The organism is Deminuibacter soli (genome assembly GCF_003412455.1).
GTDB classification, from domain to species: domain Bacteria; phylum Bacteroidota; class Bacteroidia; order Chitinophagales; family Chitinophagaceae; genus Deminuibacter; species Deminuibacter soli.
Genome location: NZ_QTJU01000008.1, coordinates 173,014 through 230,684, shown reverse-complemented (window position 1 = coordinate 230,684; position 57,671 = coordinate 173,014). Strand labels below are relative to the sequence as shown.

The 57,671-nt window shown below is 47.1% G+C and carries 49 protein-coding genes (2 of these 49 only partly in view); 28 read left to right on the top strand and 21 right to left on the bottom strand.

Annotated elements, in window-relative coordinates; all coding sequences use genetic code 11:
* Together DXN05_RS19365 and DXN05_RS19360 are read left to right on the top strand one after the other, a co-directional pair.
* On the top strand, nt 1-445 hold the 3' portion of the coding sequence (locus DXN05_RS19365) for an ATP-binding cassette domain-containing protein (RefSeq protein WP_116848935.1). 206 nt of this gene lie to the left of the window's left edge; only the last 445 of its 651 coding nucleotides appear in the window; its start codon lies beyond the left edge, outside the window; its stop codon occupies nt 443-445.
* A gap of 23 nt (nt 446-468) precedes the next feature.
* Entirely contained in the window at nt 469-1,644 is a 1,176-nt protein-coding gene (locus DXN05_RS19360) for an FtsX-like permease family protein (RefSeq protein WP_116848934.1), read from the top strand.
* A 134-nt stretch (nt 1,645-1,778) separates the two neighbouring features.
* On the opposite strand, the gene DXN05_RS19355 is transcribed toward DXN05_RS19360, so the two are convergent.
* From DXN05_RS19355 to DXN05_RS19345, 3 genes are all read right to left on the bottom strand, one after another.
* Nucleotides 1,779-2,519, bottom strand: coding sequence for a porin family protein (locus tag DXN05_RS19355; protein WP_158559347.1), 741 nt, complete (start codon nt 2,517-2,519; stop codon nt 1,779-1,781).
* A 276-nt stretch (nt 2,520-2,795) separates the two neighbouring features.
* Nucleotides 2,796-4,331 carry a PSP1 domain-containing protein gene (locus DXN05_RS19350; protein ID WP_116848932.1) on the bottom strand — a complete coding sequence of 512 codons (1,536 nt, stop codon included), beginning with the start codon at nt 4,329-4,331 and terminating at the stop codon, nt 2,796-2,798.
* A gap of 218 nt (nt 4,332-4,549) precedes the next feature.
* Nucleotides 4,550-5,764: a DNA polymerase III subunit gene (locus DXN05_RS19345; protein WP_116848931.1), complete on the bottom strand. Its 1,215-nt coding sequence runs from the start codon at nt 5,762-5,764 to the stop codon at nt 4,550-4,552.
* Nucleotides 5,765-5,824: 60 nt separating this feature from the next.
* On the opposite strand from DXN05_RS19345, the gene DXN05_RS19340 reads away from it, so the two are divergent.
* Both DXN05_RS19340 and purH read left to right on the top strand, forming a co-directional pair.
* The gene (locus DXN05_RS19340; RefSeq protein ID WP_116848930.1) at nt 5,825-7,900 is read left to right on the top strand and encodes a ComEC/Rec2 family competence protein; all 2,076 of its coding nucleotides are present in this window, start codon (nt 5,825-5,827) and stop codon (nt 7,898-7,900) included.
* Nucleotides 7,901-7,959: 59 nt separating this feature from the next.
* Nucleotides 7,960-9,489, top strand: coding sequence for a bifunctional phosphoribosylaminoimidazolecarboxamide formyltransferase/IMP cyclohydrolase (gene purH, locus DXN05_RS19335; RefSeq protein ID WP_116848929.1), 1,530 nt, complete (start codon nt 7,960-7,962; stop codon nt 9,487-9,489).
* Nucleotides 9,490-9,571: 82 nt separating this feature from the next.
* Here the strand turns inward: purH and DXN05_RS19330 are convergent, their stop codons facing one another.
* From DXN05_RS19330 to DXN05_RS19305, 6 genes are all read right to left on the bottom strand, one after another.
* A complete protein-coding gene (locus DXN05_RS19330; RefSeq protein ID WP_116848928.1) occupies nt 9,572-10,006 on the bottom strand; it encodes a hypothetical protein in 435 nt (144 codons plus the stop codon).
* Nucleotides 10,007-10,066: 60 nt separating this feature from the next.
* Nucleotides 10,067-10,498, bottom strand: coding sequence for a hypothetical protein (locus DXN05_RS19325; RefSeq protein WP_116848927.1), 432 nt, complete (start codon nt 10,496-10,498; stop codon nt 10,067-10,069).
* A gap of 60 nt (nt 10,499-10,558) precedes the next feature.
* Nucleotides 10,559-11,032, bottom strand: coding sequence for a ribonuclease H-like YkuK family protein (locus DXN05_RS19320; protein WP_116848926.1), 474 nt, complete (start codon nt 11,030-11,032; stop codon nt 10,559-10,561).
* Between the two features lie 99 nt (nt 11,033-11,131).
* On the bottom strand, nt 11,132-11,500 hold the full coding sequence (locus DXN05_RS19315) for a CoA-binding protein (RefSeq protein ID WP_116848925.1): 369 nt from the start codon (nt 11,498-11,500) through the stop codon (nt 11,132-11,134).
* A 149-nt stretch (nt 11,501-11,649) separates the two neighbouring features.
* A complete protein-coding gene (locus DXN05_RS19310) occupies nt 11,650-12,156 on the bottom strand; it encodes a GbsR/MarR family transcriptional regulator (protein WP_116848924.1) in 507 nt (168 codons plus the stop codon).
* A 57-nt stretch (nt 12,157-12,213) separates the two neighbouring features.
* The gene (locus DXN05_RS19305) at nt 12,214-13,722 is read right to left on the bottom strand and encodes a DUF5723 family protein (RefSeq protein WP_116848923.1); all 1,509 of its coding nucleotides are present in this window, start codon (nt 13,720-13,722) and stop codon (nt 12,214-12,216) included.
* Nucleotides 13,723-14,143: 421 nt separating this feature from the next.
* Between DXN05_RS19305 and DXN05_RS19300 the strand changes: the two genes are divergently transcribed.
* The 3 genes from DXN05_RS19300 (at nt 14,144) to DXN05_RS19290 (ending at nt 15,675) form a co-directional block, all read left to right on the top strand.
* A complete protein-coding gene (locus tag DXN05_RS19300) occupies nt 14,144-14,761 on the top strand; it encodes a hypothetical protein (protein WP_170148882.1) in 618 nt (205 codons plus the stop codon).
* A gap of 195 nt (nt 14,762-14,956) precedes the next feature.
* Entirely contained in the window at nt 14,957-15,136 is a 180-nt protein-coding gene (locus DXN05_RS19295; RefSeq protein WP_116848922.1) for a hypothetical protein, read from the top strand.
* Between the two features lie 8 nt (nt 15,137-15,144).
* Nucleotides 15,145-15,675, top strand: coding sequence for a DUF6169 family protein (locus DXN05_RS19290; RefSeq protein WP_116848921.1), 531 nt, complete (start codon nt 15,145-15,147; stop codon nt 15,673-15,675).
* 242 nt (nt 15,676-15,917) lie between these two features.
* Here DXN05_RS19290 and DXN05_RS19285 read toward each other — a convergent pair whose 3' ends face one another.
* The 3 genes from DXN05_RS19285 to lpxA all read right to left on the bottom strand — a co-directional run bounded on the left by DXN05_RS19285 (nt 15,918) and on the right by lpxA (nt 19,191).
* A complete protein-coding gene (locus tag DXN05_RS19285; RefSeq protein ID WP_116848920.1) occupies nt 15,918-17,579 on the bottom strand; it encodes a pyruvate dehydrogenase complex dihydrolipoamide acetyltransferase in 1,662 nt (553 codons plus the stop codon).
* 113 nt (nt 17,580-17,692) lie between these two features.
* The gene (locus tag DXN05_RS19280) at nt 17,693-18,313 is read right to left on the bottom strand and encodes an ABC transporter ATP-binding protein (RefSeq protein WP_116848919.1); all 621 of its coding nucleotides are present in this window, start codon (nt 18,311-18,313) and stop codon (nt 17,693-17,695) included.
* A gap of 74 nt (nt 18,314-18,387) precedes the next feature.
* Nucleotides 18,388-19,191, bottom strand: a complete 804-nt coding sequence (gene lpxA, locus DXN05_RS19275; protein ID WP_116848918.1) for an acyl-ACP--UDP-N-acetylglucosamine O-acyltransferase — start codon at nt 19,189-19,191, stop codon at nt 18,388-18,390.
* A gap of 522 nt (nt 19,192-19,713) precedes the next feature.
* On the opposite strand from lpxA, the gene dnaB reads away from it, so the two are divergent.
* From dnaB to DXN05_RS19250, 5 genes are all read left to right on the top strand, one after another.
* Nucleotides 19,714-21,342: a replicative DNA helicase gene (gene dnaB / locus DXN05_RS19270; RefSeq protein WP_116848917.1), complete on the top strand. Its 1,629-nt coding sequence runs from the start codon at nt 19,714-19,716 to the stop codon at nt 21,340-21,342.
* Between the two features lie 53 nt (nt 21,343-21,395).
* Entirely contained in the window at nt 21,396-22,100 is a 705-nt protein-coding gene (locus tag DXN05_RS19265) for an RsmE family RNA methyltransferase (RefSeq protein WP_116848916.1), read from the top strand.
* Between the two features lie 86 nt (nt 22,101-22,186).
* Nucleotides 22,187-23,797, top strand: coding sequence for a L,D-transpeptidase family protein (locus DXN05_RS19260; protein ID WP_116848915.1), 1,611 nt, complete (start codon nt 22,187-22,189; stop codon nt 23,795-23,797).
* 70 nt (nt 23,798-23,867) lie between these two features.
* Nucleotides 23,868-25,043 carry a hypothetical protein gene (locus tag DXN05_RS19255; RefSeq protein ID WP_116848914.1) on the top strand — a complete coding sequence of 392 codons (1,176 nt, stop codon included), beginning with the start codon at nt 23,868-23,870 and terminating at the stop codon, nt 25,041-25,043.
* Nucleotides 25,044-25,311: 268 nt separating this feature from the next.
* Nucleotides 25,312-27,156, top strand: coding sequence for a DNA polymerase III subunit gamma/tau (locus tag DXN05_RS19250; protein WP_116848913.1), 1,845 nt, complete (start codon nt 25,312-25,314; stop codon nt 27,154-27,156).
* Nucleotides 27,157-27,205: 49 nt separating this feature from the next.
* On the opposite strand, the gene DXN05_RS25280 is transcribed toward DXN05_RS19250, so the two are convergent.
* From DXN05_RS25280 to tsaE, 4 genes are all read right to left on the bottom strand, one after another.
* Entirely contained in the window at nt 27,206-27,409 is a 204-nt protein-coding gene (locus DXN05_RS25280; RefSeq protein ID WP_116848912.1) for a PIN domain-containing protein, read from the bottom strand.
* A gap of 192 nt (nt 27,410-27,601) precedes the next feature.
* On the bottom strand, nt 27,602-27,835 hold the full coding sequence (locus DXN05_RS19240; RefSeq protein ID WP_116848911.1) for a hypothetical protein: 234 nt from the start codon (nt 27,833-27,835) through the stop codon (nt 27,602-27,604).
* A gap of 56 nt (nt 27,836-27,891) precedes the next feature.
* Nucleotides 27,892-29,106, bottom strand: coding sequence for an alanine dehydrogenase (locus DXN05_RS19235; RefSeq protein WP_116848910.1), 1,215 nt, complete (start codon nt 29,104-29,106; stop codon nt 27,892-27,894).
* A gap of 72 nt (nt 29,107-29,178) precedes the next feature.
* Complete coding sequence (tsaE, locus tag DXN05_RS19230) at nt 29,179-29,589, bottom strand: tRNA (adenosine(37)-N6)-threonylcarbamoyltransferase complex ATPase subunit type 1 TsaE (RefSeq protein ID WP_116848909.1); 411 nt, start codon at nt 29,587-29,589, stop codon at nt 29,179-29,181.
* 106 nt (nt 29,590-29,695) lie between these two features.
* Here tsaE and DXN05_RS19225 point away from each other — a divergent pair, with 106 nt between their 5' ends.
* The 3 genes from DXN05_RS19225 (at nt 29,696) to DXN05_RS19215 (ending at nt 34,373) form a co-directional block, all read left to right on the top strand.
* Complete coding sequence (locus DXN05_RS19225) at nt 29,696-31,822, top strand: heavy metal translocating P-type ATPase (RefSeq protein ID WP_116848908.1); 2,127 nt, start codon at nt 29,696-29,698, stop codon at nt 31,820-31,822.
* A gap of 191 nt (nt 31,823-32,013) precedes the next feature.
* Nucleotides 32,014-32,373 carry a four helix bundle protein gene (locus DXN05_RS19220; RefSeq protein WP_116848907.1) on the top strand — a complete coding sequence of 120 codons (360 nt, stop codon included), beginning with the start codon at nt 32,014-32,016 and terminating at the stop codon, nt 32,371-32,373.
* 92 nt (nt 32,374-32,465) lie between these two features.
* Entirely contained in the window at nt 32,466-34,373 is a 1,908-nt protein-coding gene (locus DXN05_RS19215; protein WP_116848906.1) for a RecQ family ATP-dependent DNA helicase, read from the top strand.
* Nucleotides 34,374-34,375: 2 nt separating this feature from the next.
* Here the strand turns inward: DXN05_RS19215 and DXN05_RS19210 are convergent, their stop codons facing one another.
* Nucleotides 34,376-35,905 carry a helicase HerA-like domain-containing protein gene (locus DXN05_RS19210; protein ID WP_116848905.1) on the bottom strand — a complete coding sequence of 510 codons (1,530 nt, stop codon included), beginning with the start codon at nt 35,903-35,905 and terminating at the stop codon, nt 34,376-34,378.
* A 268-nt stretch (nt 35,906-36,173) separates the two neighbouring features.
* On the opposite strand from DXN05_RS19210, the gene DXN05_RS19205 reads away from it, so the two are divergent.
* From DXN05_RS19205 to DXN05_RS19155, 10 genes are all read left to right on the top strand, one after another.
* Entirely contained in the window at nt 36,174-38,423 is a 2,250-nt protein-coding gene (locus DXN05_RS19205; protein ID WP_116848904.1) for a peptidase domain-containing ABC transporter, read from the top strand.
* Between the two features lie 12 nt (nt 38,424-38,435).
* On the top strand, nt 38,436-39,731 hold the full coding sequence (locus tag DXN05_RS19200; protein WP_116848903.1) for an HlyD family efflux transporter periplasmic adaptor subunit: 1,296 nt from the start codon (nt 38,436-38,438) through the stop codon (nt 39,729-39,731).
* A gap of 406 nt (nt 39,732-40,137) precedes the next feature.
* Nucleotides 40,138-40,341, top strand: coding sequence for a hypothetical protein (locus DXN05_RS19195; protein ID WP_116848902.1), 204 nt, complete (start codon nt 40,138-40,140; stop codon nt 40,339-40,341).
* 39 nt (nt 40,342-40,380) lie between these two features.
* Nucleotides 40,381-41,505: a grasp-with-spasm system ATP-grasp peptide maturase gene (gwsG, locus tag DXN05_RS19190; RefSeq protein ID WP_158559345.1), complete on the top strand. Its 1,125-nt coding sequence runs from the start codon at nt 40,381-40,383 to the stop codon at nt 41,503-41,505.
* A gap of 217 nt (nt 41,506-41,722) precedes the next feature.
* The gene (gene gwsS, locus DXN05_RS19180) at nt 41,723-42,769 is read left to right on the top strand and encodes a grasp-with-spasm system SPASM domain peptide maturase (protein ID WP_116848899.1); all 1,047 of its coding nucleotides are present in this window, start codon (nt 41,723-41,725) and stop codon (nt 42,767-42,769) included.
* A 71-nt stretch (nt 42,770-42,840) separates the two neighbouring features.
* Nucleotides 42,841-43,836 (top strand): DUF6624 domain-containing protein, encoded by a 996-nt coding sequence (locus DXN05_RS19175; RefSeq protein WP_147313995.1) that lies wholly within the window; start codon nt 42,841-42,843, stop codon nt 43,834-43,836.
* Between the two features lie 30 nt (nt 43,837-43,866).
* On the top strand, nt 43,867-45,621 hold the full coding sequence (locus DXN05_RS19170) for a galactosyltransferase-related protein (RefSeq protein WP_116848897.1): 1,755 nt from the start codon (nt 43,867-43,869) through the stop codon (nt 45,619-45,621).
* 8 nt (nt 45,622-45,629) lie between these two features.
* Entirely contained in the window at nt 45,630-46,682 is a 1,053-nt protein-coding gene (locus tag DXN05_RS19165; protein WP_116848896.1) for a glycoside hydrolase family protein, read from the top strand.
* A gap of 256 nt (nt 46,683-46,938) precedes the next feature.
* The gene (locus tag DXN05_RS19160; protein WP_116848895.1) at nt 46,939-48,255 is read left to right on the top strand and encodes a M16 family metallopeptidase; all 1,317 of its coding nucleotides are present in this window, start codon (nt 46,939-46,941) and stop codon (nt 48,253-48,255) included.
* Between the two features lie 33 nt (nt 48,256-48,288).
* Nucleotides 48,289-50,376: a M16 family metallopeptidase gene (locus DXN05_RS19155; RefSeq protein ID WP_116848894.1), complete on the top strand. Its 2,088-nt coding sequence runs from the start codon at nt 48,289-48,291 to the stop codon at nt 50,374-50,376.
* A 33-nt stretch (nt 50,377-50,409) separates the two neighbouring features.
* Here the strand turns inward: DXN05_RS19155 and DXN05_RS19150 are convergent, their stop codons facing one another.
* The 4 genes from DXN05_RS19150 to DXN05_RS19135 form a co-directional block, all read right to left on the bottom strand.
* The gene (locus DXN05_RS19150; protein ID WP_116848893.1) at nt 50,410-51,414 is read right to left on the bottom strand and encodes a glycosyltransferase family 2 protein; all 1,005 of its coding nucleotides are present in this window, start codon (nt 51,412-51,414) and stop codon (nt 50,410-50,412) included.
* A gap of 25 nt (nt 51,415-51,439) precedes the next feature.
* Complete coding sequence (locus DXN05_RS19145) at nt 51,440-52,453, bottom strand: hypothetical protein (protein WP_116848892.1); 1,014 nt, start codon at nt 52,451-52,453, stop codon at nt 51,440-51,442.
* On the bottom strand, nt 52,453-53,559 hold the full coding sequence (gene glf / locus DXN05_RS19140) for a UDP-galactopyranose mutase (RefSeq protein ID WP_116848891.1): 1,107 nt from the start codon (nt 53,557-53,559) through the stop codon (nt 52,453-52,455). Before glf ends, DXN05_RS19145 begins: the two co-directional genes overlap by 1 nt.
* A gap of 138 nt (nt 53,560-53,697) precedes the next feature.
* Entirely contained in the window at nt 53,698-54,069 is a 372-nt protein-coding gene (locus DXN05_RS19135) for a co-chaperone GroES (RefSeq protein ID WP_116848950.1), read from the bottom strand.
* Nucleotides 54,070-54,231: 162 nt separating this feature from the next.
* Between DXN05_RS19135 and DXN05_RS19130 the strand changes: the two genes are divergently transcribed.
* From DXN05_RS19130 to DXN05_RS19120, 3 genes are all read left to right on the top strand, one after another.
* Nucleotides 54,232-55,299 carry a glycosyltransferase family 4 protein gene (locus tag DXN05_RS19130; RefSeq protein ID WP_158559343.1) on the top strand — a complete coding sequence of 356 codons (1,068 nt, stop codon included), beginning with the start codon at nt 54,232-54,234 and terminating at the stop codon, nt 55,297-55,299.
* A gap of 63 nt (nt 55,300-55,362) precedes the next feature.
* Nucleotides 55,363-56,481: a glycosyltransferase gene (locus DXN05_RS19125; RefSeq protein ID WP_116848889.1), complete on the top strand. Its 1,119-nt coding sequence runs from the start codon at nt 55,363-55,365 to the stop codon at nt 56,479-56,481.
* A protein-coding gene (locus DXN05_RS19120) for a hypothetical protein (protein ID WP_147313994.1) crosses the window boundary here: on the top strand, nt 56,478-57,671 show its 5' portion. The gene runs 81 nt beyond the window's last position; only the first 1,194 of its 1,275 coding nucleotides appear in the window; its start codon is at nt 56,478-56,480; its stop codon lies beyond the right edge, outside the window. The genes DXN05_RS19125 and DXN05_RS19120 overlap by 4 nt, the downstream gene beginning before the upstream one ends.

The following is a 57,671-nucleotide window of genomic DNA, read 5'->3' as shown; positions in this document are numbered from 1 at the left end:
CAAATCGTTACGCAATTACCGGCCTGCCGAAACAGCCGCACTGCGCCAGCAAACCGTGAGCATCATATTCCAGGACATGCGCTTGTTTCCTAACCTTACAGCTCGTGAAAATATTGAACTGAAACGCGTGCTCACTGCACCGCCTTATTACGAAGCAACGGTGATTGATGCAATGGCCGAAAAGCTGCAGGTAGCGCATGTGCTTAACCAGCGTGCCGGGCTTTGCAGTTATGGCGAGCAGCAACGTATTGCCATTATACGCGCCCTGGTGCAGCCGTTTGAATGGCTGGTGATGGATGAACCTTTTAGTCATCTCGACCACAACAATGCAGGCAAGGCGGCTGAGCTTATTGCCACAGAATGCACCAAACGCAAGGCTGGCTTTATATTAACCGACCTGGATGAAGACACGCATTTTGCCTACACCCGCAATTTATTGTTGTAAGCATTAAACCCGGAAGAATACCTATGTTCCCGCTTCTTAAAAAATTAATCCGCACAGGCGCAGGCCGCACCCGCTTTTTAATGGCTGTGCTGGGACTGTCTGTTGCGTTATTGCTGATACTTTCTGCCGTGCAGCTGCAGGCTGATTACCACAGCCTGCTGTACAGCAAAAACAGCCAGGATAGTATTGCCAATTTCCTGGTGGTAAACAAACAGCTCACCGCACAAAACATCGGCGCTGCAGAACTTAGCCCTGCTGATATTAATGGTTTAAAGCAGCAGCCTTTTACAGACGCCATTGGCCAGCTTACACCCAGCCGCTTTCGCATTTATGCGCATGGGGAACAAATACCCTTTAGCACCGACCTGTTTTTTGAAAGCGTGCCCGATGAGTTTATTGATGTAACCAGTGCAGACTGGGCATGGACGGATCAGTCGCAGTTTATTCCCATGATTGTACCCAATATGTTCCTGGATGCCTACAATTTTGGCTTTGCGCCCTCTCAAAACCTGCCCCAGCTTACACAGGATGTGGTGAAAAGCCTGCCCATACAAATCAGCATCAGTACCGCAACAGGTAATGTAAACTATTACGCCAAAGTAGTTGGTTTCAGCGATCGCATTTCTTCGTTGCTGGTGCCGCAGCAATTTATGGATTGGGCCAATAAACGTTTTGGAACAGGTGAGGTGGTAAAACCTTCACGCCTGATCATCAAAACAAAAGATCCCGGTAATCCTGAACTGGTAAAGTATTTACAGGAGCATGGTTTAAAAACAGATGCCGACAAAACCCGCTTTAGCAAATACCGCCAGCAGGTAAACATGATTGTAAATATCTCCTGGGTTACAGGTGTAATGATGCTGCTGTTTGCCATCCTGATATTTACCCTGTTTATACAGTTAACCATCGCTTCGTGTAAAGAAGAAATTACCCTGCTGGTTACCCTGGGTACTGCACCGCGGCAATTGCAGCGTTTTTTGATGCGGCAGTTTTTTCCGCCCAATATCATTATCACGGTAATTGTGCTGGTTGCGGTTGCCATATTGCAATGGCTGATGGCCGGCTTTTTACAGGGCAAAAGTATTTACCTGCCGGCAGCTACCAGTTACACCACGTTTGCAGCTGCCTTACTGATATTGCTGGTGTTGTGGCTGGTAAACTATTTAACGGTAAAGAAATACATCGCACAGGCACGATAAAAAGAAAACCCGTTGCTGATGCAAGTCAACAACGGGTTATAGTTTGTACAAGGGATACGGAAATTCAATGTGTTTTCATAGTACGTCTCTGTCAATTATTTTCAAAGACTGTGAAGTTAGCTACGGCCTGCTGCTTAGTTCAAACGGATACCGAGGTTCACGCTGAAGGTGCGGTATTTGTTTTTGTCGTTAGCACCGTTGTCTGTTTGTGTAGAGTTGATTTTGGTTAAACCCCAGTCGTAACCAACACCTACAGCAATACGGTTAAATTCAACACCTGCCAGTGCATTAATACCTACGCCAAATCTTTTCAGCCTGTCATAACGTGCACCTTCCTGGTCACCGGTGGTAGGGTCGTCATCATTAAACTTAATGGTTGAGCTGCTGGTAGTAACCACGCCGCCTACATTGGTTTCAACTTTTGATTTACCGCCAATGCCCATTTCTACGTAAGGACCTGCACCAAGAAACACACGTGCCTGGTTACTCAACGGAACTTTAATTACAAAGTCGGCAGGTATCTGCAGGTACAGCGGGCGAAAACGGGTTTTTACATAGTTGTTGTCCTTGTTGTTAGGGTCTGCGAAATAATCGGTCTTTGAACCACGGCCCTGTAAAAACAAACCTGTTTGCACAGAGAACATATCGTTCAGCGGAATGTCACCCAGCACACCAACATTAAAAGACGACAAAGTGTGTTTGTCACTTATGGTTCCGTCGCCATTGGTTGAAATGTTTGCCAGGTTCCAGCCACCTTTCAAATAAATACCACCCGGGTTGGTGTTGGTAGTTGCCGATGTGGTGCTTTGTGCAGTTGCCTTAAGGCTTGCGAGACTGATAATACCAGCCATAATTGCAATCGATGTCTTTTTCATAGTGTATAGTTTTTGAACTCCACCTACCATGATTCTAAGACCGTGCCAATCAGGTGGGATACGCTGTGGAACTTTGTTCTCAATATGCTTTAACGTATTGCCTTATAAATGATTACAATAATTGATAGGAGGGTATGTACGGATGTTTGGGGTTGCCTGGGAAATGTACCGGGCAAAGCAAAAAGTGCACACAGCGAATGATGTGTGCGTTAAATGTGTTGTGCGTAACAGCAACAAAAAAGCCGCTTCTGTATGTAAGAAACGGCTTTTAGCTTATTATTCAGTAGGCTTTTGCGGCGGCTTTTGTTGTGGTGGCTGCTGCGGCGGCCTGGGTTGCTGTGGTTTTTGTTGTGGCGGTCTTTGCTGTTGTTGTGGCTTTTGTTGCTGTTGCTGGGGTTGCTGTGGCTTTTGCTGTTGCGGCGGCCTTTGCTGGTGCTGCTGTTTGGGCTGTTGCGGCCTTTGCTGGGCACCATTATTATTATTGTTACCACCACCTTGCTGTTGCTGGGGCTTTGGTTGTTGTGGCCTTTGCGGCTGCTGTTGTTGTTTCTGCTGCGGCTGCTGTTGTTTAGGTGCACCCTGCTGCTGGTTGCCACTACCACGTTGCGGCTGCTGGTTGTTACCGCCACTGCCACGCTGGTCTTTGGCTTCGCGTTGTTCATTACCACCTTTGCGCTGGTCGTTACCGCGTTGCTCTCTTTCCTTGTCCTTGCGTTTTTTGCTGTTGCGTTCCAGGCTGCGCAGGCTTATCTGGCCTACTACATCCACAAACTGCGGTTCAATTTCTTTCACCTTGCTGCTCACTACTTCTACAGCCTGCAGTTCGGTAGCCTTTTCACCACGCTGGTTCATGCGTTTTATTTCGCGCACGCGCTGAATGGTAAGCGGGTATTGTTTGTTGCTTTCAGGCAAAACATACCACATCAGGTTTTTGAAGATATCTTTTTTAATCAGCGAAGCATGGCCTTTCACCGTATCGAGCGTTTCGGCATTATCGGGGAATTGCTGCAATGCATCAAGGTAAGTATCGAGCTCGTAGTTAAGACAGCATTTTAAACGGCCGCACTGACCGCTTAATTTGGTTTGGTTAATACTAAGGTTCTGGTAGCGGGCAGCGGTAGTGGTAACGCTTTTGAAATCGGTTAACCAGGTACTGCAGCACAGCTCGCGGCCGCAACTGCCAATACCGCCCACTTTGGCGGCTTCCTGGCGAATACCTATCTGGCGCATTTCAACCTTCACCTTAAACTCAGAGGCGAGAATCTTAATCAGCTCCCTGAAATCCACACGGTCATCAGCGGTATAGAAGAAAGTCGCTTTTTTGCCATCTGCCTGTATCTCCACCTCGCTCAGTTTCATCTGTAAATTCAGCTGGCGGGCAATGGCGCGGCTGCGGGCCTGTACGTCTTTTTCACGCCCCTTGTGCAGCTGAAACAACTCCAGGTCTTTTTCGGTACTGCGGCGTAATACCTTCTTGATATCGCTGTTTAACTCATCTACCCCCTTCTTCTTCATCTGCAGGCGAACCATTTCGCCGGTGAGGGAAACTTCACCCACATCAAAGCCGCTAACGCCTTCGAGGGTAACATATTCGCCTTTTTCAAAATGCTGAAGAGAAGTATTGCGGTAAAATTCTTTGCGGCTGCCCTGGTTAAAACTTACTTCCACAATTTTGCATGCATCGTCCACATCGCTCAGGGGTAAATTAACCAGCCAGTCGTGTACATTCATCCTGTTGCAGGAACCGGTGCTGCATCCGCCGTTGCTCTTGCATCCGCCGGGTTTACCCGTTCCACATGATCCACATCCCATATTGATGTATTTACATAGTTCAATTGGTTAAATAAAAAGGCGGAAGACGGTAAAAGGCAGGTGCAGGCGGCAGTTCTACAGCATTGCAGACGGCCGCACTTAGACTTTTTGGGTAGTGTATGTCAACGTATTATATGATAAACACTTAACAAAGCGGTTCACCAGGCACTTTCACAAAATCTCTCCGTCGGGGTGTAAACCGATTGAACGGAATACACCTACTCAATCAAAAATAGCGCTTTATCCTGAATAATATGGTAAAGTTTGATGGTAAGGGCGTGGAACAGCATTTTGGCATTGGCGTTTCTTTCAATATAATAAGCCGCCTTATCCAGCTCTTCAATAAGCACCTGCTGCTGGCTTACCGAGGCAATTTTGTTGAGGCGCTGTGCAAAATCTTTTTCCTGTTCAGGTAAAAACGCCTTGTCAATCCCCATTACGCGTATGCGGATGCTCTGTTCCAGCAGGTGGTTAAAATAACGCAGAAACTGTTTTTGCTTTTCACGGCCCATCTTGCTTACTTCTTCAATCCATTTCACCTGGGCTGCCGGTCCGCCCTTCAAAGTGGCATTCAGCCATTCGCGCAGCAGGGTTTGCCAGTCTGCATCAGCATGCTGTATTAATTGCAGGGCTTCGCGGTAATTGCCTTCCGCAATACCGGCTACCTGGCGTGCTGCATCGGGCGCAGCGCCGGTGTTTTGTATGAGACCTTGTTCTATGTCTGCATTCTCCAGCAGCGGAATTTTTACCAGCTGGCAACGGCTTAAAATGGTAGCGAGTATCTGCTCTTCATTTTCGGCCACCAACACAAACAGGGTATTCGGTGGCGGTTCTTCTATCAGTTTCAGCAGCTTGTTGCCTTCCTTGCCCAGGTATTCGGGCATCCACAATACCAGTATTTTGTATTCGCTTTCAAAACTCTTGAGGCTCAGTTTGCGGATAATATCATTACACTCCTCGGCCGTAATATTCCCCTGCTTGTTTTCTGCACCGATCAGCTGCAGCCAGTCAAACGAATTGCCATAAGGCTGCTGCTTTACAAATTCGCGCCAGTTGGTAATATAATCGGTACTGGTGGGCTTATCGCCGCTCTTTTTGGGAATAACCGGGTAGGCAAAATGAATATCGGGGTGGATGAGCTGCTGCGCTTTTACACAGGCCGCACAAACACCACAGGCATCCGTGGGCGCCTGTGCAGGGGCCGCAGGTGCAGGTTCTTCGCCAAAAAGCGAGGGGCCGGCAGGGGCTGCAGGGCGGTTAATGGCCTGCACTTTTTCACACACCACGTACTGGGCAAAGGCCAGTGCCAGCGGGAGGGAGCCGCTGCCTTCCTTGCCCAGGAACAGCAGGGCATGACTTAACCTGTTGTGCTGCACCATTTCGGAGAGGTGCTGTTTAACTTCCTGTTGCCCGATAACCTTTTCAAACTGCATGGAGCGAAGATAGCATACAAACCGACTTGACAAATCTGCCGGTGTTGGTTACATTTATCTATGCTAACCGGAATTACCGCCACCATTCAAACACAGCCATTTGTTAAAATAGCGCCTGCGTTTATTGCAGGTATTGTACTGCAATGGTACATGCCCCTGCCAGCCTGGCTCTTGCTGGGTGCTTCCTTATTGTTGCTGTTACTGCTGTTGCTGTTTGTTCGCCTGCCCATGGTAATGCGTTACCGGTATACATGGCTGCAGGGCACAGGTATATTACTGTTGCTGCTGCTGGCAGGCTGTGCCGTGGTGTATTGCAAAGATGTACGCAATAAAAACAACTGGTTTGGACACCTGTACCAACCCGGCAACACACTATATGTTGAAATAATTGAACCGCCTGTATTAAAACAAACCAGTTATACCGCCACTGCCCGTGTGCTGGGTATTAAAACCAAACGGGGGTGGGAAGCAACCACCGGCAAACTATGCCTGTACCTGCAAAAAGACAGCGCAACCACCCCGCTGCAGACTGGCAGCCGGCTGCTGTTTACACGATCGCTGCAACGTGTGCAGAACAGCGGTAACCCAGGCGGGTTTGACTACAGTCGTTATTGTGCTTTTCAAAACATGTACCACCAGGTATGGCTGCAAAGAAAAGATTATGTAGTGCTGCCACCCGGCCATACCAGCCTGGTACAACAGTATTTGTACCGCATGCAGGGCAGTGTGGTGCGTTTGCTGCAGAACCGCATTCCCGGCAAAGCCGAAAGCGCGCTGGCAGAAGCATTGCTGATCGGCTATCGCAACGATTTGGATAAAACCCTGCTGCAAAGCTACAGCGATACAGGGCTGGTGCATATTATTGCCATCAGCGGTTTGCACCTGGGCATGCTGTACGGTGTACTCATGGGTGCCTTATTTTTCCTGCGGCGCAAACCCTGGCAGCGCCTGCTGCGCGGCGTGCTTGTGCTGGTGGTGCTGTGGCTGTTTACATTGCTGGCAGGTGCCGGCGCATCAGTGGTGCGTGCTGCGCTCATGTTTTCGTTTATTACCGTGGCAGGCATGCTGGGGCGCGTCAACAGCCCGTACAATAATCTTGCAGCTTCGGCCTGTTGCCTGTTGCTGTACGATCCCTTTTGTTTATGGGATGTGGGTTTCCAGCTATCGTACGCTGCAGTGCTGGGCATTGCACTGTTTTACAAACCCATCAGTCATTGGGTGCTGCCGCAAAACCGGCTGGTGAAAAATATCTGGCAGCTGATGGCGCTGAGCATTGCCGCGCAGGTGCTTACGCTGCCGCTGGTATTGTTTTATTTTCACCAGTTTCCTTTGTTGTTTTTATTCAGCAACCTGCTGGTAGTGCCCTTGTCGGGTATTGTATTATATGGAGAACTGCTGCTGTTACTGGTGCAGTGCATTACCCCGCTGGCGGTGTGGTGCGGTAAGGCCATTGGCTGGCTGGTAATGCTGATGAATGCACTGGTGGCGCGCTTGGGGCAGTTGCCTTTTGCACGCATCAGCCAGGTGCATGTATACCATGCAGAATTGCTGCTGTGGTTTGCAGTGGTGTTGCTGGCAGCCGCAGCGCTGCTGTTTGCCAGGAGAAATTTGTTGCTGCCGGCCGTGGCAGGTTTGGTGCTACTCGCATTGGTACAAACCGGTTTCCGCTGGCATAGTTTGCGGCAGCAATACATGGTGGTGTACAATATTCCCGGAACAGCTGCTGCAGAATTGGTCACCGGCCGTACCAGCTGGCTGAAGTGTGATGCGGCAGTAACCATCAACCACCAGTTGCAGCAATCGGTACTGCTGCCTGCACATACCCAGCTGGGTATTGATGAAACCCATGTGCTGAGGCATTTTTTATACCGGTACCACGGCAAAATCATCGGGTTTTTACCGGCAGACTTTAAAGTTGATTCGTTTACAGGCAATTATAGTGTGGATATTCTCATCCTTTCTAACAGCCCGCATTGCACTGTAGCCCAGCTGCAGCAATGGTTTCACTGCAAACAACTGGTTTTCGACAGCAGTAACCCGCTGTGGAAAATACAAAAATGGAAAAAAGATTGCGACAGCCTACATTTGCGCTTTCATTCTGTTCCTGAACAAGGCGCTTTTGTAGCATCCCTGTGAACAGTAACCCCTGCTAACAGCCGCGCATTCAATTGGTTAAACAACTATAATATACAGTCATGCAAAAAAAAATCCAGTCTGCCCTCATTTCTGTTTTCTATAAAGACGGCCTGGCGCCTATTGTGCAAACGTTAAACCGCCTGGGTATCACCATTTACTCTACCGGCGGAACACAGAAATTTATTGAAGACCTGGGTTTGCCCTGCGTGCCGGTTGAAAGTTTAACCACGTATCCTTCCATTCTTGGCGGCCGCGTTAAAACCCTGCACCCCGCTGTATTTGGCGGTATCCTGGGCAGGCGTTATGAGCCGCAGGACCTGCAGGAAATGAAACAATACAACATTCCTGAAATAGACCTGGTGATTGTTGACCTGTATCCTTTTGAAGAAACACTGGCCAGCACTACCGAAGAAAAAGCCATCATCGAGAAAATTGATATCGGCGGACCTTCCATGATACGCGCTGCTGCCAAAAACTTCAAAGACCTGGTAGTGGTGGCCGCCAAAGACGATTACGCTCAGCTGGAGCAATTGCTGAACAGCCAGGAAGGCACTACCACTATCGAACAGCGTAAAGCCTTTGCTGCAAAAGCCTTTGAAATTGTGATGCAGTACGATATTGCCATCAGCAATTATTTCAACGCAGATAAAGCCATTCAAACCGTACAGCAAAAAACACAGCAGTCGCTGCGTTACGGTGAAAACCCGCACCAGCAGGCTGTTTTCTATGGCGATTTAACACAGCTGTTTACCCAGCTGAATGGTAAAGAACTCTCTTACAATAACCTGGTAGATGTGGATGCTGCCGTTCAGCTGATCACTGAATTTGAAGCGCCCGCAGCCGGTAAAGACACTGTGTTTGCCATTATCAAACACACCAATGTATGTGGCGTGGCAGCAAGAAATGCCGTGAAAACCGCCTGGGATGCAGCCCTGTCAGGCGACCCTGAAAGTGCATTCGGCGGTGTGCTGGTAACCAATGGCACGGTTGACAAGGCTACAGCTGAAGCCATCAACGAAATATTCTTTGAAGTGCTCATTGCACCTGCATTTGATGAAGATGCACTGCAGGTACTGAAAAGCAAAAAGAACCGCATTCTGCTGCAGCTGAAAGAACTGAAAGCCACTGCCGGCAGCCAGTACAAATCACTGCTCAACGGTACACTGGTGCAGGATACCGATAAGGGCAATTTCCAGGAATGGAAAGAAGAAGGCGGCAGAACAGCTACCGAAGATGAAAAAGCCAACCTGGTGTTTGCAAACATCATCTGCAAGCATTTAAAAAGCAACGCCATTGCACTGGTGAAAGACAAACAGCTGGTGGGTAAAGGCTGTGGCCAAACCAGCCGTATCGATGCCCTGCGCCAGGCGCTGGACAAAGCCAAACAGTTCAACTTCGACCTGAAAGGTGCAGTAATGGCTTCTGATGCATTTTTCCCCTTTAACGACTGTGTGCAAATGGCGCATGCGGCTGGTGTGGAAGTAATTATTCAGCCGGGCGGTTCTGTGCGTGATAAAGACAGCATTGCCTATTGCGTGGAAAATAACATGGTGCTGGTGATGACAGGCATGCGTCATTTCAAACACTAATATAAAAAGCGTTTATCCATACAGATACAACAAAGCCGGCTGCAAGCCGGCTTTTGTTTTTATAGTATAGCTGCAACAAGCGTTATTGCGGGCAGGGTTGTGCCTGGTGACTGGAATGTACATAATAGGCTGTTTGCGCATCCGTGTAATCGTAACCGGTTAAGGTTAGTGTATCGTGGCGCATGGAAATAACGGACCGTTGCGGATAATCCGTCGCGGAAGTTTTGGTAATCAGCAGCGCCACTTGCAGTGTATCCTTTACCTCCCAGGTGCCGCATAACTGCGAAGTATCCGTACTGAAGGTATAGCCGTTGCCTGCATTGAATTGCAGGTAAAAGGGCTTGCCTGCGTAAGCGGTAAACGGGAATCCTCCGATGCCGCCTGAAGAACCAATTATGCGCCAGGAGCCGCTTTGCAGCGCCGGGTCGTGGATGATATCATCGGCTTCATCTTTATGGCAGGCAACGGCAAGCAATGCCGGCAGTGCAAGGGGTAACAGTGTTTTAAGGAGTTGCATACAATCGTTTTATTACAGTGCTGATGTAAAATAAACAGTAAGCGTTGCATGGGCCGGTAATTATTGTGGGCAGGGCGTTGCCGTGTGGTCAGCGTGCAGGTAGTAACTGATCTCGGCATTAATTCCGTAAAGGGGGGCAAGTGTCAGCGTATCGTGCTGGTACCCTATATAACTGCTCCATTCCGGTTTGCCGGCAAGTTGCACCAGCAATATTTGGCGTGATGTAGAATCTTTGAGTTGCCAGGTGCCGCATTCTTTTGAGGTATCTGTACTGAATATGCAACGCCCGTTGGGCATCAGCTGTATGTAAAAAGGCTCGTTAAGCGGGGTAAAAACATACCTGCCTGCTTCGCTGGCATAGCCTATCCTGCGCCAGGAGCCGGTTTGCGTGTTGAAGTCGTTGATAGATTTATCAGACAGGTGATCCTTATTGCAGGCAACGGCAAGCAATACCGGCGCTGCAATGAATAGTAGTGTTTTGAGGAGTTGCATACAATCGTTTTATTACAAGCATTGATGATTGCCTGTAATAAAACGTTGCACCGGGTAAATTTAGTTTACCACTTTATCTGCGCAGCAGCTGCTGGCAAATGCTTCGGGTTTGGCTTTAAAGGCAAAGCCCATACCCAGGATGTAGCCCATCGCTTCGCGCAGGGCATCATTACTTTTGAACTGCGGATTGGTATTAATGTCAGCATGTACCTCCATGTCTACATCATAGGCAATAAACAGGTTGCATAGCTCGTAAGCAATTTCAATGCTTTTGGCTACTTCTACCAGCATTCTTTCCTTGATGTTGTACTTGTGAGTTGTTTTTTCGTTGTGGATGTACATAAAGCCACCATTGTGCTCGCGCAGAAACACAATTACTGTTGCAAATTCCGTTTCACTACCTTTTACCTGGCTGTCGGTACCAATACAAACCTTCAGGCGTGTACCTTTTTCTGCTTCTTTTTTTATGGCCTCTTCTACTGCATCTTTGATAGGAAGCTGGATGGATTCTCCATTGAATTTTCTCCAACGCATATTTATGAGGTTTTCTGAAGTTACGTAATTAACTGCTGGAAATCCGCATTAAATAATTGTGTTCTTATGCACAAGCGTGGAAAACCGGGCATTTCAGCCCTAATACTGCCCTGTGCCAAGCAGCACAAGGGTACAGGCATACATGGCTTCAATGCCGTTTTCTTCGGCTAGTTTGGCCAGTTCTTCGTTTTCGGCACCAGGGTTAAAGATGATGCGTTTGGGATGCAGGGACAAAATGTATTCATAATAGGCACGCTGGTTGGCAGGGCCCAGGTACATAGTCACAGTGTCGGTACCGGTGAGGGCAGGATGATCGGTAATAACGCTTACATCGCCTATCTGCCCTTCTTTTTTACCGATCGCGGTAACCGGGTATCCCAATGCCTTGAGGCGGCTTACAGCCAGGTAGCTGTATCGCTGGGGATTGGGCGAAGCACCCAGCACCACGGTATTTTTAGCGCTATTCATACAAACAAGGTATCAAATTACGTGCAAATAACCAACAGGGACGGGAATCGTGAGTGTGAGTTGTCAGTCGTAAATAGCGAAACGAAAATCGGGACATGAAAATTGGGAGTGATGGCCGGAAACCATCAAGCCATCCGGCCATTAAACCATTATTTAAAGAATTTGATAAAGCTGTTGAGAAACCAGTTCTCTTCTGCTTTGATAATGGTATCGATGGTTTTTTCGGCATGACCGGCAAATTTGCGGATGTTGCCGATGGTTTCTGTAAACGATTTGATAGCCGGGTCTTTTTTGTCGCCCTCTACTTCCTGCAGCTGGTTCAGTACCTTCAGCATGGGATCGAGTTCGCGTTTTTTGCGCTGCGCCATAATGCGGGTAGCAACCTGCCAGATGTCTTTGTCGGCAACAAAATACTCCTTCCTGTCACCGGGAACAATCATCTTTTCTACCAGGCCCCAATCCATCAGTTCGCGGATATTGAGGTTGGCATTACCACGGCTGATGTTGAGTTGCTCCATTACATCATCTGTACTTAAAGGCGCCTCGGAAATCAGCAGCAATGCGTGCACCTGCGCCATCGTACGGTTAATACCCCATTGGTTTCCTAAAACACCCCAGCTCTGAATAAATTGTTGTTTTGCTTCCTGCAACTTCATGGCTCAAAACTAAACTGTGTTTCTGAAATTTCAAAATTTATTGAAAAATTAGAAGTATTATCTGGGATATCTCGGGCAAGGATAACTGTTGTCATCTTCATGATTGCCCCATGGATGTATCTGCAGGGCAAGGTAACCGCCGCCATTGGGCAATGCGGATTTGCTGAACAGCCATGCAAGGTTATGCAGGCCAACAATCAGCGGGCCGGCCTTTACCGCCATGCCTATCCAGGTATTGCCTTCCGTAGTGTATTGTACCGGCAGGTAAACACCCCATGTTTTGGTTTCCCAGCGTGGAGTGAGCACAATTGCGGTAAGCTCCCGTGTATTGATGCGCGAGTAACTGCGTGTAGAAGCGAACTGCAGCTGCACTTCGGCATTGAAGTAAAAATTGTTGGGCAGACTTTTATCAATACTCACCAGCAAACGGGCAGGGTTATTAATGGTAAAGCCGCCTTTTAATGAATCAAAACCACTCACAATGGTACGCAGGCTATCGTTTAACCGGCGCAGGTTGTGGTATTTCGAGAAAGTGGAATCAAGCCTGCTTACCTGCACATTGTCCTGGAAGCCGCTGAAGCCCATGCTGTATTTGCCGTAGTTGTAGCTGTTGCGGCCAAGATCGAGCAGTGATATAGCCACTTTCCAGTCGTATTCTGCGGGCATTTTGCCGGGGTTGTAATTGCTGCTGTATTCATCTGCATAACGCACATATTCCACGCCCAGGTCAATGCCTGCACCCCATTTGGTACCGCGTAAAAAGTTGCGGTAGTTGGTCCGGAATGATTGATTACTGTCGAGCGCGTCATAGTTGGCAGAGTAGCCATAATAGCCGTTGCCCTGCGAAAGGATATAATCGTTCGCGCTGTTTTTATCGGGTGTAACCACAATATTATTAACGCGTGAATTGGCGCCCGATACCGCATTCATAATGCGCAGCTGCACACCTGCCTGCCAGCGGCCTACTTCATTTTCGTGCAGGATGCGGGCGTAGCCGAAATTGTATTCGAGCCAGCTGCTGGTTTGTGCATTGCCGCCATAGTAGGGTGTTTTGCTGTTCTGGTTTACAAAATCAACCGAGTTTTTGAAGTAGCCATTGAAGTAAAACGGGGTGGATGAACCATGAACATAGTTGCGCAGGTTAACGCCGAAACTCACGGCCTGCTTATGATCTATACGGTATTGCGCATGCAGCAGGTTAAGGGAATAGCTGCCGTGCAGGTAGCGCCTGAAATAGCCGGGCTTAGCCTTTGTATCGGCACTGTCAATATTGCTAAACAGGTTGTAATTGGTAACCCGGAAACCATTGGTGATGGTTTTGCCCTGCACCCCAAACAGGGTAATATCCCAGCGGTACGGGGCATCCAGAATGGTGGCAGGGTTATAATCGGTAGAAAGGCTTCCTGCAAAGGGAGAACCATGCAAAGCCTGCAGTTGCTGTGCAGCCAGTTTGCTGCTGCCGGATACAGTAAGCAGCGCCATGCAAAAAAACGGCAGCAGCCATTGCTGCTGTCGGGAACAGATGCGGGTAAATGTGGTAACAATAATTTGCCTCAATTGTATCATACAATGTACTGTGTAAGGTGTTGTTTAGGTTTTACACGAGCGTAGGGTTGAAAGCCAAAAGGGTTAAATACGAAATCAAATGAATCGCTGAAACCCTTACCGGTAAAGGGGCATAGCAATTCATGCATTAAGCATGGAAGGGTTCAGGGGGCGTTGGTTGATATGGCAAATCAATGTTGTGGCACGGAAATAGCTTCGATAACGAAGTATGGATAATGATATAGTGCAATAGTCAAATATCGGTCCAATATTGGTGCATTTACAAAACGATAAAAGTGATAGAATGTTGCGCGATGCGCTATAAACCAGTGCTGATGCAGTGAATAGAATAAACGGTGGAAAAAAATATTACTATTTATATTCTTGAATATGCGAATCTGTTTTTAACTTTCCTACTAATATTTACTAAATAACTCATCCCATGGCAAAAGCAAATAAGAAAGCTGCGAAAAAAGCTGCCCCCAAAAAGGCAGCTGTGAAAAAAGCAGCCGTTAAAAAGGCAGCGCCTAAAGCCGCTAAAAAAGCTGCCAAAAAAGTAGCCCCTAAAAAGGCTGTTAAGGCCGCAAAAAAAGCCGCTAAGAAAGCTGCTCCCAAGGCTGCAAAAAAAGCCGCTCCTAAAAAAGCAATCAAAAAAGTGGTGAAGAAAGCCGCTGTTAAAAAAGCTGCTGTTAAAAAGGCCGCACCTAAGAAAGCCGCAAAAAAAGCTGCCCCTAAAGCCGCAAAGGCAGCTAAAAAAGCCGCTCCCAAAGCTGCACCAAAAGCCGCTAAAAAAGCAGTGAAGGCCGCCAAAAAAGCTGCTCCTAAAAAAGCAGTAAAGAAAGCCGCTCCCAAAAAAGCCGCTAAAAAAACAGCGCCTAAAGCACACGACGAAAAACCTGTTAGCCAGGACATCGATACCGTTGACCTGGACGATGAAGAGGATACTGACACAGTCGATCCCACCACCGCCGTTAGCCATCCTTCTGTTGAAGATGACGAAGATGATGACTTCGATGACGACGATGAAGATGATGATGACGACGAAGATGACGACAATTAATTTTGACGCCCTCGATAATAAAAGGCTTCTCTTACGGGAAGCTTTTTTTATGGCATACCTGCATTGCAAAGGCCCTGTAGCAACAACAGCAAAAACTGCAGTAAGACGTTTATAGTCAGCTTTTTATAGCTATCCACTAAAATGAACGCTACTAAACGCGCTTTTTTTGCGTAATTTGTAAACAGTCTATCAGTAATGTCCATCAAGATTACCATAAAGAAAAATTCGAAAGCGCATGAGGCTATCAAAAGAATGATGGCCGAGAAAGATGCTTTCCGAAAAGCCATAAAAAGCGGAGATGATGCTGCCTTTTTTGAAAAATACAAGGATAAAATCAGCACTCCGGTTAAACTGAACCACCAACCTTCCTGCTAATTTTTTTGATGTACCCGCTATCGTTGCAACCTAATGGGAGCTACGTCTTCCACACTAATCAGGGCTTACTTTATAAATGCTTTTTCAGCAATAGAAATGCAGCCTTGCGTCAACAGGCGCCACTATTGGGTATTTACGATTTTGACATCTATGAATTTGAGTTTGACTTTATAGATGTCCGCCACAATGAGCGTGCAGCCGGAATATATCCTGCCATTTCCCTTGATAATGAGATCTCGGCGACCATCGCCTTTTTGGTTAATGAATTCCTCGACAGCCAGGAGCGTGCGCTCATTTTTGTATGCGATTCGTCAGACGGCAGGGGAAAAGAACGCCAGCGGTTATTCAGGCGCTGGCATGTATCTCATTTACAGCATCATTATTTTGATCCTGTCTCAATTGAAATTGCTGATGAAAACGGGCATTTATACACTACGATATACGGTGGCGCATTTTCCAGGGCAGATATGTTGGATCGGGATGTCTTTTTACGGCAACTGAAAAGCAAAGCCCAGGAAATTATATTATCCAAATACTGATTTACCAATTAGTATAAATCTGCCTCCTGCGAATTTTGCATAGCCATACAACGCTTTTGTGCGCTTTATGGGTAAAAATACCCTGCCCGGGAAAAAGACGGCTAAAATGGCTGCTGAGTGCAGTTCAGGGCTATACGAAAGAGAGCCGGGTCACGGAATCTTCGGGAGCGGCAGTTGGGGGGGCAAAAAAAGCCCCTCCGGTTTAGCGGAAGGGCTTGTATGGTTGGATGACAACTTCAAACTTAGATCAGCATACGCAGGGGCTCTTCGAGCAGGCCTTTCAGCGTTTGCAGGAAAGCAGCACCGGTAGCACCGTCAACCACGCGGTGGTCGCAGGTAAGGGTGAGCTTCATGATATTGCCGATTTTGATTTCACCGTTTTTAACGATCGGCTCCTGGCTGATACCGCCAACAGCGAGTATGCAGGAATCAGGCGGGTTAATGATGGCAGTGAACTGGTCAATACCAAACATACCCAGGTTAGAAATGGTGAACGTGCTGCCTTCCCAATCGGCCGGCTGCAGTTTTTTATCTTTTGCTTTCTGTGCGTAGTCTTTTACCTCAGCAGAAATCTGGCTCAGCGATTTACCATCTGCAAAACGAACTACAGGTACCAGCAGGCCTTCTTCTACTGCTACGGCAACACCAATGTTTACATGGTGGTTAACACGTATTTTATCGCCCAGCCAGCTGCTGTTGATTTTTGGATGCTGTTTCAGTGCAATAGCTGTTGCTTTCAGCACAAAGTCGTTGAAGCTGATTTTTACCTTGCTGCCTTCGTTAATGCGCGTGCGGGCTGCTACCAGTTCGTCCATGTTAATGCTCATGGTGAGGTAGAATTCAGGTGCGCTGAATTTGCTTTCTGCAAGGCGTTTGGCAATCACCTTACGCATCTGTGAAACCGGCACGTCTTCAAAGCTAACCTGTCCGGCAGGAGCTGAAGGTGCAGTATAGGCAGGTGTGGCGGCAGATGTGGTTGCTGCAGGTGCGGCAGATGGCGTAAAGCTGTCTACATCGCGTTTAACGATACGGCCTGCATCGCCGCTGCCCTGTACATATTTAAGATCGATGCCTTTTTCTTCGGCCAGTTTTTTGGCGAGGGGAGAAGCAATAATGCGGCCTTCGTTTACAACCTGCTGCGCTGCTGCAGGAGCGGCCTGTTGTGCCGGGGCCTGCTGTGGCTGGGCTGCGGGTGCTGTCTGCTGTGCGGGCTGTGCTGCCGGGGCTGGTGCGCCGCCTTTGAGGGCTGCTACTACCTGGTCAACATTTATTTTACCCTGTTCGCCAATAATTGCGAGCAGGTCGTTTACGGCAATTTTTTCGCCGGCCTGGGCACCAGCGTAAAGCAGGGTGCCTGTTTTATAGCTTTCCAGCTCCATCGTGGCTTTGTCTGTTTCAATTTCAGCCAGGATATCGCCTTTTTTAACTGCGTCACCCACTTTTTTATGCCATGCAGCAATTACCCCTTCTGTCATGGTATCGCTGAGGCGTGGCATCAGCACCACTTCTTCCATATTGTGAACATCAATGCCGGGAGCAGCAGCTGGTGCGCTTGCCTGGGCAGGAGCATTCTGTGCAGGCGCACTGGCCTGGGCTTCAGGCTGCGGCTGCGCTGCGGGAGCACCACCATTCGAATGCCGGGCTACCAGGGCCGATACATCTTCACCCTGTTTGCCGATAATAGCCAGCAGGTCGTTCACCTGTAACTTGTCACCGTTTTTCGCTCCTACATGCAATAACGTCCCTTCCTGGTAGCTCTCCAGTTCCATTGTGGCTTTATCTGTTTCAATTTCTGCTAACAAATCGCCTTTCTTTACGGTATCACCCACTTTCTTGTGCCAAGCAGCAATCACACCTTCTGTCATGGTATCGCTTAGGCGGGGCATTAAGATCACTTCGGCCATAATTCGGTTGCTCGTTTAAAATGAGCCGTGAAATTACACCAAAATGCGATAAGCTGAGTTAAGCAATCTTTTTTTTTGCGGCACATGCCGCAGGCAGTGATGGCGGGAACAATTTATTTGTAGTCGGCGATACGCAGCTGGTGACGGCAAAAGTCGTATTCGTTTACATCGTTGCTGCTTACGATCACCAGTTTGCTGCCTGCATACTTTTCAATCAGCCTGTGGTACAGGGCATAACCTGCCTGGTCAAGGTTGGTGCAGGGCTCATCAAGCAGCAGCAGGGGGCAATCGGCAAAAATGGCCTGGGCCAGTTTAATGCGTTGTTTCATACCGCTGCTGTAAAAGCGTATCTGTTTACCGGCAGCAGCTTCCATGCCCAGTTCGGCAATAATGTGCTGCGGTGTAATGCCCAGCATAAAGGGCTTGAAGCCTGCGTGAAAGGTGAGAAATTCGAGTGCGGTAAGTTCTTCAATCAGTTCAAGGTAAGGCGCGGCAATAGCCAGCTGGCGGAAAATTGCGTCTGGCTGTATCTGCGGGCCGCTTGCGGCGGTGTAAGCCACCTTCCCTTCACTGGCATCCATACTGCCGGCCAGCACCTGTAAAAGGGTTGATTTGCCCGAGCCGTTGGAGCCGGTTACAGCATAACTTTCCCCTGCTGTAAAGCGATAGGTGATATGCCGGAATATCCAATCCCGGTTAAATCTTTTGCCGGCATCAGACAGTTCAATAATCATTGCTGTGAAAGGGAAATTTTGATACTATTGGGTATATACCAACTGCTGCGGCTGCCGCAGCGGTTGGTATTGTTTTAATCTTCTTCTTCGGCAACGCCGTTCGCAGAATAGCGTTTGATGATGCCGCGGCCGCTTTCACGGATAAACGTAACAATATCGTCACGTTCATCGCTTGCAGGCATTTCCTCTTCAATAAATTCGAGGGCCTGAGAAATGTTCATGCCTTTGTTATAAATAATGCGGTAGATATCGAGGATATGATTGATCTGCTGCAGGCTGAATCCCCTTCTTTTTAAACCCACGCTGTTTACGCCGCTGTAGCTAAGCGGGTTGCGCATGGCTTTAATGTAGGGAGGCACATCTTTGCCTACCAGGCTGCCGCCGCCGATAAATGCATGGCTGCCCACGCGTACAAACTGGTGTACGGCACTTACGCCGCCTATAATGGCCCAGTCGCCCAGCACCACGTGCCCGGCCAGCTGGGTGTTATTGCTCATAATGCAATGGTTGCCTACAGAGCAGTCGTGCGCCACATGGCAATACGCCTGTATCAGGCAGTTGTCGCCCACGGTGGTTTTACCGCGAACCTTGGTGCCCCTGTTTACGGTTACAAATTCGCGGATGGTGGTGTTGTCTCCGATTTCCACATAGGTTTTTTCCCCGTCAAACTTCAGGTCCTGCGGAATGCCGGCAATAACGGCACCCGGAAAAATGCGGCAGTTTTTGCCAATGCGCGCGCCTTCCATGATAGTAACATTGCTGCCTACCCAGGTACCTTCCCCTATTTCAACATCCTCGTGGATGACTGTAAAAGGGTCGATTTTTACATTCTGCGCCAGTTTGGCGTTAGGATGAATATATGTATGTGGATGAATCATGCCGTCAGTTTATAGCCTGCCTGTTGACAAAAAAAAGACCAGATGATTGGTATCTGGCAGCGCAAAAATAGGTTTATTCTCTATAATTCGGCCAAAAGCCTGCGAAGCTGTTGTTAAAACGTTTGGTATAAATACTACATAAAAATCGTTGATTTATACCTCCTGGTCATGAAAATCTTTCTGCACAAGGGCATGTGCAATACTTAAAAAAAGATGGGAAAACTTTTATAAATTGTGTGGAAATGGCCCTATTACGGTGGAAAACTCCTGTAATGCAGTGAATAAACCGGCCTGTGGTGTGCGTAGTTTGTGCGTTGAAATAGATGTATTTTCGGCCATTAATTTTTTCCGCAGCAAATTTTCTCCCACTATATTCGCCGTCCTTTTCTTGCGGGATGCGATTCTACTTTATTATGAAAGACACTGGTTGTTTAGTCTGGTCAATAACGTAACTGAGCTGTTAGCCCCCGGGAAAGCCGAGTGAACATAAGTTTACTAACCCGTTGAAAATTTATCGTGTAAATGGAACTAGGAAACGTTAACAAAGACCGGAAAGGACGCCGCAAAGCGCCCTCGGTAGACCTGAGTACAATGGTGTATGGCAAAGTGCCACCGCAGGCCAGGGAACTGGAAGAGGCCGTACTCGGTGCCATTATGCTCGAGAAAAGTGCGTTTGATAACGTGATCGAGATTATTAAGGCAGAGTGTTTCTATGTAGATGCCCACCAGCGCATATTCAAATCGTTCCAGACCCTGGCGCAGAAAAGCATGCCCATCGATATCCTCACCGTGGTGGAAGAGCTGAAAAGCAAGGAAGAACTGGATATTGTTGGCGGCCCCTATTTCATTACCAAATTAACCAACGCGGTTGTATCTACTGCGAATATTGAAGCACACGCCCGTATTGTGCTGCAGAAGTTCATCCAGCGCGAACTGATCCGTATCAGCGGTGAAATTATCGGTGATGCGTATGAAGACAGCACCGACGTATTTGACCTGCTCGATGATGCAGAGCAAAAGATGTTCAACATTACCAACAACTACCTCAAAAAGAACTACGACGATATTGGCAGCGCATTGGCCAAAACCATTAACCGTATTGACGAACTGCGCAACAAAACCGAAGATATTTCGGGTGTGCCCAGCGGTTTCCCTTCGCTAGACAGGGTTACATACGGCTGGCAGCCATCTGACCTGGTGATTCTGGCGGCAAGGCCGGCGGTAGGTAAAACGGCATTTGCCCTTAACCTTATCCGCAACGCTGCCATGAACCCCACCAAACCCACACCGGTAGCGTTCTTCTCACTGGAAATGAGTGCTGCACAGCTGGTGCAGCGTATTTTAAGTGCCGAGAGCGAGATTATGCTTGAAAAAATCAGCCGCGGTAAACTGGAAGATTACGAATACCAGCAGCTGCATTCAAAAGGCATTAAACGCCTGGAGCAGGCGCCTATCTTTATCGATGATACAGCCGCACTGAACATTTTCGAGTTCAGGGCCAAGGCCAGGAGGCTGGTAAACAAGCACAAGGTGGGCTTCATTATCATCGACTACCTGCAGCTGATGAGCGGCAGTAACGATGGTAAGCAAACCAACCGCGAACAGGAGATCAGTACCATTTCGCGAAACCTGAAAACATTGGCAAAAGAGTTACATATCCCGATTATTGCACTGAGCCAGTTAAGCCGTGCGGTGGAAACCCGTAAAGAGAGCAAGATGCCGCAGCTGAGTGACCTGCGTGAATCGGGTGCCATTGAACAGGATGCGGATATGGTAATGTTTATTTACCGTCCTGAATACTACGAAGTGATGAATAACGAAAACGGTGAAAGCACCCGTGGTGAAACCCACGTGCGTATTGCCAAACACCGTAACGGTTCGCTCGAAACCATCAAACTGCGCGCCTTGCTGCACATCCAGAAATTTGAAGAATGGGATGGCGACGACAATTTTGCCGGGTTCAACGGCGGAGGCGGTGCCCCGCAGGGCGGCGGGGCTGCACCGGCAGGTGGCAATACCTGGAAACCATTGGGTACCAGCGGTGCACCGGGCGGAGGCGATGATGGGGGCGGCAAATTCTTTATCCAGAAAGGCAGCCGCATGAACAGCGGCGAGTTCGACGATGGAATTGAAGGAGATGCACCGTTTTAATGAATACGGCCACCCCGGCCTGCGGTTTAATGTTATTATAATATCCCGATTGAATGTCTTTAGCTTATTTTTATGAACCCGATATAACGCCCACAAGCACATTACACGTGCTGAGTGAAGAGAGCAGTAAGCATGCCATACAGGTATTGCGCATGCGTGCAGGCACAGCCCTGCAGCTAACCGATGGGAAGGGACATTTGTACACAGCCGGCATACAGGAAGTGAGCAAAAAAAGCTGTACCGTAAAAATTACCGGGCTGCAACAGCAACCACGGGCGGTAAACAGGAAAGTGCGCATGGCTGTATCGCTGCTGAAAAATGCAGGCAGGTACGAATGGTTCCTGGAGAAAGCTACTGAAATGGGCGTACAGCAGATAATTCCGCTATTGAGTGAGCGTACGGAGCGTCAGCATTTCCGGTTCGACCGTATGCAGAGCATACTGGTATCGGCCATGCTGCAGAGCCAGCAGGCCTGGCTGCCCGAAATGCCCGAACCATTATCCTTTGAAAAAGTGCTTGCAATACAGGCAACGCAGAAGCTGGTGGCGCATTGCGAAATGGATGGGCACAAACAGCCTTTGAATAAAATAACATTGCACGATGATGTTCTTTTGCTCATTGGCCCTGAAGGCGATTTTTCAACAAATGAAATAACACAGGCATTACAGCAAAGCTTTGCACCGGTATCGCTGGGCAATACGCGTTTGCGTACCGAAACTGCTGCCGTTGTTGCGGCCGCTTTATTGGTGAATGCTTAACCATATTGTTTTGCGGAGTGTTGCACACTTCCTGAACGGTATTGATATGAATAATTTAGTTGCTGACTACCATTAAAAAACAACTTATGCGAAAGAGCGTTTATTTATTAACGGGCATACTGTTACTGGCCGTATCATGGGGCTGCAGGAGCAGGCATTCCAAAAATAAAAACGTTACCAGGGACACCTCTATCACTGAAGAAACATCTTACAACGACATCTTTCTCGACAGTGCACAGCTGCACCATTTTGTAAGTACTGATACCGCTTTTAAACAGTTCGAAGAACAGTATATCGCGTTTTACAAACAACGCAATTACGAATATGCCTGGTTCGACAGCAGCGGGCTGGGCGAGCAGGCCAATAACTTTGCCAACCTGCTGGGTAATGCCGCTGCTGAACTGCAGGACAGCAGCATTATCAATCCCCGCTTTACACAACTGTACGAGCATTGTAAAAACGACCTTTCCCACAAAACCAGCAAGGCCGATAAGCTGAAGGCTGAATTGTATTTTACCGGCCAGTTTTTTATGTATGCCGCCAAGGTGTACAAAGGCAGCGATATTGATGCCACCGAACTGGGCTGGTTTATACCGCGTAAAAAACTCGACCTTTCTGCCTTGCTCGATTCGGTGATACGCACCAAGAAAGATGCATCGCAATACGTAACGCTGAACGACCAGTACAAAAAACTGGAAGAAAGCCTGATGCAATATTCGGCGCTGGAAAAAGCACATGACTGGAGCGATACGGTTGCCAAAGCCGCCAAGCCCTATAAAAAAGGGATGGACTTACCCGTAATTGCAACCATTAAGCAACGCTTGTACTGGCTGGGCGATATGACGGAAGAAGACACCACCAACCTGTTTGATTCCACGCTGTTTACGGCAGCCAGAAGCTTTCAGCGCAGGATGGGGCTGGAGCCCGATGGTGTGATAGGTTCAAAAATGATTGATGAGCTGAACGTTGCGCCCGCCCGCCGGATACAACAAATTTTAATTAACCTGGAACGTGTACGCTGGATGCCGCCGATAGAAGATTCGGAATATATACTGGTTAATATCCCGGAGTACAGGCTGCACGCGTACGATTCAGGCGCGCATGCGTTTGACATGAATGTGATTGTAGGCAACCAGGCCAATAGCACGGTTATTTTTAACGGCAAACTCAAGTACGTGGTGTTTGCACCTTACTGGAATGTACCGGTGAGCATCGTGAAAAAAGAAGTGTTACCCGGTATTGAAAACGATAAGAATTACCTGGCCTCGCACAACATGGAAATTACCAGCGGGAAAAATGCAGCCATACCGGAAGTAAGGCAAAAGCCTGGTCCGTGGAACTCGCTGGGACTGGTGAAATTCCTGTTTCCCAACAACTACGATATTTACCTGCACGATACACCCAACCACGATCTCTTCGACCAGTCGAACCGCAGTCTAAGCCACGGTTGTATCCGCTTGTCCGAGCCCAAAAAAATGGCGGAATTCTTACTGCGCGGTCAGCCGGAATGGACGAGTGAAAAGATAGATTCCTTTATGCATGGCGACAAAGAGTACTGGGTTACCCTGAACAAGCAGGTGCCGGTATACATTGGTTATTTCACCGCGTGGGTAGACAGGGACGGGCTGCTGAACTTCAGGAAGGATATTTACGGTCATGATGCGAAAATGGCCGATAAACTGTTTGTAAAACAATAGCAGTAACCGTTGGGGCGATGCCTTGCTGGCATAGTTTTCTTACATTCGTGTTACTGAAAAACGACGCTACATGCAATTGATTGAAGTGAACAATGCTGCTGAAGCCAGGGAATTTATTGAAGTGAATGTGCTGATGAACCGCCATAACCCCAAATACATCCGCCCGCTTGATAGCGAGGTGAACGATGTATTTAACCCCGCGGTAAACAAATTATACAAATACGGCGAAACCAAACGCTGGATACTGAAAGATGATACCGGCAAACTCATTGGCCGTATTGCCGCTTTCACCAATTCAAAATATGTAAATAAAGGAACGGAGTTCGCCACAGGCGGCGCCGGTTTTTTTGACTGTATCAATAACCAGGAAGCTGCCAACATGCTGTTTAATGCAGCCGCAGAGTGGCTTAAAAGCAAGGGTATGGAGGCAATGGATGGCCCCATTAACTTCGGCGACCGTGATAAATGGTGGGGGCTCATGGTTGATGGGTTTGATGTAGAACCCGTATACGGTATGGGTTTCAATCCGCCCTACTACCAGCAGTTGTTTGAAGGTTTTGGCTTTCAGAACTACTACAACCAGTACTACTACGCCATGGGCGTAAACGACCCGCTGCCTGCACGTTTCCCTGAGCGGCATGCAAAGTTTAAAGCCAAGGCCGGTTATGAGGCCAGGCATATCAGCATCAAAAACCTGGACAAACATGCGGAAGAATTTGCCACTGTTTACAATGCCGCATGGGCACAACATGGCGAAGCCAAGGAAATAACCAAAGAGCAGGTAGTGAAGCTGTTCAACAAAATGAAGCTGATAATGGATGAGCGCCTGATTTGGTTTGCTTATTACAAAGATGAGCCCATTGCCATGTGGATCAATATTCCAGACCTGAACCAATACTTCAAACATTTCAACGGAAAACTGGGCCTGCTGCAGAAGCTGCGCCTGCTGCTGATGAAACGCAATAATGCCTGCCGGGTATTTACCGGTGTTGCGTTTGGCATTGTGCCCAAATACCAGGCCCTGGGCGTAGATTCCTTTATGATTTACGAAGGCGCACTGCTGATACAAAACAAGGGCTGGTACGACCGCTACGAAATGGGCTGGGGCGGCGACTGGAACCCGAAAATGCTCAACATTTATAAAAACCTCGGCGCCACGCAAAGCCGCCATCTGATCACCTACCGGTACATGCTGAACAAGGATATACCGTTTGAGCGCCACCCGGTGATGGAGTATAAGGCGTAAACGCCATCGAAAGTCGAGGTGAGCTGTATGAAGCACTCCTTTGGAGAATGCGTGATGTTATCATATTGCGAATGCCGGTGTCCTCACCGGCATTTTCTTTTAAGCACACCGATGCGTCGGTGTCCCGATGATACAGCCACGCGAAAGGGGCCCAACCCCATACCCAGGCAATGCACGTTGCCGGGGCAGGTTTGTGGATAAGTCCACCGGCTTTGGGGCGGGTTGGCCTTCGGCAAACGGGTAACTTCTTCTTATCTTGCACCCTGATATGGATAAGTTCATTGTTTCTGCGCGCAAGTACAGGCCCCAGACATTTGATACGGTTGTGGGGCAGGCTCATATTACCACCACTTTAAAAAATGCCATCAAAAACAGCCAGCTGGCGCATGCCTTCCTGTTTTGTGGTCCCAGGGGTGTAGGTAAAACAACCTGTGCCCGTATTCTTGCCAAAACAATCAACTGTGAAAACCTGCAGCCGGATGGCGAAGCCTGTAACGAGTGCAACTCCTGCCGCACATTTAACGAGGGCACTTCGCTGAATATCCACGAGCTGGATGCTGCGAGCAACAACTCGGTAGATGATATCCGCTCACTGGTTGAGCAGGTGCGTTTTGCCCCGCAGGCCGGTAAATACAAGGTATACATTGTGGATGAGGTGCACATGCTTAGTGCCAGTGCCTTCAACGCCTTCCTTAAAACACTGGAAGAACCGCCATCCTATGCCATCTTTATCCTGGCTACCACGGAAAAGCACAAGATTTTACCTACCATTCTTTCCCGATGCCAGATATTCGATTTTAAACGTATCACCTCGAATGATACGGTAGAACATCTTGAAGACATTGTTCGCAAAGAAGACATACAGGCCGAAAAATCTGCCCTGCAGGTAATTGCGCAGAAAAGTGAAGGCTGTATGCGGGATGCGCTGAGTATCCTCGATAAAATTGTGAGCTTTACCAACAGCACGGTTACCTACCGCAACACGCTCGAACACCTCAATATACTCGATCACGATTATTATTTCCGTTTGCTGGAATACCTGCAGCAGCAGGATCTGGCAGGCGCCATGTTGCTGTATGATGAAATAAACCGCAAAGGTTTTGAAGGCGACCTGGTGCTGAACGGTTTTGCCGAATTTATCCGCAACCTGCTGGTATGTAAAGATGCCCGGGCAGTAGCACTGCTCGATGTAATGGACGGCATGCAGCAGAAATATACTTCTGTGGCAGCAAACAGTCCGGCAGCTTATCTCGTAAGCGCGCTCAACATTTTAAATGAGGCTGAGATCAACTTCAAGATGGCGCGTAACAAACGCCTGCATGTGGAGCTGGCGCTTATCAAACTCAACTTTTTACAGCAGGCACTGGAACTGAGCGTTGAAAACGGCTCGGTAGTTAAAAAAAAACGGCTTGATAATCCGGTAGCGCTCAAATACAGGGCAATACCATCGTTTCAGCAAAAAGCGGCTGTTGCAGCTGCGGGTAAAACTGCTGAGCCGAAATTGTACATAGAACCCGCAGCCGTGTTGCCACAGCCACAGGCCAAAACGCAGCAGCCGCAGCAACAGCCCGCCGTGCAGCAACAGGCACCGCAACCGGTGCGTCAGCAGCCACAGGCACCTGCCAACGTAACTTCTCCTGCGGCAGCAGCTGTAAAATCGAAGAAAAGCTTACTGGAAGCGTTGCGCGAAAAATATGGTGACCAGTACCGCATTGAAGAGGTAAAAGAAGCCGAACCGCTGCGTATGGATAAGCTGCAGCAGATATGGCTGGATTATGCGGATAAAATGGAGAGCCAGCAAAAACACTCGGCGTCCAATACTTTCCGTATAGCCAGGCTGGAAATACAGTCAGACGTTCGTTTCTCGGTGCACGTAAACGCCCTGGTACAGCAGCGTTTTATTGAGGCGGAGAAAATGATGGTGACAGATAATATCCAGCAGGCATTCAATAACCGCGGTATTACCCTGCAGATTGTGATTGAAGAAGGCATCAAGGAAGACGTGCCTGCCCACATTTCCATGAACAGCCGCCAGCGTTTTGAGAAAATCGCAGACCAGTATCCCTGGATCAAGGAGTTGAAAGACAGGCTGAAGATGGAGCTGGATTACTAGCGGAGCAATTGCCTGATAGCTTGATAGTTCAATGGCTCAGGGAGTATTGTTATTGGAAAGGATTAACGATGCGGAGTTGATTTTCAAACAGCTGGCCATGTTGCATATCTTCTGAATATAATATGTCGCAATTGTTTTCTAATGCAGTTGCTACAATAACAGCATCAAAAAGCTGTAGATCATGCTTTGTAACCAAGGCAAGTGCATGATTATAGGTGCCATGATCAATTTTGCCTATGATACAAAACTGCAACCAATGAGATAAAGCCTATAAAGCCATCGTTTTTGAGAAATGAAATTTCTTCTTGCAGACGTTTAAATATTCACTGATTACCTGGGGAGGAATGACCGGTTCGCCGGCGATTAATTCAGATACTATACTGTATTATTTAAAGCATCTGTGTCGTGAAGGTATATTAGTACATTCGTGTCCAGCGCAGCTCTGTTACTCATAATCGTTCGCTTCGTCTCTGTTGAATGTAAAATCCTTGAGGCTTAGGCGATAATTACTCATTCCGTTTTGTATTGCCTTTATACGCTCGTCCTTTGATAAAGATATTGCAGCAACAGGGGCCTGATCAACTTCAAATGCAAGCACCTCTACGGTTTTACCTACCAAGTCGTCCGGTAACCGCAGCGTGTAAAATTTATCTGTTGTTTGCACAATTTGCCTTAACATATTACCCGGTTTCTCCAAATTTACGTTTTTATCAGCAGAAAAGCCATAGGGGAGAATTACCTTCTGCTGGCAATCAGCAGGTTCAAGTCTGTATATTTTAAATCAAAGCGCTGGCTGATGTAAAAATTGGTGAGTGCACCTTTGTACAGGTATATGCCATGGCGCAGGTTAAAGTTGTGCCATACCATTTCATCAAAACCGCCTTCTTCGCTGGCATCGAGCAGCAGCGGCATCAGCACGTTGCTGATGGCATGACTGGCGGTGCGCGCAAAGCCGCTGGGGATATTGGGAACACAATAGTGAATTACATTGTGTTTCATAAAAGTTGGTTTCTCGTGCGTGGTCATTTCACTGGTTTCAAAACAACCGCCGCGGTCAATGCTCACATCAATAATCACACTGCCGGGGCGCATGTTCATCACCATCTCTTCGGTAACAACAATGGGGCTGCGGCCGTTTTCATTGCTTAACGCACCAACTGCCACTTCACAGGTTTTAAGTTGCTTGGCCAGGATGCGCGGTTCAATAACGCTGGTCCATACCCGTACGCCAAGGTTGTTCTGCAGGCGTTTTAAGCGGTATACATTGTTGTCGAACACCTTTACCGATGCACCCAGTGCAAGAGCTGTACGGGTGGCAAATTCGCCCACCACGCCTGCGCCGATGATAATTACCTTGGTAGGCGGAATGCCGCTGATACCGCCGAGCAGTACGCCTTTGCCATCATCCTGGCTGCCGAGGTACTGACCTGCGATGAGCATAACGGCGCTGCCGGCAATTTCGCTCATGCTGCGCACGATAGGATAGGTGCCGCTATCATCTTTCAGGTTCTCGAAACCCAATGCAGTAATGCGTTTCTCCATCAGTTTTTCCATCAGGTCTTTTTTCAGTAACGACAGATGAATAGGAGAAATAACCGTTTGATTAAGCTGTAAATGCTGGAGATCGTTTTCGAGAATAGGGGCGCTTTTAATAAGGATGGGCGCCTTGTATACATCGGCTTTGTTGTAGGCTATGCGTGCACCTGCCTCGCTGTAGTCTTTGTCAGTATACTTGCTGCCTTCGCCGGCCTTGTGTTCAAAAATTACTTCATGACCGTTGTTTACAAGCACCGCCACTGCTTCGGGAATCAATGCCACCCTGTTTTCCTGGAAAGCCGTTTCTTTTGGTAAACCGATGGTAAGTTTTGCGCCTTGCGGTTTAATATCCAGTTTTTCTTCCAGGGTTTCGTAACTGAAAGAAGTGCTCACAATAGGCTTTCCTGCTGGCATAGATGTTCGTGCTATTTTCTTTTTTTGTATGGATCGCGGTGGTTAAAACTACTGCTTTTTGCGGAGATTCAGTTAAGATATTATCAGGCGCCGGGTTTGTGCATCAACTACCTGCAATTGTACATGCACGGTTTCATCGGGTAAAATACCGGGTGCTTTATTGGGCCATTCTATCAGGCAAAGACTGTTGCTGTACAGGTAATCTTCAATACCGGCCTGTATGGCTTCGTCTTCATCTTTCAGGCGGTACCAGTCCATATGGTAAATAGTGCCCGCAAGTTTGCTGCGGTATTCATTTACAATGGCAAAGGTGGGACTGCTGATGGCATCTGTAACACCAAGCCCCTCGCACAAAGCATGTACAAACGTGGTTTTGCCGGCGCCCATTCCGGCATCCAGCAGCCATATTTTGCGGTGCCCGAACTGTTCCCAGGCCTGTGCGGCAACAGCAGGCAGTTCAGGAAGCTGAAAAGTGATATCCATGCTGCAAACCTAAATAAAAAGCCCAACACCGGGTTTTGCAACAAGGTAAAAAAGATATTCCGGTTGTCGCAAAATGCAGCTCGCCGCGGTTTGGTAAATTTGCCTTATGGAAAAAGTTAAATGGAAGGTCAACGGCATGAGCTGTACCAACTGCGCGTTAACCGTTCACAAATACCTGGAACAGGAAGGCTTATCCAATGTAAAAGTAAACTTCATGGGTGGAGACGTGAGTTTTGAGCTCGGTAACGGCACCACCAAACCTGCTATACAGAAGGGCATTGAAAAGCTCGGCTATCATGTAGATACCGGCGAAGCCAACCAGGCCCCGCCGCGTAAAAAACTGTTCCGCAATCACCTGCAGCGCTTTGCCTTTTGCCTGGTGTTTACCCTGCCATTGCTGCTGCATATGTTGCCCGGTGTACATATACACATACTCATGAATCCCTGGGTACAACTGGCATTAACCCTGCCGGTATACATCGTGGGGATGGATTTCTTTGGCCGCAGCGCGTTTAACAGCGTACGCCGCGGTATACCCAACATGAATGTGCTGGTAACCATTGGTGCCAGCGCGGCTTTTGTATACAGTTTGGTAGGCAGTCTTGGCCCCAACCCGGAACAATACCTGTTTTATGAAACCACGGCAACCATTATCACACTCGTATTTCTTGGTAACTGGCTTGAAGACCGTACGGTAGCCACCACACAGGCTGCTTTGCAACAGCTCACGGTTTCACAGAAAATCATGGCCAACATGATTGCGTTTGATGACCAGTTCCAGGAGCATGTGTTTCCCGTAGAAAGCATTCACCTGAAAGTGGGCGACCTGGTGCTGATTAAAACAGGCGAGTATGTACCGGCTGATTGTAAAATATTATCCGGCGAAGCCAGCATCAACGAATCCATTATAACCGGTGAAAGCATACCGGTTGATAAAAAAATGAATGATCTCATTATCGGTGGCAGTATGGTTGAACAAGGCAGCATCAAAGCATATGTTACTGCTGTAGGGGAAGATACCGTGATGAGCCATATTGTGCAGCTGGTGAAAGAAGCGCAGGCTGAGAAGCCACCTGTTCAGCAGCTGGCAGATAAAATCAGCGCCATTTTTGTACCGCTGGTTTTAAGCATAGCAGTACTCACTTTGGCCATCAACTACTTTTTTACACCGGTAGGCTTTACGGCAAGCTTACTGCGCAGCATTGCAGTGCTGGTGATTGCATGCCCATGTGCCATGGGACTTGCAACGCCTGCAGCAGTAGCTGTAGGATTAGGCCGTGCAGCGCGCAATGGTATCCTGTTCAAGAATGCGAAAAGCCTGGAGTTGTTTAAAGATATTCGCCAGATTGTATTTGATAAAACCGGCACGCTCACTACCGGTGCTTTTCACATCACTTCTTTTGCGTTGGTACCCGGCGCAGGTATTGATGAAGCTACCTTTAAACAGATTGCTTTTTCCATCGAAAAATATTCCAATCACCCCATTGCCAAATGCATAGCCGCCGAGTGGAAAACCAGGCCTGAACTGCGTTGGGCCAAAACACTTGAAATAAAAGGCATGGGCATGCAGATGACCGATAAAGAAGGCAACACTTATATCGCCGGTTCGTACAAAGCGGCTGTTGCTTTAACAGACGATGCCTTGCACAGCGTATACCTGCTGAAAAACAACCAGCTGCTGGGCTGGATTGACGTAGCCGACACCATTCGCCCGGAGGCCAAAACAGTGCTAAGCTGGTTTAAGCAACGCAACATCAAAACCATACTGCTCAGCGGTGACAGCATGCACAAATGCCGCGAAGTAGCTGCTGCGCTGGATATAGATGAAGTGCTGGCAGAGCAAACACCGGAACAAAAAATGGAACGGGTTGCGCTGTACAATCAACAGGCGCCTACTGCCATGATCGGTGATGGCATTAATGATGCACCTGCCCTTGCAAAAGCTACCATTGGTATTTCCATGAGCGATGCATCGCAGGTAGCCATGCAAAGCGCGCAGGTGGTATTGATGAATCATGGTTTGCGGTACCTGCCGCTATCACTGGGTTTGGGCAAGCATACATTCATCACCATCAAACAAAACCTGGCCTGGGCGTTCGTATACAACATCATCGCCATACCTGTTGCAGCTTTTGGTTTACTGAGCCCATCTTTCGGCGCCCTGGTAATGGGCCTGAGCGATGTGGTGCTGGCGATTAACTCAGTGCGGTTGAGGTGGAAAAGGGTGGCGTGAGAGATCGTGAGACGTCAGTCGTGATCGAGAATCGAGAATCGACAGTCGAGATGATCTGAGCGAGTCCGTTGATCGCAGCGGATATTGGGGGCCTGATGTGAACCGGCACATGCGCATTGCTGTGAACTGGCCAGGTCTGTATAAAATGAATAGGTGTGTTCGCCGGTAAATTTTTATGTTGGAATAAAAACATGATTTTATCCTTACCGCATAAGCAGCTTGATGTTTATAAAATGGGGCGGTTGCTGGTGGTGGCTTGTTACAAACTGGCTGCCGCTTTCCCTCCGGAAGAGAAATTTGCGATGTCGCAACAGCTGCGAAGGGCGGCTTTATCTGTACAGTTAAATATTGCTGAAGGCAGTTCGCGTAAATCTTTACAGGAACGCAAACGTTTTTATGAAATAGCACGCGGGTCGATTATTGAAATTGATGCGGCAATAGAAATAGCGGTAGCTTTGCAGTTTACAACAACTGAACAATTGCAGGAAACCGGAGCACTGCTACTCAGGTGTTACCAGATGCTTACCAAAATGATTTATAATAACCTGTAAAATATTAACGAGACAACGATTGTCCGATTTCCGGTCTCGACTGTCGATTCTCGATTCTCGGCAAGGTTGAACAACCCTGCTACCCCCGACATATGCCCTCCCCCCTCGACATATTACGCGAATACTGGAACCACGATTCCTTCCGTCCCATGCAGCTGGAGATCATTCAGTCATTGCTGGATGGAAAGGATACACTGGCCTTGTTGCCTACGGGTGGGGGCAAGTCTATTTGCTTCCAGGTGCCGGCGATGCTGATGGATGGATTGTGTATAGTGGTGAGCCCGCTGATAGCGCTGATGAAAGACCAGGTGGCCAACCTTGAAGCCAAAGGAATTACAGCTGCTGCCTTACACAGTGGGTTAACCTATTATGAAGTGCAGCAGGTACTGCAGCAGGCAACAGGCGGGGCATACAAGTTTTTGTATGTATCGCCTGAGCGGTTGGAGACGAACTTGTTTAAAGAATACCTGCCTGCCATAGAAGTGTGTATGATTGCGGTGGATGAAGCGCATTGCATATCGCAATGGGGATACGATTTCAGACCGCCTTACCTGCGCATTGCCAACCTGCGGTATGAGTTGCGGCGGGTGCCTGTGCTGGCCCTCACAGCTTCTGCAACGCCACTGGTGCAGGAGGATATTGCAGACAAGCTGAAGATGAAAGAGCCGGCTATTTTCAGGCAGTCGTTTGAAAGGGCTAATCTTTCGTACAGTGTGTTTAAGCCTGAAAATAAAATTGCCAAAATACTGGAGATACTGCAGGCGGTGCCCGGCAGCGGACTGGTGTATTGCGGCAGCAGGCGGCAAACCAAAAATGTAGCACATTTACTGTCACTTGAAGACATCAGCGCGGATTACTACCATGCCGGTTTAGCACAGGAAGAGCGCGATGCCAAACAGCAAGCCTGGCTAACAGGCAAAACGCGGGTAATGGTTTGTACCAATGCCTTTGGTATGGGTATCGATAAACCGGATGTGCGTACCGTAGTGCATTATGATGCGCCGGATTGCCTGGAAAACTATTACCAGGAAGCAGGCCGTGCAGGGCGTGACGGCAAAAAAGCCTATGCCGTATTGTTGTACCAGCAACCGGATATTACAACATTACGCGAGCTGCCTGATGTGCGCTACCCATCCGTAGAAGATATCAGGAAAGTATACCAGGCGCTGGCAGATTTTCTGAACATCCCCGTAGGTGCCGGACAAGGTGTGTATTACGATTTTAACCTGAACGATTTTGTCACCAACTTCAGTATTGATGTGCACCTGGCTATGAACGTGATTAAAACACTGGAGCAGGAAGGGCATATTGATTACAACGAACAGGTGTTTTTACCCTCGCAGGTTATGTTTACAGCCAGCCGTGCACAGTTGCGTTTGTTTGAAGAAGCTTACCCGCAGGCAGATGACATTATCAAATGCCTGCTGCGCACTTATGAAGGCATTTTTGATAACCGCGTATCGGTATTTGAAAAACAGATAGCACGCCTCTGCCGCATATCGCCCGAGGCGGCAACGCAGCAGCTGCAGCAGTTGTATGCATTTGGCATTATCAGCTACTGGCCGCAGAAAGATACGCCGCAGCTGCGTTACCTGCTGAACAGGGCGCCTGCTGCGCATGTGAATATCAATATCGACCAGTATTTCAAACGCAAGGAATTATACAAACAACGCGTGGCAACCATGCTGCAATACCTGCAGGATGTGCAGCAGTGCCGCAGCCGTTTTATTGCGGCTTATTTTGGCGATACCGGGCTGAAAAATTGCGGCAACTGTGATTATTGCCTGCAGCAAAAATCCGGCAAGCTAACCACGACCGATTTTAAACAAATTGAGCAGCAGGTATACCGGCTGCTCAATAGTGAAGGCATTCAGATAAAAATATTGATGGATACCCTGCAGCAGTCATTTCACAAAGACAAAAGCCGGGAGGTTGTGCAATTTTTGCTGGCCGAGCAAAAGATCAGGATGAGTGATATGGGCCTGGTGCAAAAAGCATGATATTACCAGATACGCTTCTTGCTTTTGCCGCCTAACCCCAGCGCACCCAGCAGGCTGCGGGTAATGATAGATGCTGCAGTGCGGCCTGCCTGTTTCACAACAGGGTTATCAAAAAAGCCAGGTTCCTGTTTGGCAGTTTTCCTTGTTGTTTTTTCTGTTTCCTCTTCTGCTGTTTTTTTAGCTGCTTCTTCCAGTTTGGCCGTTAATATTTCGTAGGCGCTTTGTTCGTCAACTGTCTGGTTGTATTTGGGCGCCAGCTTGCTTTTGCGCACAACGGCATCTATTTCTGTATCAGTGAGCACATCCATACGGCTGCGTGGTGAGCAAAGCATGGTATGCACCAATGGTGTGGGCACGCCTTTTTCGTTAAGCAGGGTTACCAGGGCTTCGCCAATACCCATTTGCGTGAGCAGTTCATCGGTTTTGTAAAACGCTGTAATAGGGAAGTTCTCAGCTGCCTGTTTAATAGTTTTGCGGTCTGCCGCAGTAAAAGCACGCAGTGCATGCTGAATTTTTAAACCCAGCTGGCTGAGTATGGCGGCCGGCACATCCTGCGGGTTTTGTGTGCAAAAGAATATACCGATGCCTTTGGAGCGGATGAGTTTGATCACTGTTTCCAGCTGTTCGAGCAGGGCGTCTGAAGCTTCCTGGAACAACAGGTGGGCTTCATCAATAAACAATACCAGTTTGGGTTTGTCGAGGTCGCCTTCTTCAGGGCAGGTGGCATACAGTTCGGCCAGCAGCTGCAGCATAAAGGTGGAGAACAGCTTGGGCCTGTTCTGCATATCGGTTACCCGCAGTATATGAATCATGCCGCGGCCATCATCGCTGATGCGCAGCAGGTCATCTACGGCAAAACTGGGTTCGCCGAAAAAGATATCTGCGTCCTGCTGCTGCAGCTCAATCACCTTGCGGAGGATGGTGCCGGTAGAAGTGGTGGAAATTTTACCGTAGGCTTTCTCAATTTCTGCCTTGCCCTCGTCGGAAATATATTGTAAAACCTTTATGAAGTCTTTTAAATCAAGTAAGGGCAGCTTCTGATCGTCACAATATTTAAAAATCAGGGAAACAAGGCCGCCCTGTGTATCATTTAATCCTAGTATTTTACTGAACAGGATGGGGCCAAATTCGCTTACCGTAGCGCGCAGGCGAACACCTTTTTCATTGCTGAGTGTGAGCAGTTCAACCGGGTAACCGGCAGGCTGGTAGGGGAGGCCCAGTTTTTCGTAGCGTTCCTTTATTTTATCGTTAGGCGTACCGGGCATGGCAATTCCGCTGAGATCGCCCTTAATGTCCATCAGCACAACCGGTACACTGGCATCACTGAGGTATTCACTGATCAACTGCAGGGTTTTGGTTTTGCCGGTACCCGTGGCACCGGCAATTAGACCATGGCGGTTCAGCGTTTTAAGCGGCATATTAATCTTTGTTCCGGGTACAATTTCGCCGTTTATAATGCCGCAACCGAGCTGTACGGCTTCTCCCTTAAAACTGTATCCGCTACTGATGGTACTTTCAAACTGGTCGTTCATGAAATATCTTTCAACTAAACTAAGAAAGATTTCAGTTAATACTATCAACATATATCCGTCATTACTATCATTTTATACATCACTATGTAGCTTACATGCTGCCAAAAGCAATGCTGTAGCTGTTTGCAGCGTGTAAAAGGGGTATTGCACAGGTGCCGGATATCTCAAATGAATATGCATATTGGCCTACCTAAAAATGCCTTATATATGAATTAATTTTTGTTATTTTCGTTAGCATCCAATACTAACACCAACTCCAATTTCCCTGATGAGAAAAGACTTTCATGTTTACAGGCAGTTAGACCAGATGGACTGCGGGCCTACCTGTTTGAGAATGATTGCCAGGTATTATGGAAAACACTATTCATTGCAAACACTGCGCGAATATTCGAATATTACACGTGAAGGCGTTTCATTGAAAGGTATTAGTGAAGCTGCTGATAAAATAGGCTTGCGAAGCATTGCGGCAAAACTCACCTTTGAACAATTAGATGAAGAAGTGCAGCTGCCCTGTATTCTTCATTGGAACCAACGCCATTTTGTGGTGCTGCCGCCACAGAATTACAACAGGAAAAAGAAGAATAGTAAAATACTGATTGCCGACCCTGGTCATGGTTTGGTAAAGGTATCCATGGCTACATTTCTTAAAGCATGGGTAAGTACCGAAGACGGGCAGGGGATTGTACTGGCACTGGAACCGGCTCCTTTTTTTTATGAGCAGGAAGCAGAGAAACGGAACACCCGCGGACTGCTGTTTTTACTGCGCTATCTGCAGCCTTATCAAAAATATGTGCTGCAATTGCTGCTCGGGATGTTTGTTGCGAGTATACTTTCATTAATAGCTCCCTTTCTTACACAGAGCCTTGTTGACTACGGTATTAACCAGGCCAATCTCCATTTTATATACCTGATGCTTATTGCGCAGCTGTGCTTGTTTTTTGGCAATACTGCCATAGAAATGATCAGGGGGTGGTTGCTGCTGCACATTAGTTCGAGGGTGAACATTGCGATCATCTCTGACTTTTTAAGAAAGCTGATGCGTTTGCCCATCCGTTTTTTTGATACCAAAATGGTGGGAGATATTACACAACGTGTATCTGACCATAACCGCATTGAGCAGTTTTTAACCGGTACTTCATTAAGTACGGTTTTCTCACTTGTTAATCTGCTGGTATTTGCGCTGGTACTGGGTATTTACAGTATCCCTATCCTGTGCTTGTTTTTGGCCGGCTCAGCTTTGTCCGTTGGCTGGATGTTGTTTTTTCTAAAGCGGCGGCGCGAGCTGGACTATGCCCGTTTTCAACGCATGAGTGACAACCAGAACAACCTGTTCGAGATTATTACCGGTATGCAGGAAATAAAAATGAATGACAGCGAAACATTGCACCGCTGGGAATGGGAGCGTGTGCAGGCAAGGTTGTTTAAGATAAGCGTGCAGTCCTTAACATTGGCGCAATACCAAAATTCGGGTGCTGTTTTTTTTACGCAACTTAAAAACATACTGGTTTCTTTTATTGCAGCGAAAGAAGTGCTGAACGGGCAAATGACATTGGGAATGATGCTGAGCGTTTCGTATATCATCGGGCAAATGAATGCGCCGGTAGACCAGCTGCTGACTTTCTTCCAGGCAGCACAGGATGCTAAATTGAGTGTTGAACGGTTAAGTGAAATTCACAACCGGGAAGACGAGGAAACCGGTGGCGAGTTAACGCCGGATTATGAACTGGAATTACAGGAGGGTAATGAGCTGCTCAATGGATTGAATGGTGCAAATCACCGGAAGGGATTGCGGATAGAAAACGTGTCATTTCGGTATGGTGGGCCTGATTCGCCACTGGTGCTGGATCGGGTTAGCTTGCATATTCCTTACGGCAAGGTAACAGCAATTGTGGGGGCAAGTGGCAGCGGTAAAACCACGCTGATGAAGCTGCTGTTGAAATTTTATGAACCTGTTGAGGGTGACATTTATATGGGATCGACCCCGCTGAAGCGTATATCTGCCAAATGGTGGCGAAAACAATGTGGGGTAGTAATGGCCGACGGTCATATTTTCTCCAACACCATTGAACGCAATATATCGGTGCAGGAAGATACTGACCGCAAGCGGCTGCTGGAAGCAGTGAAAATGGCGAATGTTGAAGCATTTATCAGCGAGCTGCCTGCTGGTTTTGCCACGCAGATAGGTAACACAGGGAATGGCATCAGCTCTGGTCAGAAACAGCGGATACTGATTGCAAGGGCCATTTACAAGAATCCTCATTTTTTATTAATGGATGAGGCTACCAGTACATTGGATGCTACGAATGAACGTGTAATCATTGACAACCTGGAACGCTTCTTCCGGGGGCGAACGGTGGTAGTAATCGCGCATCGCCTGAGTACAGTAAAACATGCAGACCAGATTGTAGTGATGCAACACGGAAGAATTGTGGAACTGGGTAATCACAAAACGCTTACAGCGCAGCGCGGAACATATTATGAGCTGGTAAAAAACCAGCTTGAGCTGGAAACACAATAGCGAAATAATAACATGCCTGAACACATTAATTTAAGCGAGGTCCATAGCGAAGAAGTCCAGGATATTATCGGACGCATCCCTTCGTGGGTTACACGCAATGGCACCATTGTTATTGCCTGCCTGGTGATAGCAATGCTGGTTGGTGCATGGTTTATCAAATACCCTGACGTGGCAACTGCAAGAGTGCTGATTTCATCTGCCACGCCGCCTGTTAAACTGGTTGCGCAGGCTGGTGGCCGTATAACCCAGCTTGCCGTAACAGATGGGCAACAGGTTGCAGTCAACGATCTTATTGCAGTGATCGATAATACAGCCAATACAGGCGACATGCTGTACATAAAAAAAATAGCCACGCTGCTGGATACTGCGATAGACATAAGGAAAGCTGTTGCCTCAGTGCAGCTTCCGGGAAATATGCAGCTGGGCGAAATGCAGGCAGACTATGTGTCGTTGTTCCAGGCTGTAAATAATTGCAGCTTCTTTTACAGCAATGCATATTATGCCGCCAAATTAAACGCCGTACGTAATCAGCAAAACCAGAACGAACGCATCAGGGAAGGTATTGAACAACGTAGCCGCCTGCAACACGAACAATTGATGATAGAGCAGTGGAAAGATAGCATCAACAGGATATTGGTAAGCGAAAGGGTGATTGCTCCTTCAGAATACAACGAAATCAGGAAAAATTATCTTTCACAAAAAATAGGTGTTACAGACAACAGCAATGCTGTATCACAAAACATGCTGCAACACGATGAATATGGGAAAACCATATCTGATCTTCAGCAGCAGTTACGCACAGAAGAGAAAGATGTATTGTTTGCGGTGCGAAATGCCGCAAAAAAAATAAGAGGACAGATTGCCGCATGGGAGCGGTTGTATGTGCTGCGTTCACCGGTAGAAGGCCGGCTTGTTTTTTTCAGGGTATGGAAGTCTAATCAATATGTAGGCAATGGTGAAACTGTGTTTATGGTAGTGCCCGGTATGCAGCAATATGTTGTAAGAGCGATGCTGCCAACCTATAGGGCAGGCAAAATACAACAAGGGCAAAAGGTACTCATTAAACTGCAGGAATATCCTTCCGAAGAATTTGGCTTGCTGGAGGCAAGGGTAGATAAGCTTGCCAATGTTTCAATGGACAGTGCGTATACCCTGCAGCTTCGCTTAACACATGGGTTTCAAACTACCCGCAACCGGTTAGTTGAAGCACGCCCGGAGATAACCGGAACTGCTGAAATTATCACCAATGATAAGAGTGTGTTACAGCGCATATTCGAAAGCATATATGGCAAACTGCACGATCATTAGCGTGCTGAATGGTGACGTGATTGTATATTTTATTGCTGCAAATATTTGTATTGATGATTGTTGTTTATCATGTTGCATATAGCAAAAAAAAGCATATTTTTTCTTGGTTCTTATAATGATGTTTTATACTTTCAATAGCGGTAAGATAGTTAACTGCTTTTCCTTTTTCTGATAACAACGATTGTTACAATCGATCTCTTAAAGCGTATTCACTAACAATATACGAGCGGCAAAGATGTAACCAGGCATATCATTTATGCTGCAGGGAATTGTATTGCCTGTACCTGTTTCTTTTATTCTCTCAAACTTTAAATAAATGCTTGTTTGCGCTGCAATAAAGAATATAGGCGTATCCCGAAAAGCCTGATAAAAAAAGAGTAGGGAATCAAATTTTATCTTTTAAACTATGAAAAAGTTAAAACTGGGCAAGGCTAACATCAAGCCTATGGAAACAAAAGAGCTTAACAAGGTTTTAGGTGGCTACACTGCTCCTACTACTGCACCAATCGGTGATTCACTCTCTGCTTCTGCCTCTGCTTCTGCCTCTTTCTCCTGGGGCTATACTGAAACTGATATTGAAATTGAAGTTGAAGGTGAAGTAGAAGTTTAGTAACCGTTATGCCAGCGGTGCGCGTTTATGTACCGGCTTTTGTTCTGGCATAAAACAATTTTGAAATTGCCTCAAATGATTATTCATGAGGCAATTTCAGTTCCGTACCTGTGCGTCAGTTCAACAAAGAATATATTTTTCAACCCGGAGCAGCAGCAATGCCCGGAGAATGCCCAATCTATGATTTTACTATTAAGCAGGCAAGACGATGGTTCAACAGCCCTTGTGATTGAGTGGCTCATAGCCCTGCGTAAAAAATATATCCGCGTTAATTCCGATACCAATCGCATGAAATTTGTTTCATTCGATATAGATAAAGAGGAATTGATTATTGAACAAAACGGTGTTCGCGTTAACCTGGCTGAAGTAAATTCCACATGGTACAGGAGGCGCGGTTTTTCCATGGAAAATATTTCCATTGAGGATACCACGCTATCGAAGGCTGTATTCCGGAATAACAGCCATTATCATAAAACCCACATGCAGTCTGAACTTAAAGTAATGATCGAGTTTATCCATGCTTTTGTGGAGGGTCGCAGTACAAAACAAATAGGAAACCACTCATCTGTTGAAGTCAACAAATTAAAAGTATTGGAGGCCGCGAAAAGGTGCGGACTTAAAATTCCGCAGAGCTTTATTGTTACCACGAAAGCAGACCTGGTCAACATTATCAACACATACAATGATGTAATTACAAAAGCAATCAGTGGGCAAGGGGTATACTTTTTCACGCAAACACATCATTATTATTCATACACAGAGAAAATAGGACTTGAGCAGGCAGCTGAACTGCCTGATACTTTTTTCCCTTCTTTGTTTCAAACACAGATTAAAAAGAAATATGAACTCCGCATTTTTTACCTGCGGGGTGAATGCTACACGATGGCCATTTTTTCGCAGGGCGATAAAAAGACTGAAGTTGACTTCAGGAAATACAATACAAAAAAGCCGAACCGTTTTGTACCTTATAAATTACCCGCGGGGATAGAGCAAAAGCTAACAAAGCTCATGAATGAACTAAACCTTGATACGGGATCAATTGATATAATTGTTGATAGGAACAATGAATATTATTTTCTGGAAGTTAACCCTATCGGGCAATTCAGCATGACCTCCGTTCCCTGCAACTATTACCTGGAAAAGAAAATAGCAGAATTACTATAATCCCAAACCTGTTATGATAAAATTCAAGAAGTTAAAAATCAGTTCAAAACAAGCTGTGAATTTGCCTGTTTTTTACAATCATGTTGTTTACAATAAATTTTTGGAAGCCAGTGGGCCTGATAAATGCACTTTCAGTGATAAACTGAATTGTTATACAGATCACACACTACCCGAAAAAATGATCTCCAAGATTATCGATTACTCAAAAATATAAGTTATGAACCCTGTTCGTTTAGCCGGTCACACCGGAGACTACCTTACGTTATATGCTGATTGCTTTTTGGTACAGGGACATACGCGTACGATGATTTGTGATGTATCGAGAAAGAAAATGTTTTTCATCAGCAATGCCTATCATGAGTTGCTGCTGGAGTTAAAAACGAAGACTATTGGTGAAGTAGGTGACATGCTGGAAGATCAATCCGATTTTGAGGAATTTGAGCAGTTTGCGAATTACCTCATTTCCCATGAATTAGGTTTTATCACAGATAATATTGAATGTTTCCCTCCCATCGATTTGGTATGGGATAGTCCTTATTCCATTACAAATGCGATTATTGATATACGTGAAAAGCGACTGAATTTTGAAAAGATCTTCCTCGAACTTGAGCAATTAAACTGCCCTTACGTGCAAATAAGGGCCTATTCAGTACTATCTCCTGAACAGCTGCAAAGTATCCTGTTATGCACGGCAGCAACCGATTTTAAGCATATGCAATTCCTGCTTAAGTTTCCGCAATCATTTTCAATTGAGCCGTACAGCCAGCTGGTGCAGCAATACAAAATGATTTCTCTGCAATTTCATTCGGTTCCCGGGGCGGATTTCGAGCAGCTGAAAGGTTCATACCCATACAGCGATATTTCATTTATCAGGCAGGAAATAGATTCCTGCGCCGGATGCGGTGTTATTAACAGCGAATCTTTTACATTGTATAGCCTGCATGGGTTTATAGAAAACATCCGGTTCAACGGCTGTCTTAACAGGAAAATATCCATTGATGAAAACGGGGATATCTGCAACTGCCCGTCTATGGCGAAAAAGCATGGCAATATTGACAATACCTACCTGAAAGATGTAATGGCAAAAGAAGAGTTCCAGGTATACTGGCATATTAATAAAGATGAAGTGGCAGTATGTAAAGACTGTGAGTACCGCTATATTTGTACAGATTGCCGTGCCTATCTTACAGATCCGGGCAATTTGTATTCCAAACCCTTGAAATGTAATTACAATCCTTATACTGCTAAATGGAACAATCAATGAAAGCTGCCGGAAACACCATTATATTGAAATGCTTCAGCCAAATGCTTGCTGGTTTTTTAATACTCCATTGTATGAATAGTACTGCCGGTTATTCACAAACAGGAAACCAGGACACTTATGATGCGCTGGCTCAAAAGGCCTATGAATATTATAACGCAAAAGCATACCGGCAATCAGCCGAGCTGAATACGCGTGCATATCAATTGCCTGGTGAAAAAGGCACTGGCAACCACCGGTACGATGCGGCTTACAATGCTGCATGTGCCTGGGCGCTTGCGGGTGAGGCAGATTCTGCCTTTGTGCTGTTGCAGGAAATAACTGTGCGGGGTAAATACAATGATTACAAAAGCATAACCAGCGATGCGGATTTTGCTTCATTGCATAAAGACAGCCGCTGGGCAACAATTTGCAATGCGGTAAAGAAGAACCAGGCAGACAAGGAAAATAACACACATGCCGGGGTTGCAGCTGAGCTGGACACGCTTTACCTGAAAGATCAGCAATACCGGTTTTCACTGATGTCGCTGCAGCAGCAAATGCAGGCTGCAACCGGGGATGCAAAAGATAAAATAAAGCAACAGTTTACGGCACTGGCCATGCAGATGAAAGAACAGGATAGCATTAATCTCCGGGTTGTAGAAGGTATTTTGAACCGGTACGGCTGGCTTGGTGCAGATGAGGTAGGCGAGAACGGAAGCCAGGCATTGTTCCTGGTAATACAACATGCTGACCTGGCTACACAACAGCGGTACCTACCCATGATAAAACAAGCCGCTGAAAACGGGAAAACAAAAGCAGCTAACCTCGCATTGCTGGAGGACAGGATTGCTCTACGGGAAAAAAGAAAACAGGTGTACGGCAGCCAGGTATGGACAGATCCGGCCACCGGGAAAAAATATGTAGACATGCTGGCCAATCCTGAAAATGTAGACCAGCGGCGGCAGCAGGTGGGTTTGCCACCAATGTCGGTTTACCTTGGACAGTTTTTCCAGATGCAGTGGGATGCCCACGAATACGCCACCAAAATACTGCCTGAACTGGAAAAAATTAAAGGGCAATACAAATGATCCTGAATAAGCTATACCAGAAAAACCACCATGCTGTTTCTTTCCGCTCAACCAGACGATTACTATTTTACCTGGCAGCTTGCACTGCAGCTACACAATTTTTCGCAGGTGGGCATTGCTGCACAAAATATACATGTATTGGTTGCTTATAACCCCGGCACCGGTTTACAGAACCATTTCCGGGAGCTGATGGAAGAGCAGCGGGGTAAAGCCTGTTTTTATACCTACCCTGATCTTAGAAAAAAACGCAACTACCTTTCTTCCCTGCGTCCGCATATCATACGCCAGCATCTTGAAGCCCATCCGCAATTGCAAAGTGCGTTTTTCTTCTACCATGATTCAGATATTATCTTCCGTGAATTGCCTGATTTTACATCTATGTGCCGGGATGATACCTGGTATGTTTCTGACACACGCAGTTATTTAAGCAGCACTTATATACAACAGGCAGGATGCACAACCCTGCTGCACGAAATGTGTGGCATTGTAGGCATTCCGGTGGAAACAGTGACAGCTAATGATGAGCATTGCGGCGGTGCGCAATATGTATTAAAAAACACCGGACCGGCATTCTGGCAAAAAATAGAGGATGATTGCGAAGCAATGTACGGGCTGCTGGAACAGCACAATAACCGGGAGGCAGAAAAGTTCTACCTGGCAACAGGTAAAGGAAGATCATCGTATAAAGGTATCCAGGCCTGGTGTGCTGATATGTGGGCCTTATTCTGGAATGCTTTACTATTAGGAAAAACAGTAAACATACACCCCGGCCTGGCTTTTTGCTGGCCTGCAGAACCCTTGCAACAATGGGAGAATACAGCTATACTGCATTACGCCGGTGTGCGCGGTAATGAAAAAGCATTCGATAAAACGCGGTATGCGCATTTTCCTCCTTATTATGATACGCATTTGCCGGCAATAGATGCGGATACCTGCAGCAGCGCACTTGTTGATTTGATCAGGAATTTTAATGCTGAAGCGGCTGCCTGTCGTATCGATTTAATGGATGTGTCATTTTTAATACCTGTGCATATAGATTCTGCCAGCCGTCTTGAAAACCTGTACATAGTTACCCGGTACCTCAATAAATATTTCAACACGCATATACTGATCATTGAATCAGGGCTGCAGCAACAAACAGATCCGCAGCAGTTACCGCCTTGCTGCAATTATGAATTTATTGAAAACGATGATATACTGTTTCACCGAACGCATATCAACAACCTGCTGGTTAAAAAGGCACAAACAAATAGCATTGTACTGTTTGACACAGATGTGATACCTGCTATCAACCAGGTGTACGGGAGCGTGCAGTTGTTAAGAAATGCGGATGCAGATATGGTGTATCCCTATGATGGCTGTTTTGTAGGCGTAGACCAGCTGTTTAAAAATATGTTTGCGAAAATACTTGACCCGGATTTGTTTATCAGCAACCAGAACAAATTTAACACAGCAGCCATGCGATCCTGCGGTGGTGCTGTTTTTTTAAACAGGAAACGGTTTATAGCTGCGGGTATGGAAAATGAATACTTCAAAAGCTGGGGCCCTGAAGACAGGGAACGGCTGAAGCGAATGAAAAATCTGGGCTTTTCTGTGAAACGTGTAAAGGGTGCCTTATATCATTTGCCCCACGAACGTAATATAAATTCTGGTTATTGCGGAAGCACAACTCAGGTGGAATATATGGAAGAGTATTTAAAAGTATGCAACATGGAAAAAGCAGCGCTGGAGGCATATGTTTTATCATGGCCCTGGCTGCAGCATTGCCAACTTAATCAGCATTAACCGTTACTATGCTATCAATTTTATCAGGCCTGCTGCTTACCGAAACACTATTGCCGGCGCAAAAAAACGCGGAACCAGCCGGGCTGGGCTTGCTGAATGGCAGGGCAGGGATGCTGCCTGTATATTACCTGTTGCATAAACAAACCGGTAATGCGCAATACAAAATGACCGGTGAACAGCTATTGGAGTGTATAGGTGAACATATTTCGTCTGTTCAAAATAATACATTTGGCGATGGTCTTGCCGGTATTGGTTGGACTATCGAATGGCTGGTACAGCACAAATTGCTGGAAGGGGTTAATACAGACGAGGTGCTAGAAGATGTAGATGACTTTCTATACAGGGAGGTTATTTACGGTAACGAATCAGATATTTCATTGTGTAATGGTACAATGGGCAAGCTTGCTTATTTCTTGCGCAGGGAATGGAGCAAAAATCCCGGTACGAACCGCTTTAAACACATTTGTCACCAGGAATGTATTGTGCTGCTCACTGATGCCCTAGCAGACTGGCTGGATGACCTCAACCTTTCCGCTGCACGTGAAAGTCAACTCCGTGATATAGCAGATTTGCTGGTTGGCATAACAAGTGTTACTGATATTAACCAGCTGACAGTGGAAGCCATTTTATATAAAGCCGCATCTTACACAGAACAACTATTGAATGCTGCAATCCACCGGCTTCAAACAGAACCAGACACTGAAAATGCATATGTATACCAGGCCATGCGCCTGGGTGTTTGTTATTTAATTGCCGGGAAGAAACACCAGCTGCAGCATTGGCAATTGCAGGCAATGCAGTATGTTCACAAGTTGCAGGCTTTGTTGCCCGGTGATGAAACCGATGATGAGCTGCTGTTTCAGCGATTAACCATTTACAGCCTTTTGCATGCCTACATACCCGAACCCGGCAACAGCGATCATTTACTACAACTGATACAGGCGTTGGCTGCCCGGAAACAGCCTTGCAGATTGAAAAATGGTGCAGGGGCTGTAGTCATGGCAGCGCTGGTATTGCAGGATGCTTCGCTGGCTCAAAACTGGCACGAGCTGTTTTTTTAACTCCCCCATCTCAAAATGGTATGTAATCTGGAAGTGCCTGTACAACACTGAACCGGCTCCCCGCACTATTGCTGTTTGCAATAAGGCCAGCTGCGGCGTGTGTATGTATAGTAGTAAATTATATGTTAATTCCGCCTTCCCTGCCTTCAGGTATGTTGCCGCTCATGAAATATCTTTCGGTCATACCCGGAAAGATTCTATTATTGTGTAAACAGAGACGTTTATTTTACCCCTCCAAAACATAAAACCAAAGCGTATGCGAAAAAAACTTTTTGGTGTAATGACAGCTTCTGCACTGTTGTGCCAGGCTGTTCATGCACAGAAAGTGGATTTTACCGAGTATGACCTCGATAATGGTCTGCACGTAATTCTGCACCAGGATAAATCAGCACCAGTAGTTGCGGTGTCTGTCATGTACCATGTGGGCTCTAAAAATGAAGATACTGCGCGCACCGGTTTTGCCCACTTTTTCGAACACCTGCTGTTTGAAGGTTCCGATAATATCAAGCGAGGTGAATTTATGAAAATCGTTTCCTCTAATGGTGGGCAGAACAATGCCAATACCACGCAAGACAGAACTTTTTACTTTGAAACATTTCCCTCCAACCAACTTGAACTGGGCCTGTGGCTTGAAAGCGAGCGCATGATGCATCCCGTGATTAACGAGGTTGGCGTGAAAACACAAAACGAAGTAGTAAAGGAAGAAAAGAGAATGCGTTATGACAACCAGCCCTATGGCAATTTCACAAAAGCCATTTTTGAGCGTTTGTTTGCCAGCCATCCTTACCGTTGGACAACCATCGGATCTATGGAGCACCTGAATGCTGCAAAGCTGGATGAGTTCAAAGCCTTCTTTAAAAAGTATTATGTTCCCAACAATGCGGTGTTAAGCATTGCGGGTGACATTGATCCTGAAAAAACAAAGGCACTGGTAAAAGCTTATTTCGCTGATGTGCCACGCGGCGCGGCAGTAACACCTGTGCGTATTACGGAGCAGCCCATTACAAAAGAAATGGTAGATACGGTGTACGATCCCAATATCCAGATACCGGCTATTTTTGCTGCTTACCGCACACCGGGTGAAAACACGCGTGATGCCAAGGTGCTGGAAATGATCAGCTCTATTTTATCGGGCGGCGCCAGCTCAAAGCTGTACCGGAAAATGGTGGATGAAAAGAAAAATGCCCTGGAAGTACAGGCTTTCAATTATTCGCTGGAAGATTACGGCGCTTACATTACGCTGGCATTACCCAACGGCAATGCAGCCCTGACCGATTTGCTGAAAGACATGGATGAAGAAGTGGCTTCCCTGCAAACCAACCTGGTCAGCGAAAAGGACTACGAAAAAATCATCAACCAGTTTGAAAACAAGGATGTGACTGCCAACAGCAAAATGATTGGTGTGGCTGAAAATCTTGCCAACGGTTATACGTTCTATAACAAAAACACCAACCAGGTAAACGAAGAGCTGAAGGAAATGAAATCCATTACGCGCGAAGAAATACGCGATGTGGCCAAAAAATACCTGGGTAAAAACCAGCGTCTGGTATTGTATTATCTGCCTGCCAAGTAAGGGCGTTTTTCAGTCAATTAACTTAACATCACCATGCGAAAAATAGTATTCTTTATAACCGGCGCTTTCCTGTTTCAGCAGGCTACAGCGCAAACAATAGACAGAACAAAACAGCCCAAACCTGGTCCGGCACCTGTTATCAGCATCGCCGACCCGGTTGTGTACAAGCTGGACAACGGTATTACTGTACTCGTTGTGGAAAACCACAAATTGCCCAAAGTAACCGCCAGCTACAGCATTGATGCAGGCCCTATCACAGAAGGCAGCAAGGCAGGCGGCATGTCCCTGATGGGCCAGATGCTGAGCGAGGGCACACGCACACATGCCAAAGCACAGTTTGACGATGCAGTTGACCAGATTGGCGCCGATGTATCACTGAGCTCGGGCGGGGGCAGTGTAAGTGCTTTAACCCGTTATTTTGACCAGGCGTTTGCATTGATGACAGAAGCCATTAAAGAACCTGCCTTTACCCAGGAATCATTCGAGAAACTAAAATCACAAACCTTAACCGGTTTAAAAGCCAACGAGCGCAGCGTGAAAGCCATTGCAGGAAGGGTGTCGAATGCATTGCTGTACGGCAAAGATCACCCGAACGGTGAGTTTGAAACCGCCGCATCGGTTACAGCGCTTACACTGGATGATATCAAAGCGTTTTATGCAAAATACATTACCCCTTCAAGGGGCATCCTCACTTTTGTAGGTGATATTAAACCTGAGCAGGCGAAAGCCCTTGCAGAAAAGGCTTTTAAAGGATGGAAAGGTGCTGCATTACAGTTTAACCAGGTGCCGCCGGTTAAAAACCCGGCAACTACAGAAATAAACCTGGTAGATGTGCCCAATGCTGTGCAGAGCGAAATTAAAGTAGCCAACCTGGTGCAATTGCCCATGAGCAGCCCTGACTATTTTGCTGTACTGCTGGCTAACCAGATACTGGGTGGCGGTGCAGAAAGCTACCTGTTTATGGATCTGCGTGAAAAACACGGCTTCACATATGGTGCTTACTCTTCTATTGCCAGCGGCCGCAACCAAACAGTATTCAGTGCAAGCGCATCTGTTCGTAATGAAAAAACAGATAGCGCGGTAGTAGCTTTTATTGATGAGCTGAAAAGAATATGCACAGAGAAAGTCACCACAGAAGAACTCAACAGCGCAAAAGCCATCTACAACGGTAGTTTTGCATTGGGTATGGAGAATAACGCGCGTATTGCCACATTTGCCAGCAATATCCTGCTCAATAACCTGCCCAAAGATTTTTACAGAACCTACCTGCAGAAAATAAATGCCGTAACACCCGATGATGTGTTGCGCGCCGCGAAGAAATATTTTACATACGGACAGGCCCGTATTATTGTAACCGGTAAAGCCGACCTGGTACAGGGCGGACTGGCCAGGCTGGGTTACCCTGTTCACCAGTTTACCAAAGAAGCCGACCCTGTAACTGCAGCGGCAACCACCACTAAAGCAGCTGCTGCCGCAACGCCGCAGGCTGTGGTAACCGATTACCTGAAAGCCATCGGCGGTTTGGATGAAATAAAAAAGCTGTCGAGCATAGCTGAAAAAATGAGCATGAGCATGCAGGGCATGACCATCGATGTGGTGCACAAGGCAATGGCACCCAACAAACAGCTGGTGCTGGCTACTATGGGTGGTAATACCGTTAACAAACAGGTATTCGATGGTGTAAAAGGCTATGCTATGCAGCAGGGTAATAAAGTTGACCTGCCTGCAGATGAAGTAAAAGCCCAGCTGGCACAAACCAGCATAGTTGAACAGGTCGATTACCTGGGTACAGCGGGCTTTAAGCTGGAATCAAAAGGCGTGGAGAAAGTAAGTGGCAAAGACGCCTACAAAATACAGGTAACCAAACCCGGTGGTAAAGTAACTTTCGAGTACTACGATGTTGCAACCAAACTGTTGCTGCGCAACGAAGAATCAATGGAGCAGAATGGTATGAGCATTACCAAATCAACCGACTATGCTGATTATAAAAAAGTAGGCAACTTATTATTCCCCTACAAAACCAGCCTCACTTTTGAAGCGGGTGGACAGCAGCAAACCATGGAGCTGACTGCCAGTGAGATTAAATTAAATGAAGGTGTTACTGCAGATGATTTTAAATAACAGGTAACAGGTTTAATACAAAAGAGCAGGCTTTTACAATGCCTGCTCTTTTTTTTGCGGTGTATAGCGCAACCCGTCCATAGTGCCCTTTACCAGGGCTTTCAGATTGCTGAACCTGCCGCGTATTAACCGGTTGGTCAGTTGCATACCGGTAACCAGTAAATAGAACAGGATATATCTGCGGTAATATTTGCGTACAAAAATGTATTCGCTTCTGAAATGGTGGTAATCTGCGAAGGGCCTGGTGCCGCTGGTGGTACCGCCGTTGATGCTCACACCGTGTTTGTGCAGAATGCGTGCATCTTTACAATACACCAATGCATAGCCCGCGTTCTTCAATCGTACAGCCAAATCCAGCTCTTCAAAAAACAGGAAGTAATCTTCGCTCATTAACCCAATCCGCTCAATCACCGATGAGTGTGTTAGCATGCAGGCACCGGATAAATAATCTACCGGCACATCGGGCAGTTGCTGCGCCTGTTGCAGTGGCATGCGTGCGCCGTATTCGCTGGCAAGGCCAAACCGGTAATTGTACCGGCCATACATAATCTGCACCTGTGAGGGATCGTGATAATACAACTGCAGGCAACCGGCCATACCGGTTTTCTGTACGGCTTGCTGTTGTATAAAAAAACGCACCATATTGGTGAGGGTATCTTCAAATACCACGGTGTCGTTGTTAAGCAGCCAGATAAAATGCGGCCCGGTTTGCTGCAGGCTGTAGCGCATGCCGATATTGTTGCCATACGCAAACCCACCATTTTTGTCAGACCAGATAAAACTGATCACCGGTTGCGGGTTACCGGTAATGGTGTCAAATTGCAGGTGGTTGTATTGCAGCAGTTGCCAGCCTTGTGCAGCAGGCAGTTGCCTGGCCCAGGTGATGAGCTGCGTACGGGAATCGTTGGTAGACATATTGTCGACCACTACAATTTCGTACTGCGCGTATGACTGCTTCAGGATGGATTGAATGCACGCAACAGTATCCTGCCAGGCATTGTAATTCAGTAGTACAATATATACTTTATCCATGTCCATAAAAGGCAGTGCTGCGGGCTGTGGTTTATTGCTGAACGGGCGAATGTTGTTGCTGAAATATATCCTTTATGTCCTGGATGAAGGCGGCTTCCTGCCCGCGGATAACGCTGCGGTAATGATCAAAATCGTGCTGCACGGTTTCGAAATCATCCATACAGTGCTTAATCTGCCTGATGATGGCAGGTACCTGGTCGTCGGCATCGCTGAACTTATATTGCTGCGGAATAGGAATATCTTCTTCAAAAGCGGCGGCGCCCCTGCGGCCGGTAATAATGCAGCAGCCGCAAATGGCCGCTTCACGCGGGAAACGATCTTTGCCGGGATGATGCCCAAAGTCGATATACACTTTTGATTTGCGGCACACATCGGCTACCTGTTCGGGTGTTAAATTGGTGAGCGCAAACCATTCCAGTTCGGGGCTTTCCCTGATAAGGGTTTGTGTAAATTCAAATCCTTTTTTGGGATTGTACAGCACCCTGTTCCAGGGTTGTTCATCAATTTCCGGCTGATCGAGAAACGCGGCGTTCAGGTAATCACTCAGGTAATGATAGTTGTGAATGCCATGTTTTTCGAGATGATCTGCCGCATACTGCGATTGCACCAGGTGCAGGTCTACCTTCAGTTTTTCGGGATGCTTAATATCGAAACGCGGGGTAATACCCAGTCTTTTCTTCCAGGTAGATACAAAGTCTACATCAGCAGAATCGTAGAAGAAATCAACACTCAGCCACCAGATCACCTTGCGCAGGTGCTCGTATTTAAACAGGTATTCCGTGCGTGTTTCCGGTACTACGAGGATGTTTTCGGGTGCATCAACTATGTCAGTAGCGTATTCGGAAACATATTTCCTAAACTGCTGGTGAATGGGATCCACACCGTCTTTAATGCGGTAATAATAAATCCAGGCATCAATGCCAAGGTTGCGAAGTGCGTGTACAAACTGGTGCAGCAACTCTGTTCCGCCGGTAGCGTGACTGGCGGGGCAGGGAACATACACCCTGGTGTTTTCATATATGGTAATACCTGTGCGATTCATCATTATGCGGGAAATATCTTTTTGGTTTTAGCCAGTGCAGCACCTATTACCTGGTGCATATCGTAATAACGGTATTCAGCCAGGCGGCCGCCGAAGATTACTTTTGTTTCGGCTTCTGCAAGCTGCTGGTATTGTTTAAACAGCTGTGTGTTTTTGTCGTCGTTAATGGGGTAGTAAGGCTCATCACCACTTTTCCATTCCTGCGGGTATTCGCGGGTGATAACGGTGGTAGGCTGTGTGCCAAACTCAAAGTGTTTGTGCTCGATGATACGGGTAAACGGCACCTGGCGTTCCGTATAGTTTACCACGGCATTACCCTGGAAATTGGGTATGTTGAGGTGTTCATGTTCAAAACGCAGGCTGCGGTATTCCAGCTGACCAAAGCGGTAGTTGTAATATTCATCAATTTGTCCGGTGAATACCACGGTATCTGCCAGCTGGTCAAACTCAGCGCGGTTGGCGATATAATCAACACCCAGGCGTACTTCTGTACCGGCAAAAAGGGCTTCGGTAAGCTTGTTGTAGCCGCCTACAGGAATGCCCTGGTATTTATCATTAAAATAGTTGTTATCGAAAGTAAAGCGTACAGGCAGGCGTTTGATGATAAAGGCAGGCAGATCCTTCGCGTCGCGGCCCCATTGCTTCTCGGTATAACCCTTGATGAGTTTTTCGTATACATCGGTACCAACAAGCGAAAGCGCCTGTTCTTCGAGGTTTTGCGGGTTGGTGATGTTGAGCGATGCTACCTGCTCCTGGATTTTAGCCTGCGCTTCTTCGGGTGTTTTTACCTTCCACAGCTGGTAAAAGGTGTTCATGTTAAATGGCAGGTTGTACATTTCGCCATTGTACAAAGCCATGGGAGAATTGGTATAGCGGTTAAACTCTACAAACGAGTTCACGTAATCCCAAATGGGCTTGTCATTGGTATGAAAGATGTGCGCACCGTATTTGTGTACGTTGATGCCATCTTTGTTTTCGCAATATATATTACCACCCGCATGACTGCGCCTGTCAATTACCAGGCATTTCTTGTTGTTCTTTTTAGCTTCGTGGGCAAATACGGCACCGAAAAGGCCGGCGCCAACGATCAGGTAATCAAATTCTGCCATGTAGTAGTGTTGTGTAAAAAGTTAGTGTTCCTAATATACAAAAAAACTATGCCAGTTTTTGATAAAACAAACTACCGCCTGTTAGCGGCGGTAGTTGTAATGCAGGCTGTAACAGCGCTGCCCGGCTATTTTATGATATTATAAATCTTCTTCGCGTTCCAGCATCAGTATCGCGCTTTGGGGAACAATGAAATATTTTTCGCCGGCGTACTCTATTTCTGTGGCGCCGCTCACGAGGAAAATGGCCAGGTCTCCTTCTTTTGTCTGCAACGGAACGTATTTTACCTGCTCTTCTTCTGTTTTCCATGATTCGTTCTCTACAGGTACCGGAATGGCATATCCGGGGCCGGTTTTAATAACATAACCGGATTGCACTTTTTCTTTCTCCTGCACGCCGGGAGGCAGATACAGCCCGCTATCCGTGCGTTCGTTGGGTTTGGAAGGGCGAACCAGTACCCGGTCGCCAATAACGATCAGTTTTTTCAATTTGTTGTCAGGGGTTAACAGCATATCCCAGTCCTTTATTTTACCTGTAAAATTACTGATAAAATAGGGTTTACACTGCAACGGGCACAATGGCAACCTTTTTGCTAATGGAATGTTTCTCTGTCGAATGTGGCTGCCAGTGAAAAGACGGGATAAGTATTGTATCTTCCAAACAAGCATATGAGCATGGACAAAGTTTACATCAATGGCAAGTTTACATCGCAAAAGATGACAGGCGTACAGCGTTATGCGGCAGAAATAACCGGCCAGTTATTGCCGCAGGGCAACAGCCGGCTGGTTGTGCCGCCCGATAACCTGCTGCAGCAGGTATACCAGCTGCAGCCTGCCGAGGTTGCAGGCACCAAAGGCGGTGTATACTGGGAGCAGGTGCAGCTGCCCGCTTACCTGCGTAACAAGCGCAAACCATTGCTGTTAAACCTCTGCAATATTGCCCCCCTTTTGTATGGCAATAAAATAACCTGTGTGCACGATGTATCGTATGCACTGAACCCTCAGTTTTACTCAAAGGGTTTTTATTATTATTATAAACTGATGATGCCGCGCATTATCAAAGGCAGCAGGCATATTGTTACCGTAAGCAATTTTTCGAAAGAAGCGTTGATGCGTTTGTATAAACTGCCCGACAGCGGTGTTACGGTAATACCCAATGCGGCATCCCGTGCGCTGGATGCAATTGCTGCAGGTAAAACCCTGCAGCCGCCTATTGACCGCCCCTACTTTTTATTTGTAGGCTCTATGGATCCGCGCAAGAACTTGCTGTTATTGCTGGAAGCCTATGTACAGGCGGGTATCAGCAATGTAGACCTGTTAATTGTGGGCGGTAAGTTCAGGGCCTTCAGTGAAAAGAATGCGGGTGAAATGGAACAATACCAGCAAAACCCGCAGATACATTTTTATGGCGCGGCCACCGATGAAGTGCTGGCTGCCTGCTACCAGCATGCACAGGCGCTGGTAATTCCATCCTTATACGAAGGGTTCGGGCTACCCCTTGTTGAAGCCTTTAAATTCGGCTGCCCGGTACTTGCTTCGGATATCCCGGTATTCAGGGAAGTGGCTGAAACACATGCTACTTATTTTGATCCGTACAATAAAAACGCGTTCGTAGAAGTTTTGCGCGCAGCTGCCGGCTCGGTTAAGCCTAACATGCTGGCTGCCAGTGAGTTTGTTGCCCGGAAATATAGCTGGGAAAAGTCGGGAAAGATGATGCGCCAACTGCTTGAGCGTTACAGCTAAACCAGCCGGGTTAAAGCGGCATATGTTTTGCCTTCATGTGCCCAGAAACAAATTTACACTTACATGAAGGTTGCAATTGTACATGATGAACTGGTACGCAAGGGCGGTGCCGAGCAGGTAGTTTTAAGCATGCACAAGGCCTACCCGGATGCACCGGTTTATACACTGTGCTACAATCCCGAACGCACGTATCCCGAGTTTAAAGCGCTGAAAGTGGTTACTTCCTGGTTCCAGAAAATAGGCAATACAGAGAAGCTGGTTAAAATGCTGTTCTTTCCCTTTGATATATGGGCCATGCGCAGCATGCGTTTGAAAGATTATGATGTGGTACTGGTATCTACCACCCACTGCGCCAAATACATCCGCGTTTCCAAAAACACGAAGGTGATTACCTATTGCCATACACCTTTCCGTTTGGCATGGCGCCCGCAATCGTACGCCAATGTTATTCCCAAATTCTTCCTGTTCCGCTGGTTGTTTATGAGCGCTACGGCACTATTCAGGAAGCTGGACAAATGGGCATCCCGCCGCACCGATTCTTTTCTTACCAATTCAAAGGTGGTGCGTAAAAGAATTATGGATACCTACCATCCTTCACAGAACGTAACGATTATCAATCCTGCCGTGAACATCGATAAGTTTTACGTGTCACCGCAGGTGAAGGATTATTACCTGGTTGTTTGCCGCCTGGAGCCTTATAAAAAAGTAGACCTGGTAATTGATGCCTTCAATAATATGCCCCATAAGCAATTGGTGGTAGTGGGCAAGGGATCAATGGAAAAGGAACTGAAAGAAAAAGCAGGCAGCAATATCCGCTTTCTCGATTCGCTCGATGCTGCTGCGCTGTCGAAGGTTTATGCAGAAGCACGCGCTTTGATTTTCCCGCAATATGAGGATTATGGCATTACCCCGCTGGAATCTGCTGCATCAGGCAGGCCGGTGATTGCATTCGGCAAAGGTGGCGTGCTCGATACCATGATTGGTTATACCGATGCGCAAACACCTGCTACCGCATTGTTCTTTGAAGCGCAAACAACACCTTGCCTGCAACAGGCAGTAGAGAAATTTGAAACAATCTCTTTCGATCCGGTGTTTATCAGGAAACATGCAGAGAAATTCAGTGAATCTGTTTTTGTAAGAAAGCTGCATGCATTTGTTGATGGTTTTTCCAGGAAATTATGAGACTACCTTTATCCAACACGCAAGCCCGTAACTGGGTTTCAGTGTACTTATGCCTGTTATTGGCAATCTCGGCTTTTTACTCCATTGTAGTGCCTCCGCTGTATTCAGTGGCTGTGCCCTCGTACCTGTTGATTAATATCGCTGCGCCTTTTATTATACTCATCAGCATTAACGTGAGCAGGGAATTTCTCGCTGAACTGGGGTGGATACTGCTGGCATACCTGGTTTTGTTCGCCCTGTCGCAATGGTATATTTACCTCGCACATCCTGTACTGAACGATAAACTGATTCTGCTCAATGCAGAAGATAAAACGGTGCAGTTTCGCCATACTTTTTTTACACAGAGCTGGTACCTGTTCAATGGCATTCTGTTGTACCTGTACCTGAAATATTATGCTACCAGCAGGCACCTGCCCTATATTTTCTGGAGCTTCCGCATACTGGTGATCTATGGCTTTATTGAAGTGCTGTTGTACCAGCTATTGCACCGCAACGGCGATTTTCTCAGCAACCGTATGTTTGATAATGTGCCGGGTACCGGCAGCCTGTTCCAGGTGAACAGCATTGGCGGCTGGGTAGTGCAACGCATGAAAAGCTTAACAGGTGAGCCATCGATGTTTGCTTTCAGCGTAGTACCCATCTGGATTTTGAGCGTGGGTTTAAAACAGCGCATTGACCAGGTGCTGTTTTTTGCAGCATTGGTATTGTCGTTCTCTACTTCTGCTTATCTCGGCATTTTTGTGCTTGCCTGCGGCTGGCTGGTATTTAACCGGGCATTCCGTAAAAAGTATGTGTGGTTGCTGCCGCTTGCATTGCTGGCGCCTTTTGCCTTGTATTATTTCAGTGCCGGCTTCCGGCATTTTATACATGATGCTGTGCTGGATAAATTAACCGGCGCCAGTGTATCGGGCGAGCAGCGTACCGGTTATATGAAAAACCATATCAGCTACTGGGTGCATGATCTCAATTTCTTTGGTAAGCTGGTGGGGCTGGGTTTTGGCTATGCCCGTTCTACAGATTTCTTCTCCACTTTATTGGTCAATAATGGCATCATCGGATTGCTGCTGTTTACCTGGTTCTTTTTTAAACATGCATTGGTGCCCATGCGCGACCGGTACCTGCACCAGTATTATGTGGTGGCTTTAATTGCCACGTATTGTATTATGATGCTATCGGTGCCGGAGTTCGGG

Excerpts from the sequence above, each read along its gene's own strand:
- DXN05_RS19360 (WP_116848934.1), top strand. The coding sequence starts at position 469 with ATGTTCCCGCTTCTTAAAAAATTAATCCGCACAGGCGCAGGCCGCACC.
- DXN05_RS19355 (WP_158559347.1), bottom strand. The coding sequence starts at position 2,519 with ATGAAAAAGACATCGATTGCAATTATGGCTGGTATTATCAGTCTCGCA.
- DXN05_RS19350 (WP_116848932.1), bottom strand. The coding sequence starts at position 4,331 with ATGGGATGTGGATCATGTGGAACGGGTAAACCCGGCGGATGCAAGAGC.
- DXN05_RS19345 (WP_116848931.1), bottom strand. The coding sequence starts at position 5,764 with ATGCAGTTTGAAAAGGTTATCGGGCAACAGGAAGTTAAACAGCACCTC.
- DXN05_RS19340 (WP_116848930.1), top strand. The coding sequence starts at position 5,825 with ATGCTAACCGGAATTACCGCCACCATTCAAACACAGCCATTTGTTAAA.
- purH (WP_116848929.1), top strand. The coding sequence starts at position 7,960 with ATGCAAAAAAAAATCCAGTCTGCCCTCATTTCTGTTTTCTATAAAGAC.
- DXN05_RS19330 (WP_116848928.1), bottom strand. The coding sequence starts at position 10,006 with ATGCAACTCCTTAAAACACTGTTACCCCTTGCACTGCCGGCATTGCTT.
- DXN05_RS19325 (WP_116848927.1), bottom strand. The coding sequence starts at position 10,498 with ATGCAACTCCTCAAAACACTACTATTCATTGCAGCGCCGGTATTGCTT.
- DXN05_RS19320 (WP_116848926.1), bottom strand. The coding sequence starts at position 11,032 with ATGCGTTGGAGAAAATTCAATGGAGAATCCATCCAGCTTCCTATCAAA.
- DXN05_RS19315 (WP_116848925.1), bottom strand. The coding sequence starts at position 11,500 with ATGAATAGCGCTAAAAATACCGTGGTGCTGGGTGCTTCGCCCAATCCC.
- DXN05_RS19310 (WP_116848924.1), bottom strand. The coding sequence starts at position 12,156 with ATGAAGTTGCAGGAAGCAAAACAACAATTTATTCAGAGCTGGGGTGTT.
- DXN05_RS19305 (WP_116848923.1), bottom strand. The coding sequence starts at position 13,722 with ATGATACAATTGAGGCAAATTATTGTTACCACATTTACCCGCATCTGT.
- DXN05_RS19300 (WP_170148882.1), top strand. The coding sequence starts at position 14,144 with ATGGCAAAAGCAAATAAGAAAGCTGCGAAAAAAGCTGCCCCCAAAAAG.
- DXN05_RS19295 (WP_116848922.1), top strand. The coding sequence starts at position 14,957 with ATGTCCATCAAGATTACCATAAAGAAAAATTCGAAAGCGCATGAGGCT.
- DXN05_RS19290 (WP_116848921.1), top strand. The coding sequence starts at position 15,145 with ATGTACCCGCTATCGTTGCAACCTAATGGGAGCTACGTCTTCCACACT.
- DXN05_RS19285 (WP_116848920.1), bottom strand. The coding sequence starts at position 17,579 with ATGGCCGAAGTGATCTTAATGCCCCGCCTAAGCGATACCATGACAGAA.
- DXN05_RS19280 (WP_116848919.1), bottom strand. The coding sequence starts at position 18,313 with ATGATTATTGAACTGTCTGATGCCGGCAAAAGATTTAACCGGGATTGG.
- lpxA (WP_116848918.1), bottom strand. The coding sequence starts at position 19,191 with ATGATTCATCCACATACATATATTCATCCTAACGCCAAACTGGCGCAG.
- dnaB (WP_116848917.1), top strand. The coding sequence starts at position 19,714 with ATGGAACTAGGAAACGTTAACAAAGACCGGAAAGGACGCCGCAAAGCG.
- DXN05_RS19265 (WP_116848916.1), top strand. The coding sequence starts at position 21,396 with ATGTCTTTAGCTTATTTTTATGAACCCGATATAACGCCCACAAGCACA.
- DXN05_RS19260 (WP_116848915.1), top strand. The coding sequence starts at position 22,187 with ATGCGAAAGAGCGTTTATTTATTAACGGGCATACTGTTACTGGCCGTA.
- DXN05_RS19255 (WP_116848914.1), top strand. The coding sequence starts at position 23,868 with ATGCAATTGATTGAAGTGAACAATGCTGCTGAAGCCAGGGAATTTATT.
- DXN05_RS19250 (WP_116848913.1), top strand. The coding sequence starts at position 25,312 with ATGGATAAGTTCATTGTTTCTGCGCGCAAGTACAGGCCCCAGACATTT.
- DXN05_RS19240 (WP_116848911.1), bottom strand. The coding sequence starts at position 27,835 with ATGTTAAGGCAAATTGTGCAAACAACAGATAAATTTTACACGCTGCGG.
- DXN05_RS19235 (WP_116848910.1), bottom strand. The coding sequence starts at position 29,106 with ATGCCAGCAGGAAAGCCTATTGTGAGCACTTCTTTCAGTTACGAAACC.
- tsaE (WP_116848909.1), bottom strand. The coding sequence starts at position 29,589 with ATGGATATCACTTTTCAGCTTCCTGAACTGCCTGCTGTTGCCGCACAG.
- DXN05_RS19225 (WP_116848908.1), top strand. The coding sequence starts at position 29,696 with ATGGAAAAAGTTAAATGGAAGGTCAACGGCATGAGCTGTACCAACTGC.
- DXN05_RS19220 (WP_116848907.1), top strand. The coding sequence starts at position 32,014 with ATGATTTTATCCTTACCGCATAAGCAGCTTGATGTTTATAAAATGGGG.
- DXN05_RS19215 (WP_116848906.1), top strand. The coding sequence starts at position 32,466 with ATGCCCTCCCCCCTCGACATATTACGCGAATACTGGAACCACGATTCC.
- DXN05_RS19210 (WP_116848905.1), bottom strand. The coding sequence starts at position 35,905 with ATGAACGACCAGTTTGAAAGTACCATCAGTAGCGGATACAGTTTTAAG.
- DXN05_RS19205 (WP_116848904.1), top strand. The coding sequence starts at position 36,174 with ATGAGAAAAGACTTTCATGTTTACAGGCAGTTAGACCAGATGGACTGC.
- DXN05_RS19200 (WP_116848903.1), top strand. The coding sequence starts at position 38,436 with ATGCCTGAACACATTAATTTAAGCGAGGTCCATAGCGAAGAAGTCCAG.
- DXN05_RS19195 (WP_116848902.1), top strand. The coding sequence starts at position 40,138 with ATGAAAAAGTTAAAACTGGGCAAGGCTAACATCAAGCCTATGGAAACA.
- gwsS (WP_116848899.1), top strand. The coding sequence starts at position 41,723 with ATGAACCCTGTTCGTTTAGCCGGTCACACCGGAGACTACCTTACGTTA.
- DXN05_RS19175 (WP_147313995.1), top strand. The coding sequence starts at position 42,841 with ATGAATAGTACTGCCGGTTATTCACAAACAGGAAACCAGGACACTTAT.
- DXN05_RS19170 (WP_116848897.1), top strand. The coding sequence starts at position 43,867 with ATGCTGTTTCTTTCCGCTCAACCAGACGATTACTATTTTACCTGGCAG.
- DXN05_RS19165 (WP_116848896.1), top strand. The coding sequence starts at position 45,630 with ATGCTATCAATTTTATCAGGCCTGCTGCTTACCGAAACACTATTGCCG.
- DXN05_RS19160 (WP_116848895.1), top strand. The coding sequence starts at position 46,939 with ATGCGAAAAAAACTTTTTGGTGTAATGACAGCTTCTGCACTGTTGTGC.
- DXN05_RS19155 (WP_116848894.1), top strand. The coding sequence starts at position 48,289 with ATGCGAAAAATAGTATTCTTTATAACCGGCGCTTTCCTGTTTCAGCAG.
- DXN05_RS19150 (WP_116848893.1), bottom strand. The coding sequence starts at position 51,414 with ATGGACATGGATAAAGTATATATTGTACTACTGAATTACAATGCCTGG.
- DXN05_RS19145 (WP_116848892.1), bottom strand. The coding sequence starts at position 52,453 with ATGATGAATCGCACAGGTATTACCATATATGAAAACACCAGGGTGTAT.
- glf (WP_116848891.1), bottom strand. The coding sequence starts at position 53,559 with ATGGCAGAATTTGATTACCTGATCGTTGGCGCCGGCCTTTTCGGTGCC.
- DXN05_RS19135 (WP_116848950.1), bottom strand. The coding sequence starts at position 54,069 with ATGCTGTTAACCCCTGACAACAAATTGAAAAAACTGATCGTTATTGGC.
- DXN05_RS19130 (WP_158559343.1), top strand. The coding sequence starts at position 54,232 with ATGGACAAAGTTTACATCAATGGCAAGTTTACATCGCAAAAGATGACA.
- DXN05_RS19125 (WP_116848889.1), top strand. The coding sequence starts at position 55,363 with ATGAAGGTTGCAATTGTACATGATGAACTGGTACGCAAGGGCGGTGCC.